This window comes from uncultured Fibrobacter sp. (assembly GCF_900316465.1).
Classification (GTDB): Bacteria; Fibrobacterota; Fibrobacteria; order Fibrobacterales; family Fibrobacteraceae; genus Fibrobacter.
The window spans coordinates 57,672-115,342 of the sequence record NZ_ONDD01000001.1 but is presented as its reverse complement, the minus strand read 5'-3'; the positions used below and the strand labels follow the sequence as shown (position 1 = coordinate 115,342).

The 57,671-nt window shown below is 48.9% G+C and carries 34 protein-coding genes and 1 tRNA gene (2 of these 35 cut by a window edge); 20 read left to right on the top strand and 15 right to left on the bottom strand.

Annotation, left to right across the window (positions count from 1 at the left end):
• The 5 genes from QZN53_RS00360 to QZN53_RS00335 form a co-directional block, all read right to left on the bottom strand.
• Nucleotides 1-441 carry the 5' portion of a phosphorylcholine transferase LicD gene (locus QZN53_RS00360; protein WP_163436642.1) on the bottom strand. The gene continues 384 nt to the left of window position 1, outside the view, so 441 of the gene's 825 nt are visible here — the first part of the coding sequence; its start codon is at nt 439-441; the stop codon falls past the left edge of the window.
• A gap of 1 nt (nt 442) precedes the next feature.
• Nucleotides 443-1,516 (bottom strand): aminotransferase class V-fold PLP-dependent enzyme, encoded by a 1,074-nt coding sequence (locus QZN53_RS00355; RefSeq protein WP_163436641.1) that lies wholly within the window; start codon nt 1,514-1,516, stop codon nt 443-445.
• A 20-nt stretch (nt 1,517-1,536) separates the two neighbouring features.
• A complete protein-coding gene (locus tag QZN53_RS00350) occupies nt 1,537-2,880 on the bottom strand; it encodes a Gfo/Idh/MocA family oxidoreductase (protein ID WP_163436640.1) in 1,344 nt (447 codons plus the stop codon).
• Nucleotides 2,881-2,942: 62 nt separating this feature from the next.
• Nucleotides 2,943-3,983 carry an NAD(P)-dependent oxidoreductase gene (locus QZN53_RS00340; protein WP_163436639.1) on the bottom strand — a complete coding sequence of 347 codons (1,041 nt, stop codon included), beginning with the start codon at nt 3,981-3,983 and terminating at the stop codon, nt 2,943-2,945.
• 2 nt (nt 3,984-3,985) lie between these two features.
• Entirely contained in the window at nt 3,986-4,711 is a 726-nt protein-coding gene (locus tag QZN53_RS00335; protein ID WP_163436638.1) for a 2-C-methyl-D-erythritol 4-phosphate cytidylyltransferase, read from the bottom strand.
• Between the two features lie 222 nt (nt 4,712-4,933).
• Between QZN53_RS00335 and QZN53_RS00330 the strand changes: the two genes are divergently transcribed.
• Nucleotides 4,934-6,259, top strand: coding sequence for a CotH kinase family protein (locus QZN53_RS00330; protein ID WP_163436637.1), 1,326 nt, complete (start codon nt 4,934-4,936; stop codon nt 6,257-6,259).
• Here the strand turns inward: QZN53_RS00330 and QZN53_RS00325 are convergent.
• Nucleotides 6,209-7,441, bottom strand: a complete 1,233-nt coding sequence (locus tag QZN53_RS00325) for a CotH kinase family protein (protein ID WP_163436636.1) — start codon at nt 7,439-7,441, stop codon at nt 6,209-6,211. The genes QZN53_RS00330 and QZN53_RS00325 overlap by 51 nt on opposite strands.
• Nucleotides 7,442-7,446: 5 nt before the next feature.
• Nucleotides 7,447-10,218, bottom strand: coding sequence for a TIGR02171 family protein (locus QZN53_RS00320; RefSeq protein WP_163436635.1), 2,772 nt, complete (start codon nt 10,216-10,218; stop codon nt 7,447-7,449).
• A 143-nt stretch (nt 10,219-10,361) separates the two neighbouring features.
• Here QZN53_RS00320 and QZN53_RS00315 point away from each other — a divergent pair, with 143 nt between their 5' ends.
• The 6 genes from QZN53_RS00315 (at nt 10,362) to QZN53_RS00290 (ending at nt 19,023) form a co-directional block, all read left to right on the top strand.
• On the top strand, nt 10,362-11,141 hold the full coding sequence (locus tag QZN53_RS00315; protein WP_163436633.1) for a hypothetical protein: 780 nt from the start codon (nt 10,362-10,364) through the stop codon (nt 11,139-11,141).
• Nucleotides 11,119-12,066, top strand: a complete 948-nt coding sequence (locus QZN53_RS00310) for a Gfo/Idh/MocA family oxidoreductase (protein WP_163436632.1) — start codon at nt 11,119-11,121, stop codon at nt 12,064-12,066. The genes QZN53_RS00315 and QZN53_RS00310 overlap by 23 nt, the downstream gene beginning before the upstream one ends.
• Complete coding sequence (gene sppA, locus QZN53_RS00305; protein WP_294650756.1) at nt 12,047-14,392, top strand: signal peptide peptidase SppA; 2,346 nt, start codon at nt 12,047-12,049, stop codon at nt 14,390-14,392. Before QZN53_RS00310 ends, sppA begins: the two co-directional genes overlap by 20 nt.
• Complete coding sequence (locus tag QZN53_RS00300) at nt 14,392-15,465, top strand: hemolysin family protein (RefSeq protein WP_163436631.1); 1,074 nt, start codon at nt 14,392-14,394, stop codon at nt 15,463-15,465. The genes sppA and QZN53_RS00300 overlap by 1 nt, the downstream gene beginning before the upstream one ends.
• Before the next feature lie 43 nt (nt 15,466-15,508).
• Entirely contained in the window at nt 15,509-16,678 is a 1,170-nt protein-coding gene (locus QZN53_RS00295) for an acyltransferase (RefSeq protein ID WP_163436630.1), read from the top strand.
• Nucleotides 16,679-16,902: 224 nt separating this feature from the next.
• On the top strand, nt 16,903-19,023 hold the full coding sequence (locus QZN53_RS00290; RefSeq protein WP_163436629.1) for a glycosyl hydrolase family 8: 2,121 nt from the start codon (nt 16,903-16,905) through the stop codon (nt 19,021-19,023).
• A 128-nt stretch (nt 19,024-19,151) separates the two neighbouring features.
• On the opposite strand, the gene QZN53_RS00285 is transcribed toward QZN53_RS00290, so the two are convergent.
• Nucleotides 19,152-20,543, bottom strand: a complete 1,392-nt coding sequence (locus QZN53_RS00285; RefSeq protein WP_163436628.1) for a sugar porter family MFS transporter — start codon at nt 20,541-20,543, stop codon at nt 19,152-19,154.
• A 273-nt stretch (nt 20,544-20,816) separates the two neighbouring features.
• Between QZN53_RS00285 and ileS the strand changes: the two genes are divergently transcribed.
• The 6 genes from ileS to QZN53_RS00255 all read left to right on the top strand — a co-directional run bounded on the left by ileS (nt 20,817) and on the right by QZN53_RS00255 (nt 34,700).
• Nucleotides 20,817-24,002 (top strand): isoleucine--tRNA ligase, encoded by a 3,186-nt coding sequence (gene ileS, locus QZN53_RS00280; RefSeq protein WP_163436627.1) that lies wholly within the window; start codon nt 20,817-20,819, stop codon nt 24,000-24,002.
• Nucleotides 24,003-24,148: 146 nt separating this feature from the next.
• Entirely contained in the window at nt 24,149-25,018 is an 870-nt protein-coding gene (locus QZN53_RS00275) for a hypothetical protein (RefSeq protein WP_163436626.1), read from the top strand.
• Nucleotides 25,019-25,244: 226 nt separating this feature from the next.
• The gene (locus tag QZN53_RS00270) at nt 25,245-25,823 is read left to right on the top strand and encodes a prepilin-type N-terminal cleavage/methylation domain-containing protein (RefSeq protein WP_163436625.1); all 579 of its coding nucleotides are present in this window, start codon (nt 25,245-25,247) and stop codon (nt 25,821-25,823) included.
• Nucleotides 25,824-25,845: 22 nt separating this feature from the next.
• Entirely contained in the window at nt 25,846-26,412 is a 567-nt protein-coding gene (locus tag QZN53_RS00265) for a type II secretion system protein (protein ID WP_163436623.1), read from the top strand.
• The gene (locus QZN53_RS00260; RefSeq protein WP_163436622.1) at nt 26,409-27,710 is read left to right on the top strand and encodes a type II secretion system protein; all 1,302 of its coding nucleotides are present in this window, start codon (nt 26,409-26,411) and stop codon (nt 27,708-27,710) included. Before QZN53_RS00265 ends, QZN53_RS00260 begins: the two co-directional genes overlap by 4 nt.
• 9 nt (nt 27,711-27,719) lie before the next feature.
• On the top strand, nt 27,720-34,700 hold the full coding sequence (locus QZN53_RS00255) for a hypothetical protein (RefSeq protein ID WP_163436621.1): 6,981 nt from the start codon (nt 27,720-27,722) through the stop codon (nt 34,698-34,700).
• Nucleotides 34,701-34,807: 107 nt separating this feature from the next.
• Here QZN53_RS00255 and QZN53_RS00250 read toward each other — a convergent pair whose 3' ends face one another.
• The gene (locus tag QZN53_RS00250) at nt 34,808-35,845 is read right to left on the bottom strand and encodes an NAD-dependent epimerase/dehydratase family protein (RefSeq protein WP_163436620.1); all 1,038 of its coding nucleotides are present in this window, start codon (nt 35,843-35,845) and stop codon (nt 34,808-34,810) included.
• Nucleotides 35,846-35,968: 123 nt separating this feature from the next.
• On the opposite strand from QZN53_RS00250, the gene QZN53_RS00245 reads away from it, so the two are divergent.
• From QZN53_RS00245 to QZN53_RS00235, 3 genes are read left to right on the top strand one after another with little or no spacing between them, the layout of a single operon-like run.
• On the top strand, nt 35,969-36,520 hold the full coding sequence (locus tag QZN53_RS00245; RefSeq protein ID WP_163436619.1) for a pseudouridine synthase: 552 nt from the start codon (nt 35,969-35,971) through the stop codon (nt 36,518-36,520).
• A gap of 38 nt (nt 36,521-36,558) precedes the next feature.
• Nucleotides 36,559-37,386 (top strand): hypothetical protein, encoded by an 828-nt coding sequence (locus QZN53_RS00240; RefSeq protein ID WP_163436618.1) that lies wholly within the window; start codon nt 36,559-36,561, stop codon nt 37,384-37,386.
• Nucleotides 37,387-37,419: 33 nt separating this feature from the next.
• On the top strand, nt 37,420-39,234 hold the full coding sequence (locus tag QZN53_RS00235; protein ID WP_294650742.1) for an extracellular solute-binding protein: 1,815 nt from the start codon (nt 37,420-37,422) through the stop codon (nt 39,232-39,234).
• Between the two features lie 102 nt (nt 39,235-39,336).
• Here QZN53_RS00235 and QZN53_RS00230 read toward each other — a convergent pair whose 3' ends face one another.
• Both QZN53_RS00230 and QZN53_RS00225 read right to left on the bottom strand, forming a co-directional pair.
• Nucleotides 39,337-40,152, bottom strand: a complete 816-nt coding sequence (locus QZN53_RS00230; protein WP_163436617.1) for a hypothetical protein — start codon at nt 40,150-40,152, stop codon at nt 39,337-39,339.
• Between the two features lie 120 nt (nt 40,153-40,272).
• Nucleotides 40,273-41,070 (bottom strand): transporter, encoded by a 798-nt coding sequence (locus QZN53_RS00225; RefSeq protein WP_163436616.1) that lies wholly within the window; start codon nt 41,068-41,070, stop codon nt 40,273-40,275.
• A 281-nt stretch (nt 41,071-41,351) separates the two neighbouring features.
• On the opposite strand from QZN53_RS00225, the gene QZN53_RS00220 reads away from it, so the two are divergent.
• The 3 genes from QZN53_RS00220 (at nt 41,352) to QZN53_RS00210 (ending at nt 54,971) form a co-directional block, all read left to right on the top strand.
• On the top strand, nt 41,352-46,829 hold the full coding sequence (locus QZN53_RS00220; protein ID WP_163436614.1) for an InlB B-repeat-containing protein: 5,478 nt from the start codon (nt 41,352-41,354) through the stop codon (nt 46,827-46,829).
• An 814-nt stretch (nt 46,830-47,643) separates the two neighbouring features.
• Entirely contained in the window at nt 47,644-53,304 is a 5,661-nt protein-coding gene (locus QZN53_RS00215; RefSeq protein WP_163436613.1) for a hypothetical protein, read from the top strand.
• Nucleotides 53,305-53,348: 44 nt separating this feature from the next.
• A complete protein-coding gene (locus tag QZN53_RS00210; protein WP_163436612.1) occupies nt 53,349-54,971 on the top strand; it encodes a DASS family sodium-coupled anion symporter in 1,623 nt (540 codons plus the stop codon).
• Nucleotides 54,972-55,206: 235 nt separating this feature from the next.
• Here the strand turns inward: QZN53_RS00210 and QZN53_RS00205 are convergent.
• Nucleotides 55,207-55,280, bottom strand: a tRNA-Val gene (locus QZN53_RS00205).
• Between the two features lie 48 nt (nt 55,281-55,328).
• A complete protein-coding gene (locus QZN53_RS00200) occupies nt 55,329-55,877 on the bottom strand; it encodes a hypothetical protein (RefSeq protein WP_163436610.1) in 549 nt (182 codons plus the stop codon).
• Between the two features lie 38 nt (nt 55,878-55,915).
• Between QZN53_RS00200 and QZN53_RS00195 the strand changes: the two genes are divergently transcribed.
• Nucleotides 55,916-56,518 carry a 4'-phosphopantetheinyl transferase superfamily protein gene (locus QZN53_RS00195; RefSeq protein WP_163436608.1) on the top strand — a complete coding sequence of 201 codons (603 nt, stop codon included), beginning with the start codon at nt 55,916-55,918 and terminating at the stop codon, nt 56,516-56,518.
• Here QZN53_RS00195 and QZN53_RS00190 read toward each other — a convergent pair.
• Together QZN53_RS00190 and QZN53_RS00185 are read right to left on the bottom strand one after the other, a co-directional pair.
• Entirely contained in the window at nt 56,515-56,973 is a 459-nt protein-coding gene (locus QZN53_RS00190) for a hypothetical protein (protein WP_163436606.1), read from the bottom strand. The two genes, QZN53_RS00195 and QZN53_RS00190, sit on opposite strands and share 4 nt — an antisense overlap.
• On the bottom strand, nt 56,973-57,671 hold the 3' portion of the coding sequence (locus tag QZN53_RS00185; protein WP_163436604.1) for a hypothetical protein. It continues 4,626 nt past the right edge of the window; the window shows 699 of its 5,325 coding nt (coding positions 4,627-5,325); its start codon lies off the right edge, out of view; it ends in the stop codon at nt 56,973-56,975. The genes QZN53_RS00190 and QZN53_RS00185 overlap by 1 nt, the downstream gene beginning before the upstream one ends.

Below are 57,671 nucleotides of genomic sequence, written 5' to 3'. Positions count from 1 at the left end.
GATGATGCTGGACCATTGATTGTAGATTTCCTTGAATTCAGCTTCGTAAGCGGCTTGGTCATTAGAAACGCCGTCCAAGGGGAAAACGTCTATCCATAAGCCGGTTCGTTCGGAAATCCAATGGGCGTTTTTGGCGATAGTCCTCTTTGTGTCAAAAACGCGGGCGTAGGCAATAAGGCAGTCGTATTTGCACTCAACGCCAGTGTAGGCAATGTCAAATTTATCGGATTTGTATGTCCGAATGAATTTTTCGTAATCGGGGCGAGGCATGCAGATGTCTATGTCGTCATCCCATGGAATGAAACCTTTGTGTCGCAGAGCCCCGATAAGGGTTCCGTAGGCGAGGGAGTATTTTATGTTCTCTCTTTCACAAAAAGCATGAACGTCTTTTAATATCTCAAGCGAAAGATTGTGGATGTCTTTAAGAGTCAATTCCTGCATTTTATATGAACCTTTTGCCTTGTAAGTCTTTAAATGCGTCAATCAGTTTGTCGTAATCGGCCGTAGTCAAGGCCCCGATGTGGCCGACACGGAAAACGGTGTCCTTCATATCGCCGCCGTTGGGGCAAATCCACATGCCGTATTCGTCCTTGATCTTGAGGAAAATGTCGTAGGCCGAAGCAGTTGTCGGGTGCAGCGGGGTGACTGCGTTTGAAAGCGATTCGGACACGATTTCAAAGGGCAGGTCCTTGATTCTTTCACGGAAGTAGTTGGCGAGCGATGCCGTGCGGGCGATTTCTGCTTCCACACCGCCATTCGCGTCAATTTCCTTGAGGCGGGCGTTAATCTGGCGCAAGATGCTTACGGCCGGAGTCCAGGGGGTCTGTCCGCGTTCGGCGTTCTTCAAGGCAATCTTCAAATCCAGGTACTGGCATTTGCATTTGACTTTCTCGACGCGGGCGAGGGCCTTGGGCGAAAGAGCCATCACCGAGATTCCCGGCGGGCAGGCGAGTGCCTTCTGGGAACCGGTAATCATGATGTCGGCGCCGAGTTCTGCCATGTTGAAGGGATCGGCCAGGAAGGTGCTGATGCAGTCGACGATCAAGAAGAGGTTGTTCCTCTTGCAGAAGTCGCTGATAAGCTTCATGTCGTAGTGGACGCCGGTAGAGGTCTCGTGCTTGTTCACGATAAAGGTGGTGTATCCCTTGCCTTCATAGGCGGCGAGGTGTTCTGCCTTCAGTGCCTTACCCGGAGCAAGCTTGATTTCGTCAAAGGGGATTTCGTGCAGCTCGCAGAGTTCCACAAAACGGTGACCGAAGCTTCCGCCGTTCACGACGATAGCCTTGTCGGCCGGAGTCAGGGTGTTCATGATGGCAGTTTCCATGCCGGCAGATCCCGAACCCGTAATGAAGGCGACTTTGGAGTCGTCGGTAGCCTTGGCGAACTTCTTGATTAGGCGTTCGTTTTCGAACATCAGTTCCGAAAATTCCGCGGTACGGAAATAGGGGACTTGTTCCGCGCCGATGGCACGGACTGCGTCACTAGATTGCACTGGACCGACAGTAAAGTTAATCATGTTCCTTTCCCTTTTTTCGATTAAATGTTGTGGCAGTTTTTCTTTTGCGAGAACTGCTGCATGACGTATGCCATTTGAATGCTTTCACGCCGTCTTAGACGTGCCGAAGAAAAACGCTTATTCAGTATGCAACTGATGAATTCCTGGATCTCGTAACGGAGACCGAATCCGTCCCATTTGTAGAAGAACTTCTTGTTGTCATTCTGGTTCTCATAGCGGAGTTCGAAGTAGTCCGTTTTCCACCATGGGGCTGGTACATAGGCGTAACCCTTGGTTCCAGAGATTACGAGACTTCCTTCGGTTTTTACACCTAGACCTACTTTGAAAGAACTTGTTGCACTAGTGTAGCGGAACAGTCCTCTCGTGTAGACGTCGACCCCGTTCTCGACCTTGCTGAACAGGGTTAGGTCTTCGTAATTAATCCCGAGGAGCTTGAATATGGGCAGTAGCGGATAGCTTCCCTGTTCGTAAAGTGCTCCGCCAGCCTGGTCGGGATCGAATTCTCGACCGCCTTTGTCGAGTAGCTGCGAAAGCGATACGTCGATATCCACCACGTCACCGATAAGTCCGGACTTGATAAGGACCATGAGGTGGTTAAATGCCGGACAATGCGCGGTTTTGTTCGCTTCCATCAGAATAAGACCGCTGGCTTCAGCCTGTCTGTAGAGTTCCTTCGCCTGGTCGCCGTCAAGAACCATCGGCGTCTCGCAGAGAACGTGTTTGCCCGCTTGCAGCGCAGACTTTATGCAGCTGTAGTGAGACAGGTGTGGGGTTGCGATATATACGGCATCGACTGATTGCAGGAGTTCTTCAAGGCTGCAGCAAGCTTTGATTCCTTCGAATTTTGAGACGAAATCTTCGGCCCTGTGCGGGTCGATGTCAAATGCGGCACAGACATTAATTCCGTTGACGATGTTTGCTTCAGACGGAAACCTCTGGGCAACGCGTCCGCAGCCTATGATTCCCACGTTCACGATTTCCTGGGAACTGTCGCGCAACATTGTGGAGCTGATGCCCTCGGTGCGCGGAAGGTACACGACCTCGCAGAATTCATTTAGGTAGTCAAATTTTCCTTCCCAGTCGGAACCGATGGCGAATATGTCTACGTCGTATTTTTGGATATCGTCAATTTTTTGACCGACGTAGTCTTCTATGATAATCTGGTCGGCGAGCCCCGTCGCCTTGACGGCCTCGACGCGTTCCAGAACGTTGTTACGGACATTCAGCTTGCCACGGTCGCGATCAAAGTTGTCGTTGGTGACGCCAACTATAAGATAGTCGCCAAGAGCCTTGGCTCGCTTTAGCAGATTTATGTGCCCCTGATGGAGTAAATCATACGTGCCGTATGTGATAACTTTTTTCATCGTGACCTTTAAAATAAAAAATTCGGGATTCCCTGATTTTGAAAGGTCGTGCCTATGGGGCTTTAAAGGTCTTGAGGCTTCATGCTTTGTATCGTTTTAGAAAACATGTCGCTAAGGCTTGTTCTAGCTTGCCATCCCAGCTCTTTTAGCTTGGTGGTGTCTAGGTTCATGTGTAGCGTTTTGGCATATCCAAACTTGGAAATATCGGCTTCTTCCACTTTCACCTGGATTTTACCCTGGGCTATCTTTTGAGCGACGAGTTGCGCCATTTCGTAAATGGAACAATAGGTGTCTTCGTTAGCAGCGTTGTAGGCTTCGGCGCTTTTCCCCTTGGTCAGAACTGTGAGAATTGCGCTTGCTGCATCCAAGGTGTACAGGTAGCTGCGTTTGGTCTCGCCTTTGGTATGCAAGATGATGTCGCGGTTTTCAATGAGACATCTAGAAAAATCGGCGAAAACGCGCCCGTCGTTGTACTGGACTCCCGGGCCGAATGTTTGGGTCAAGCGGACGACCTTGGCGGGGACTTGGAACTGGCTTGCGTATGCCGTGCAGAGAGATTCGCAAAGTCGCTTGCTTTCAGGGTAACTGGTACGGACGTTCATTGTGTCCAGGTCAGTGCCGTGGTCTTCAAAAATCTTGTCGTCGTTATGGGGTGTTCCGTAAACTTCCATGCTGGATAGGTATACGAACCCCTGGACGTTTTTTTGCCTGGCGAAATCCAACATGTTCTTGGTTCCATTCAAGGCGATTTCGATAATGCTGACAGGCGCTTCTACAAAAGCCTTGCTGGATGTTTCGCTGGCGGCATGAATCACGTAGTCGACGTGACCGTCAAAGGTGACTGGTTCCCGGATGTCGCCTGTGACAAACGTGATGTTCTGTTCGTAGTTCTGGAACATCTTTTTTGCCTTGTTCTCGTCGCGGACAAAGGCAATGATTTTTGCTGAAGGGGCGTTGGCGACAATAGTTTTGATAAGGGTGTTCCCGATAAGTCCTGTTGCGCCGGAAATGAAGATGGATTTGTTTTCCAGAGCGCTGAAAACGTCGGCGTTTTGCGATCCTAGTTCCTTTATCTCATCAATCAAGATCTTTTCTGAATACATGCTTACTCCAGCCCGTAAATTTGAGCGTCTTCCTTAACCTGTAAAATCGCTCTCATCATGTAGAAGTCGTCGGGAGTCGTAATCTTGATGTTTTCAAACGGACCGTCGGTCATATGGAGGTGGTAGCCGTAATGTTGCATCAAAGTGCATGAGTCAATGAAATCGTGGCGGTTTTCGGAAAGGGCCTTTTCGTGTGCCGCAAGGATGTCCTTGAGCCAAAAACATTGGGGGGCCTTGGCGACTCGGGAATGGGGCCTGTCCTGCACGACTTTTATGTTGTTGTCGTCGTCAATTTCAACAAGCGTTTCCTTGACGGTTGCACTTGTAATCGAAGAACCGAATTGCTTGACGCATTGCACGTTTTCCGAAAGCAATTGGGAATTGATTAGCGGACGCACTCCATCGTGGATGAGAACGATGGATGGCTCGTCTTTTGCGATTTGGGCTGCAGCACAGAGCCCGTTGTAGATGGAAAGCTGCCCGGATTCACCTCCGGGGACGACTGCTTTAATCTTTTTGAGATGGTATGAGTCTATCAGCTTGTTGAGGTGGTCAATCCATTCTTTTACGCAGACGACAACAACAGAATCGATGTCTTTGCAGTTTTCAAAATGCTCGATTGTGTGGACAATGATGGGCTTGTCGTGAATCTTCAGAAACTGCTTCGGTAGATCTCTGCTGTGCATGCGGGTTCCGACTCCGCCTGCGAAAATGACGCCGATATTCATAGTGCTATTTTCCTCTTACCCTTAAAAATAGATAAAAATAGCTTTAGCTCCATCTTGGATATTGCCGTTTTGGCCCTTGATGAGCTTGGTGCAAAATTTTCTGGGTTCGATTTGTCAAAAAAAGTATATATTTTGCTTGGTTGGCAAAAGGGGTCGGTGGGGAGTCACCTAGGAATTGTGACTGTTATGCGATTTTGTGGATGCTGGTATAAAGTTGTCTTTATGTTACTTTTAGGAGTAACATTTTTTGCCTGTAGCAACAGTGAATACCTGTATACCGATAATGACGTAGCCTCCTTGGTAGAAACAGGAGAAGCCTATTCAGCACAATCGGCCTTAAGTGTGGATTATCCGTATGCGGGAATCCCAAGATTGTTTATTGAAACGGAAGATAACGTTGCCGTTCGCGACCGTGAAACGGAAATCCCTGCGAAGATGTGGATCGGAAACGAAAGTTTCCCTGATACGGATGCGATGGAATTGACCATTCGGGGCCGTGGAAATTCTTCTTGGTTAATGCCCCAAAAAAGTTACAAGCTTGAATTTTCTAAAAAGCAGTCCCTGTTGGGAATGCCTAAGGATAGGGATTGGGCGCTTGTTTCGAATTACGTGGACAAGTCCTTGATGAAGAATTACCTCATGTATCGACTCTCTAATAGGGTGGGGGCGTATTACGCTCCGCGATGTGAATTTGTGGAATTGTTCCTGAACAGGGAATATCTAGGCGTATACTTGTTGACGGAGACCATCAAGAAGTCAAAGAGCAGGGTGAGTCTTCCGCAAAATGAAAATTCCTATATAGTCGAAGTCGATGGCAAGTACCGTAAAGAAGATCAAGTTATTTTCTTGAAGGTGCTGAAGGACGATGCAATGCCGTTTCGCGTTCATGAACCTAGGAAGGCTTCCGAAGAAAGTCTTGATGCATTGAAGGATTATCTTCGCAATTTCGAAAAACACTTAAAAACTGTTACTATCGATAAAGACAATGACATGCGAGACTGGATCGATGTGGATGAATACGTAAGGCATTTTTGGCTCCAGGAATTTCCGAAGAATCCCGATGCTGCTTTTTATACAAGCGTTTATTTTACTTGGACCAGGAATGGTGTCATAACGATGGGCCCAGTTTGGGACTTTGACCTTGCTTTTGGTGGACATCGCAAGCAACGTATAAAACAAGTTGAAAACTGGCATGTGAAAAATTCCTATTGGAACGCCTACGCGTTTATGGACCCGGTTGTGAGAAATGCCATGATTCATTTCTGGGAACGAAACAAGACGTCTTTCATGAAATTATTAACGGATGCGGATTCCGTGTACAATGTGCTAGAAAAGGCGGCGGAAAATAATTTTAAGCGTTGGAAAATTCTGAAGCGTGTTGATGACGATCACCATTTCGTCGCCTACGATAGCTATAAAGATGCTGTTGAAGATTTGAAAGAATGGATTGGCGAAAGGTACTTCTGGATAGAAACAGCGATGCAGAAGGAAGCCTTGTCAGATGTTGTCGTCGATCCACTGGATTCGTTGAGTAATCCAGCTCTTTAAACTGTCTACGGCTTTGTCGTAGTTCTCGTAAGAGTCAACAAAAGGCCAATCTGAATCGTTCTGTAGCGTGGGCCAGCGCTTAAACTCGTTTCTAGAAGCCTTGCTTAACTTTTTCGCGGCGGGTGTTATGGAGTCAACAGCGTCTAAGAATGTCTGACGGTTATTTTTCCAGTATTGGGAAACAGCCTTTTTGAATTCATTATTTTTGAAAAGATACTTGTACCACCCTTGATAACGTACATACCAATCATAAGGACTCATCATTCGAGTGTTCCCGATTCCGTAGGCGACGTCAAAATCCCAGACTGGTCCCATTTGGAATGGAAAATTGTACTGCCAAGTGATGAAGATGCTTCGACCGAAGGCTCCGTCAATGTTCTTTGAAAATTCCTGAATCCAGTAGTAGCGAACAAAGTCTTCAATATCAATCCATTCAGAAAGCGTAATACTGTCGTTAGAAATTCCTTTTTCAAATTCGTTGATATGAGATTCTAAAAGTTCAAGGCTTTTTTGAGTTGGGTCTTTGGGATACTTGATGTTGAATGTACAATTGAGGTGGCTCTGCAACAAGATGTCGTCGTCATCTGCATCTCTTGTTTTTTCAAAAAGGAAGCTGGAATCACTTTTGGAAATGTTGACGCGATGTTTGGCGACTTTAATGTGTTCTACCAGAAGATAGACTCCCATATAGTTGCGATTTAGGTATAGTTCTACAAATTGATTGCGGGGAGAATAGTCGTCTTGCAAAGTGCGCGCAAGCTGGTAGGTGAAATGATTCCGGAGCATGCTTTTGTCGCGCTGGTTAGAAACTAAATCCCATTCCTTGTCTTCCGGCATACCAAACAAACTCTGTTTTTGCTCAAAATTTAGCTTGATGCTGTATTTTGCCATGGTAAAGCTGGAGTGTCCGCGCCCTTTAACGGTCAAGTCTAAAACTTCGCTTTCCGGACGATCTTTCCCGTATATCTGTAATTTAGAGGGAATCTTTGTTTCTCTATCATTGATTTGAGCGAAGTCTTCCGTTTCAATCACAAGCCGAGGTAAGTCGGCGTAGGGGTACTCCGAATCGTCCAACGGCAAAAAATCAGGATTGCTCTCGGTGTCGTTCCATGTACATGCGCTGAATAGAAAGCAGAATAGAATAATCTGCAAAAGAATGAGTGCATTCCGATAGTTCTGCATTACGGCTAATTCCAGTCAATGTCAAGAGTCTGGATCAATGAATCGAGACGATGTGTGATTTTCTCGGCGCCATTTGCGTTTAAATGATCTGTACCCTGAGCAAGTTCATTCGGGTAATCATGGTCTCCCATTTTATTTTCGTCAAATAAAATAAAATTAGGGTATATCTTGTTAATGGCTTGGATTTCTTCAATGAGTGAAGGGGCTTCGCTGCGCAACAGTCCGTAACGTCCGAAAGACCCGGTTTCTTTGTATTGGGGGTTTTGTGGGAAAATAACTCCTATGACAAAAATGTTTTTTTCTTTGCTTATTTGTATGATTTCTTTCAACATGTCTATTTTCTTGTAGAAGAGTGATTTATTGCTCGATAACCATGTGGAATCATTTGAAACTTCCGGGTAATTCCAGCTTGAACCGCTTATAGGATCTTGGCCTCTGTTTTTACGGTACTTAGCTGCAATTGATGGTGTGCCTGGGGAATCATAAGTTAGATTGTATAGGTTTGGTGGATAGTAGTCTTTCCAAAAATTATGGTTTTCATCATAGACATACCCTGAGTAATGTTTGTATGGATTGTTTAAGAGGCTGTTGTTACAACAAGACCATCTGTCAATATCTAATTCAAAAATGATTACTTTTAAATTTTGTATGTGATGGAAAAGATACTTTTCAAGAAAAAGGTATGAACCTTGTATGGAATTGCCGGAACTTCCAAAGTTAACAGCGAATGCTGGGCTTGTGAAGGCTAGAGGCTTTATGCCATTTTCTGTTCGTGAAGATCCCAATGCGATTATGTTTGCGGAATCTTTATAGCCCCATAACAGTTCCATTTTATAACGCCAACGGTCTGCTGTAGGGTAAATGCCTGATGCATTGTAATACAAACCGGCACTATCAGGGTCAAGAATAAATCCGCTGCTACTCGAATGGATGGTATCTTCGCTGGCGTTGCTGCTACTGGAGAGCGAGACTTTCATTTGTGGCTTAGCCCAGAAACAGGGGTGCCATAGCTCGTCTCCTTCAACAAGGTCTATGGAAGTGTTGCTTGCTAAATCAATAAGTGTGATGCGCTTATGTGCTCCATCGGTATTGACGAGGGTTGCTACGATATTGTCATTTGCATTGCCAACAGTCCATTCGCTGTGGTCAAAGGTGTAACCTGTTGGTGCCTGTACATAGTGTGTTAAATTTCCCGTACTATCGGCAATAAGGATGTATTGGTGTGTCGAGTATTTTTTTCCAACAAAGGTTTGGCCAGTTTTCCCGCCGAAGTCCAAAAATGCGGTGCGTTTAGAGTTGTCTTTAGAAAGTGATACGTTACAGGCTTGTTCGTTATTGTACCAAATTGTGTCTTTATTGTGCACTCTTGCACGTAAAAGTCTTGCTCCGGATACTGCCAAGCCATTACTTATACCCCCATGGTATGCTCCATCAAATAGCTTTTGCGGTTTGCCAAATTTGCCGTTTGCAAAAATGACTTGCCAGGTACTGTAATTTTTAAACGTCGCATTGTCTTTGTTGTTCCCGGGGTTTGAAACATAGGTAATGGCGGTGTCTCCGTTTTCGAGGACTTTCCAACGGGGGATAGCGGCGCTTTCCACATTGAGCTTCACTAGGTTGGAACCGATGGAGTCTAGGTTTCGTACATAAACGTTTGACAGACTTGAAACGCCTTCAATTCCAGTACAGAAAGCAACTTTTTTGCCATCGGGAGATATATCAGGATGAAATACGTGGACGGTATCGTTAATTTCTGTAATAGTATTTCCGCCTATTGCGTAATCAATGTATGCTAAATTACCGCTCTGGTAATTTAGAAAAGCCATTTTCATGTCCGTTGTTTTTGAAACATCCCATAAGTCGGTGGAATTTGCAAGAATGGTAATTGGAGCGCTGGAAGCGTAGCCTTTATTATCTAGCCATATGGCATTTGGAATGGCGCCGATAGCAAGACGGAATCCGATATAGTCTGCGTGGGAGGCTGAAGTTACAGTGTATACGTCTCCTCTGGAATATAAATCAACATTCGTAGAATCTGGGCTCCTGTTGTAGCGTTTGACAATTCTTTCGCCCAAATCGTTGGCGTTTTTGACTCCAGTAAAGTTTACGATAGTTGTATCCTTGAGTTGCCCAAGAAAATCGTTCGACCATTCCATGGGTTTTCCCGAAAAAAACTGGAATTTGTAGGAACTGGTCGCTGCTTTGATCCATTCTGCTTCGGTTGGTATTCGGTATCCCTTACGGCTTTCACGGAAAAGAAAACTGCTGAGGTTGGTGCAGTGCCCCTCGTTATCATAAACTGCTTTTGAATAGTCGTAGGCGCTGTCAAGCTTCTCTTTGCTACTTCTCTTGTTTGCAAAGAGAACTGCGTCAAAGAAGGTTATGTCGGTAATGGGCTCGTTGTCGTTGCATTTCAAGGTTTGTGCTAACTTAGTTCCCGCCATTATTGATTTGAAATCTTTGCATTTAACTAAGGCAGAATCCATGAAATAGTCGTATTCTAGAACGGTTCTTAATTCCGGCGTTTCGCTTTCTCGGGCTCCTTTTTTATTAGTGCCTATAATGACGACCTTTTCGGAACCCTTAACAAGAATCATTCCCTCGTGGAATTCATTAATAGAATCAGATCCGTTTGAAATAGAGTCTGGTTCCGAAGACAGTTTATCTTCTTCAAGAATAAGGCAATCCTCGGTGGCGCCGCATTCAGTATTGCTACTGTTACTGCATGCTTCCAAGAAACAGACAATCACTGCTAAGAAGAAAAAACTTTTTACCATGCTAAGAAATATAGTATATAAAGGTGATTTCACAAAATGTGATCTTCGGCTCATTGACTTAAATTTTTAAATTTGAATGGTAATAAATGACTGCGCCTACTAAAAGAATTCTCTGTTTTTTTCTTATCTTGCTTTTGCTAGGATTGGTTTCTGCGGTTGCCCGCGAATCCATTCTGCCTGTTCGCGGCCCGGAAAGCTACGCCCTCTTTGGTGGCGTTGCAGAACTCCGCGATGACGTTTACAGTGCGGACTTGAACGTGGCGGGGGAGTTCGCCCCTTGCCATTGCTTTAGCATTTATGGCGATTTTTCTTATAGGCTTTTGAGCTATGAATATGACGTCATGTTTCATGACCAGCGTCACGAAGCGTTGAACTTGCATGTTAACGGCCTGAACGAATCCTATTTGGGCATAAAGCTGATGCCATTTTCTTTTGCGGGTGTTGATTTCAACTGGAGGCTTCCTCCCCGCGAAGGTTCCCGCGTCAATCGCTTTTATCGAATCGGCGTTTCTCCGTTTGGCCTTTATGAATTCTCCCGCAATATGGTGTTGGGGGCTGCTGTTGAGTATTTCTCTTTCCTCGAAGAGCGAAACTTTCAGCCCGGTGATGAATTGGGCGTAAAGGGCTCCATTTCGTGGAAACTCCTCTGGGACCGCGATGATTATTCTGGCTGGAAGTTTGATTATGTTTTCTTGTACCGTTGGCGCATCCAGGAATCCGAAAATCTAAATATGCAAAAGCCGTATCGCAAAATGGATGACCTTTATCGCGGTTTTAGAATGCGTGTTGATGCTGCCCATTATTTCTCGGTGCTCAAGAATTCTTTAGGAATGGCTCTTTTTTACGAAATGAATCGCGGCAATCTGTTTGGAATGGAAACCGGCCATACGTTAGGACTCTATGCAAAGTTCATGTTCTTATAAAGCAGTCCTGATTGGCAACGGTACCATGGGGCAGCGGCACAAGCGGCTGTTCGAAGAAGACGGTGTTGAGTTTATCGGAGTCGCCGACACTTCGGCCGAGGCTACCGCTCTGTTCAAACGGATTAAAACTGGCGAACTTGCTCCCGATTTTGCCGTTGTTGCATCTCCTGCCGTAACGCACGACGAATACGTCAAAAAATGCATCAAAATGAAGCTCCCGGTGCTTGTGGAAAAACCGGTGTCGGTATCTGGGGAGGATGCTCTGGAATACCAGAAACTTGCCTTGAGGCGGGGCGTGCTTGTCTTTGTCGGGCATTCGGAACGCTACAATCCGGCAATTGAAGAATTTGCGAAGACTGACTTCTGCAGGGAAATGCAGAATTGCTTGAAATCCTGGTTCCTCCAAAAGCAAGATGTTTTCCCGGTTTGTTTCAAGTTTACGCGAACGCACGGTTTTTCGCCGCGTAACCGTGATGTTTCCGTGGAATACGACCTGATGATTCACGACGTGGACTTACTTTGTCTCTTTGTAGATAAGAACGCCATGATGTACAAGTCGCTTCAATGTGAGGAATTGTCGGATGACCGCGTTCATGCCGTCTATGACTTCAGAACGGTAAAGGCCGAATTTATTGCCGATCGTAATTGCGCTAGCGACAGTCGCACTGTTGAAATTTCAATGAATGGACAATCCGTAACATTGGATTTGGGGGCTTATCGCAATGAAAATCCGGCGTATGCCCTGCGACGCGAACACGAGGCTTTTCTAAATTATTTGAACTCTTATAAGAAAACGGCGCGAGATAAAGATCCTGAATACGATTGGTATGGAGGCTTTTACGACGCCTGCTATGCGGTCGTACTGGTTTCTTTGATTGGCGAATTGTTCAAAAAGGGGAGAGCGAATGAAATTGATGCAAAATAAGTTTGTGCCCGCGCTTTTTTTGTTCTGCGCGGCGTATGCCCTTGCCTATATTCCTGGCGAGTCGGGCTTTGTATCGCTCGAAAATGAACATGGTATTTGGGGCAACCCGGCCGGTCTTGCCGCCTTTGATTCCAAGGGCGCGCTCATTAGCTATGATTATGATAAGTCCATCAAGGATTTTCGCATTGGCGGTAATTTAGAACACTGGGCTGCGGGCTTTGAATATATCCAGGGTCCACACCATCTCGATTTTTCTCGTTGGAGCATCACTCACGGTAACGCTCTCTTGAATCGCACAATTTTTGTAGGCGAGCGCGTAAACGCTATCCGCACTGCAGACTTTACAGGCACGGAATGGAGCATGGATTTGGGTGTCATGATTCACCCGCTTTCGTTCGTCTCGCTCGGCTACTCCTGTGACAACGTGCTCTACGCCGGCCCGCAAGCGCCCGAACGCGTGCAGAACTTGGGCGCAACACTTCGTCTTGGCCCTCTCTTTAGCGTGAGTTACGACGTCGAAGATTTCGAAGACCATCGCTTGCTTTTTGAACTAGGACTTTACGGCGTTCGCTGGGGATTTCGCATGCCGTTGCATGGCGATGACGAATATCGCCTTACGTTCTCCACTAGCTTCGGTGGCTACAATAATGTCGCCCTGCATGTGTACGACGATTTCCTGCCTAAGGGGGGCGCATGGGGCTATCACAGCGCTCGCAACCCGAACGCTTCTTTGAGTGCGCAAATTATCCGTGTGCCGCTTGACATGCAGATCTCTGAAACCGAAGATGAATTTTCGTTCTTCCGCAAGAGTTCCATTAGCATTTGGCATGTGCGCAATCTGTTTGAACACATGTTGCGCGATCCGGCCTGCGGCCTCGTGATTCTAGACTTTTCGGGCTACAAGGGCAATATCGGGATATCGAGCGAAATCGATCGCTATGTCAAAAAACTCAAGGCTCGCGGAAGCAAGGTTGTTGCCTACATGGATGACATTCGCCCCGCGGTGCTACTGGCGTCTGCGCATGTGGATCGTATCGCAGTGGAACCCTCTGCTCACATGAACTGGCGAGGTCTCGGCGGAAACATCCTTTTCTATAAGGGGCTGTTTGACAAGCTAGGCGTAAAGGCGGAATTCCTGCGTCATGGGGCTTACAAGTCTGCTGTAGAACCCTATGTGGCTGACTCCATGTCGGCTGAGGCTCGTGCTAATTTTGACACGCTGTATAACGATTTGTGGACGGCTTTACAAACCTACATTTCTATGCGTAGCGTCGGCTCTCAAATGCCGGCCGAGGCCGCTTACAAGCATTTAGATTCCTTGGCGGGCGAACCTTTGGTCACCGCCTCTGCGGCAAAGCGCGCGGGTCTTGTAGACACCTTGCTTTACCTGGATCAAGTGCCCTCTTACGCATTAAAGACTTTCTTTGATATTGACTACCCGAATGCAGCGTATCGCACTTGGGCTCCCTCCAGCAAGAAGATTTTTAACGAAAGTTGGGCTCCTCGAGCAAAGATTGCCCTCTTGAATATTGATGGTACCATTGATTCCCGCATGGAACGCTCTGTGCTTGAATCGATTCGCAAGTTGCCTTCGACGGGTGCAGAAGCCTTGATTGTGCGCATTTCATCGCCGGGTGGTTCCGCTATCGCTTCCGACAAGATTTGGGCGGCTCTCCGCAATATTAGCGAACAGGGAATTCCGGTCGTCTCTAGCATCGGCTACATGGGGGCTTCGGGCGGTTACTACATCGCTTGCGCCGGCGACAAGATTCTTGCAGAACCGATGGCCATTGTGGGTAGCATCGGTATCTATGGCGGTAAAATCGATGCCTCGGGCCTTATGGACAAAATCGGGCTCAAGGCCGAAACCGTCAAGACGCATGATTACGCCGACGCGACGACCTTTACGCGCGCCTGGACGGACCGCGAAAAGGCCGCCTTGCAGGCGTACATGGATGAATTTTACGACCGCTTTACCGGGGTTGTCTCTAAGGCTACAGGTATCCCGCAGGCGACCGTCGATACCGCCTACGGTGGCGGCCGCGTCATGATCGGTATCAAGGCCCTTTCGGCTGGGCTTGTCCACGGCCTCGGCGGAATCGACGACGCCATCGCCGTCGCCAAGCAACTTGCCGACATCGGCGAGTACACCGATATCGATTTGCAAGTGCTCGGCTCCGGCCATTCGCTCACGCTCCCGACTCCGGGCTCCAAGATGCTTTACCAGTTGTCCGACTGGACCGACTACATTTATGACTTGAGCCGCCCGCAGCTTTGGGCTGTCGAACCCGCGCTTTTTGAACCGGCTTTGTTAGGTATTGAATAATGTTTTATATCGTCCTTACGGTTTTAGGTTGCTTGGCCATCTCGGCGTTCTGTTCGGTGACAGAAGCGTCGTTTTATAGCATGCCGCCTGCAACCATCGAGCAGTTGCAAAAACAGAAAAAGTTTACTGCCCGCTACATTGTGCATGTCAAGGAAAATATTGACCGCTACATCGCCTCGGTGCTGGTGGTGAATACGATTGCAAATACGGTAGGCGCATCGCTTGCTACGGCGCTGGCTGTTAAAAATTTGCCGCCGCTCGGGCAGGTGTCGCTCCCGATTATTCTTACCGTGCTCATTCTTTTGTTTGGCGAAATCACGCCGAAAACGCTTGGCGTCAAGCAGGCAAAAATTGCGGCCCCCTTGGTCGCGGTGCCTTTCTATTACATCACGATTGTCCTTTCGTGGACAGGTATTATCTGGCTTTGTCTCACGCTGACCAAGCACTGGACGCGCGAAAAAGAAGACAAGAAGGACGTGAGTATCGATGACATCAACAGCTTGGTAAGTCTCGGGCTCCGCGAAGATGTCATTGACCGCCAACAGTCTCTGGTCATCAAGAATATTCTTGCCTTGAAGTCTGTGCCGGTGCGTAAAGTCATGACGCCGCGTCAGGTGGTGTTTTCGCTTCAGGCGGATTCTTCTATCGGCGAAACTCTCGATGAACGCGGAAACTGGCCGTTTTCTCGCGTACCGCTTTACGAAAAAGAAAAAGACAATTGGATTGGGATTGTGCTCCGCCGCGATGCCTACAACAAGCTTGCCGAGGGCTTGCGCGATGTCAAACTCCGCCAGATGATGCGCCCGCTGCAGCTCATACCCGATAGCCTTACGCTAGACAAGCTTTTGCTCCGTTTCTTAAAGCAGCGCGGACATATCGTGGGCGTTGTCGATGAATGGGGCGCCATTGCCGGCATCGTCAGCCTCGAAGATGTCCTCGAAGAAATCCTCGGTCGCGAAATCGTTGATGAATACGACGAAGCCATTGACCTTCAAGAAACCGCCCGCCGCCGCTCCAAAGCCCTTGCCCGCATCCGCCAACAAAGCAAAATGCAAAAGGACCTTGAAAAATGAAAAGAGTGTCACACGAACCCGTGTGGCTTTAAAAAGATTTTTTATGGAAAAAGCAAAACCGAATTACTTCCCGGCTCTTGATGGCCTTCGACTCCTCGCTAGCATTAACATCGTGATGCTTCACTTGGGCTCCTCCTCTGCCCTCAATTACATGTCCGATTACAAGTGGATCATGCCCATCGTGAATGCGCCCGCCTTTGCTGCCGGCATCTTCTACGTGCTTGCAGGCTTCTTGTTCGCAAGCAAGTTTAGCGATCCGGAACGCCAAATCCCCGTTATCCCCTTCATGTTTGCCCGCATCTCCAAGCTTTACCGCCTGCACTTCTTCATGACGCTTCTCATGTTTGTCGTGCTCGTCTTCAAGTTCAGCGGTTATACGCACCTGCCCGGGCTCTCTGAAATTGGCGATTGCTTTGCTGCAGGCCTTGCTAAAATGACCCACCCATGGCGAAGCCTCCTTTTGCACATTACCCTTACTTGGTCCATTGTGCCCGATTTGGGCATGAAATTGAATGAACCCTCTTGGTCTCTCACCAGTTTCTTTGTCTGCTACGCTGTAACACCTTGGTTTAGCCGCTGGCTCTTTAAACAAAGCGACCGCACTCTTTGGGTGCTTTTCGGAACACTCTTTATTCCTGGCATTCTCTGGGCAACCTTCTTCGGCCTTTCTGACAACCTCTGGTTCGACAGTTACGACGCCAAGTACCGTTTCTTCCACATTTTTGCGCCCGTCCGCATTTTTGAATACCTGTTCGGCATGGTTCTCTTTAGACTCTTTAAAGAAGGCCACTTCGATTTCCTCAAGCGTAACTTTGCTAGCGGCATTGCGCAGTTCATCATGCTTGCAGCCATTTACGGCAGTCTTTTCTTAATGCGTCCGGAACTGAATCCCGGCTTCAACTATTTCTTCCACCATTCCCTTCCGATTTTGCTGTACGGCCTTTTCTTGGTCTCGCTTTTGACCGGCAAGGGTTTTGTGGCGAAGTTTTTCTGCATTGGAATTGTCCGTAAAATTGGCCGGGCATCGTTCTACCCGTATCTCATTCATTTGCCCATCATCACGATTGCCTGGGGCATTTGTAACTTGAACCAACCCAAGAATACAATCCTGCTCTTGATATTCATTTATACGGTAAGTACGCTGTACAGCGAGTTCAAAGTTTGGCGCCGCAAAAAGGCAAAAGCCAAGCTGCAAGAGAATTCCGCAAAGTAACTAGTTGTTAACATTGCTCCGGGATATGAAATCCCGAAAATTTTTTGAGAACGTTTTGCGAACGAAAACTGCAAATCGGGGTGTGAATTAAATCACCGATTTCCTATAAATTTACAAAAAAACGCCACTTTTGCAACTGAATTATTACAAATAAAACCTTCCCGTAAAATGGTCTCTATTTTATATTTACGAGTGGGTGTAAAAGTCATCAATAAGGAATAATTATGAAGAACATTTTCAAAGTAGCGATTGGTGCGCTCGCTCTCACGGCGGCAACCTCCTCCTTTGCGGGTCAATACCCCTTCCCGCAGAACATGAAGCATCCGAACGGCACGACCATTGAATATGCCAATACGGACATGATCAAGTCCCACTACCAGAAGTGGAAAAAGGCTTGGTACAACTCCAACAATGGTTGGATTTATGCACCGGAAGGAACCGGTTCTACCGTTTCTGAAGCTATCGCTTACGGTATGTTGATCGCCGTCTATATGGACGATCAGACCATGTTCGATAAGGTTTATGGCGTTTGGACGTCCAACGGCGGTAACGGCGGTGGTATGAACTGGCGCATTGGTGACGGTGGCGGTTCCGGTTCTGCAACTGACGCAGACGTTGACGCTGCTCTCGCTCTTGTGATGGCTTCCAAGCAGTGGAACAAGGATTCCTACTTGAGCGACGCCAAGAAGATTATCTCTTGGATTGGCTCCAACGATATTAACGGTGGCCACGTTAAGCCGGGTAACCAGTGGAACGATGCTTTTAACCCGAGCTACGGTACGCTCGCTAACTTTGAACTCTTCAAGTCTGTTGACGCTTCTGGTCCGTGGGCAAACGTGCTCTCTACCACCGCTTCTGACCTGAAGGCTTGCCAGAACTCCTCTACGGGTCTCGTCCCGGACTGGTGCGACTGGAACTCTCATAAGCCGACCAAGACTTCTGCTTCTGTGGCCCAGACCGAAGATGCAGGCTTCTTTGATGACGCAGCCCGTACTCCGTGGCGCATGGCTTGGGCTTTCTACTGGTACGGTAACTCCGATGCAAAGGCCTTCAACAAGAAGGTTTCTGATTGGCTCATCCCGACCACTCACACCGCTAGTGGCGTGAACTCCGGTTATTATGTTGATGGTACTCCGGAACTCTCTACCAAGCGTCGTTTTGTTTCTTCTACCTTCTCTGGTGGTCTCGGCCTTGCAACGTCTTCTGTTGATGCTGCTGATGCTAAGGCTTATCTCGGTACGGTCTATAAGGCTCTTTCTACCCTCACGAGCTGCGAAACTGCTCAGGGTTGCGGTGAAGGCGTTACCGGTGAAAAGTACTATCCGGCTACTTTGAACCTCCTTTACCTCCTCCTCATGACCGGTAACATGCCGAACCTCTATAATCTGACTGGTTTCACTGCTTTCACTCCGGATCCGTCCAAGGCTCCGTCTGTGAACGAAATTGGCGGTGTACAGCAGGCTATTAAGGATTCTACTGTGGGTCTCTCTGGCTTCTGGAACTGGGGCGCATACCATGACAAGCTCAATATCGGTACCAAGATGGTTCCGGATTCTGGTTCTTCTCCGCTCTACCGCAAGGATGACGGTTCTATCTACGCCGAAGCTTCTATGGAAATTGGTCCGGAACCGGACTGGTCTGCTGAAGCTGCCGCTGCAGGCACTCTCAAGTATCCGTCTGCCGGTATCGCCATGTCCTTCCTCTCTAACGACAAGAAGGGTGTGAACTTCAATACCCTCGGCATTAAGGCTGTTCGCGTAACGATGAAGTGCTCTGGCCCGATCCGTATGGCTATCCTCAACGAAAAGACTGCTCAGGCTGGTGCTGAACCGGGTACATTTATTAAGAATAGCGACGATTATAAGGCTTCTACCTTTGATCTGACCCCGGAAGATTATGGCTTCAAGGGCTTTACTGATCCGGACGCCAAGTTTGCTGGTGGTATCTTGGATTGGGTTGACCCGAACGAAGCTCCGGAAGGCAGCGAAATCATTACCGCTGTTACCGGCCTCAAGTGGGAAGTTAAGGATGCCAAGGGTGGTATCGGTGAACTTTCCATCAAGTCTGTTGAATTCCTCGATGCAAGTGGCAACGTCGTTGATCCGGTCAAGATTACCGGCATCACGATCAAGGATCAGCCGATCGCTATCAAGGCTGCCGCTGCTCCGGCCGCTGCAAAGATCTCTGTCTCTGGCATGACCATCTCTGCCGGCACTCAGGATATCGCAGTGTTCTCCCTCCAGGGCAAGAAGATTGTTTCTGGCAAGGCTTCTGTCACGGTCCCGAGCAAGGGTATCTACCTGGTTCGCGTGAACGGCAAGCTCTCCAAGGTGAACGTCAAGTAATCCTAGCTTGAACTAAGCAATTAAAGAAGACCTCCGATTCAATCGGAGGTCTTCTTGTTTGTGTGTGAAGGAGTAAATTGTTTATCGTTCGTAGTAGCCCGAAGGCTACTTTTTTTTGTAGCCGTGGGCTACATTTCTTCGAGTTCTTTACCCTTGGTTTCTTTAATGAACTTTGCCACAAAGAAGATACTGAACGCAGCGAAGAAGGTGTAGATCATGTAGGTCGGTCCAACGCCAACGCCGTCTTCGCCAGTAAGCACCGGGAACGTCCAAGTGACAACAAAGTTTGCAAACCACTGTGCCAGACCGCAAATAGCGATAGCGACGGTACGAATGCGGTTGTTGAACATTTCACCGAGCATCACCCACATAACCGGTCCCCACGTTGCCGCAAAGAAGGTAATGTAGAGGTTGGCGGCGATCAAGGCGATAACCGGAGCGGCACCTGGCAAGGTTCCGTCGGGTTGGAGGTTCATGAAGCAAAGACCGAGTGTGCCCAAGGTAACGGCCATGCCGATACTACCAATCAACAGGAGCGGCTTACGGCCAATCTTATCGATAAGCATGATAGCGACTACAGTCATGACCAAGTTCACGCCACTCGAAATCACGCTGGTGAGGAATGCATCGCTTTCGCCAAACCCGACACTCTGCCAAAGCATGGTGCCGTAGTAGAAAATCACGTTAATACCCACGAGCTGCTGCAAAATGGCAAGGCCGAGGCCTGCCCACAGAATCGGGGAAATGCGTTCCTTGCCGTCAATAATTTCAAGCAAGTCGATGAACTTGGCAGATTTTTTGGTCTTGAAGCTGGACTGGATGGTTTCGACTTCCTTGTCGACGCCTTCAGGGTTAATCTGGGCGAGCACTTTCTTGGCTTGTTCCAAGTAACCCTTGTGAACCAGGTAACGCGGCGATTCAGGAAGTTTCCAGGCGGCGTAGCCATAAAGCACGGCCGGAATGATTTCGACCCAGAACATCACCTGCCAAGCCTTGATATTGCCGATCATGGGGGCGTTTGCAGACCCTGCGATGCGCACTATCAAGTAGTTTGAAAGCAGGGCCACGAAAATACCTATCACGATGGCCATTTGCTGCATCGAGCCCAAGCGTCCGCGCAAATGGGCGGGGGCTGTTTCTGCAATGTAAATCGGGGCGATGATACTTGCCATACCAATGCCGAGGCCGCCAATCACACGCCACAGGATAAAGTCAGGAATGCCGAAGGGAATGCCAGACCCGATGGCGCTAAGCAGGAACAAGTCCGAGGCAAAGAGCATGCAACGCACACGGCCGAATGCATCGGCGACTTTACCTGCAAAAAATGCACCGATGGCAGCACCAATCAGTGCGAGTGAAACGGACCAGGCTAGCTGATAATCCGTTGCGTGAAAGTGGGCTTTCAAGGCTCCGTTCGCGCCGTTAATCACGGACGAGTCGAAACCGAAAAGGAATCCGCCGATTGCGGCAGATAGGGTAATCAGCACAATGTGCCTGAGGTTTGAATTTGTATTTGTCATAACATTACCGTTTTGGTTGGTTATTGATAATCAATATATTTGTTTGTTCTAAAAAATGCCATATCAAATAACCAAAATAAAAGGAATTTTTTATTCCAATTTGGAATATTCCAAACTGGTTGGATGGAGCTAAAATGCTGTTGAACAGTGTATGACACCCGCGTTTTCGGCCCGAAAACGTGCGCTTTGAATAAGGTTGACTTTGAAAATTTCTATCTTTACGCCCGAAAATTTAATGCCCGTGGCGCGGTGCCGCGGGGTTTGAGGTAACCCATGTTTCGTGAAGTAAAGAAAGAAGAGTCGTTTCCACAAATAGAAGAGCGTGTGCTCGGCTTGTGGGATAAGGATGAATCGTTCAAGAAGTCGCTGGACTCCCGTCCGGAAACTGAACCGTACACTTTCTACGATGGCCCTCCGTTTGCAACGGGCCTTCCTCACTACGGTCACTTGCTTGCCGGTACCATCAAGGACATCGTTCCGCGTTACTGGACCATGAAGGGCAAGAAGGTTCCGCGCGGTTTCGGTTGGGACTGCCACGGCCTTCCGATTGAATCTCTCGTGCAGAACGAACTCGGTCTCGCTGGCGTTGCTGAAATCCAGAAGCTCGGCGTCGACAAGTTCAACGAAACTTGCCGCGGCAAGGTGCTCAAGTACACGAGCGAATGGAAGAAGACCGTTCGCCGCATGGGCCGCTGGGTCGACTTCGACAAGGGCTACAAGACCATGGACAAGAACTTCATGGAATCTGTGTGGTGGGTGTTCAAGCAGTGCTTTGACAAGGGCCTCATCTACCAGGGCTACCGCATCCAGCCGTACAGCCCGGCTCTCGCTACTCCGCTTTCGAACTTCGAGACGAACCAGGGTTATAAGGACCGTCAGGACCCGTCTCTGACCCTCATCTTCCCGCTCAACACGGATGAAGCCAAGTTCAAGGACACGAGCATCCTCGTGTGGACGACGACCCCGTGGACACTTTATTCTAACTTCTGCATTGTTGTGGGCCCGGACATGGACTACAACCTTGTGGAACAGGATGGCAAGAAGTACTGGATTGCTGCAAGCCGTACCGCCGCCTATTTCAAGAACCCGAACATCGTCGATACCTGCAAGGGCTCTGAACTCGTGGGCAAGGACTACGAACCGCTTTCCCGTATCTCCGACGAATTCGTGACGCCGGACCAGCTGTCCCGCCACTACAAGATTTACCCCGCCGACTACGTGAGTACCGAAGATGGTACTGGCGCCGTGCATACCGCTCCCTCCTTCGGTGAAGAAGACTTCCAGAAGGGCGCAGAACTCGACCTCGGCCTTTTCGACCCGCTCGATACCGAAGGCAAGTTTACGGACAAGGTCCCGATGTGGAAGGGCCTTGGCGCTAAGGAAGCCGACAAGGAAATTATCCGCTTCTTCAAGGAACAGGGCCGCGTGTTCAAGCAGGACACGATTGTGCATAGCTACCCGCACTGCTGGCGTACCGGCGTTCCTCTGATTTACCGCGCCCTCAAGACTTGGTTCTTGAAGATTGATGCTCCTGTCACAAGCAAGGACGGCGTGACCAAAACTTTGAAGGAATGGATGGTCGAAAACAACCAGACTGTGAACTGGGTTCCGGACCACATCAAGAACGGACGCTTCGGCAAGTGGCTCGAAGGCGCCCGCGACTGGAACCTTTCCCGTAACCGTTTCTGGGGTACGCCGATTCCGGTGTGGCTCTCTGACGACGGCGACATGATTGCCGTGGGTTCTATCGAAGAACTCCAGCAACTCACTGGCGTGAAGCTCGATGACTTGCACAAGCACTTTGTGGACAAGCTCACCATCGAAAAGAACGGCAAGGTCTACCGCCGCACGCCTGAAGTTTTTGACTGCTGGTTTGAATCCGGTTCTATGCCGTATGCTAGCCGCCATTACCCGTTCGAAAACAAGGAACTCGTTGAACGCAGCTTCCCGGCTGACTTCATTGCCGAAGGCCTCGACCAGACTCGTGGTTGGTTCTACACGTTGACCGTGCTTTCTAACGCTTTGTTCCAGAAGCCGGCATTCAAGAACGTGATTGTGAACGGTATTATCTTGGCCGAAGATGGTTCCAAGATGAGTAAGTCCAAGCGCAACTATCCGGACCCGAACGATCTTATCGAACGCACGGGTGCCGACGCCATCCGCTTGTTCATGATCAACTCCGCCGCTTTGAAGGCCGAAGACCTCCGCTTCAGCGAAGAAGGCGTGAAGGGCATCGTGAAGCAGGTGATGCTCCCGCTTTGGAACGCTGTGGCATTCTTTGTTTCTAACCACAATGCCGACGCCGCCAAGGGCCAACTCAACTGGAAGCCGGGTCAGGAAGTCAAGAGCGACAACGAACTTGACCGCTGGATGCTTGCAACCTTGCAGGATTTGGCCGCCAAGGTCGAAGTTGAAATGAAGGCTTACCGCCTGTATAACGTGGTGCCCGCCGTGATTGCCGCGGTCGATGACCTCACGAACTGGTACGTGCGCCGCAGCCGTCGCCGTTTCTGGAAGAGCGAAAACGATGGCGACAAGAACGCCGCCTACGCTACCATGTACAAGGTGCTCGTCGACTTCTCCAAGATTCTCGCTCCGTTCCTCCCGCTCCTCGCCGAAGAAATCTACCAGATTCTCGTGCGCGAAGTGGACGCCAACGCCCCGGTGAGCGTGCACCTCTGCGAATTCCCGAGCGCCGACAAGTCCCTCATGGACGAAACCCTCGTGGAACGCATCGCCATGGTGCGTGGCATGGTTGAAATGGGCCGCGTGATTCGTGCTACGAACAACGTAAAGAACCGTATGCCGATTGCCAGCATGACGGTGGTTGCTCACGGTAAGGTCGAAAAGGACGTTGCCGATACCATGAAGGACTTGATCCTCGAAGAACTCAACGTTCGCGAAATGAAGTTCCTCGAAGACGAAACCAAGCTCGTGCAGCTCTCCGCCAAGCCGAACTTCCTCGCTATCAAGGCGAAGGGCCCGGATTACGCGAAGAACATGAAGGTGATTTCCGCCAAGCTCAACAGCCTCTCGGTTGACGAAATCAAGGCTCTGCAGAATGGCGAAACCATCAAGTTCGACTTCGGTGAAGTCGGTGCCGACTGCCTCATGCTCAACCGCATCGTGGCCGACGGCATGGCTGTGGAAGCCAACCAGCACTTCACCGTGGCTCTGGACCTGAAGATCACGGACGAACTCCGCCGCGCCTGCGTGGCCCGCGAACTCGTGAACCGCATCCAGAACCGCCGTAAGGACCAGAACTACGCTATCTCCGACAAGATTGAAGTGACGCTGTTCTCTGCAAGTGACGTCTTCAAGCAGGCTGTCGCGGAGAATGAAGCTTACATCGCCGGCGAGACCCAAGCTGTCGCTATCAAGTGGGCTGCCGCTGCCGATGGCCTCGAAGCCAACGATGCCGACGGCGAAGCTTTCTCGTTTACGACTGTTAAGGCCTAACTGTTTTCCCGGCGTTGGTCGGAATCGCCCCGCTACCTAAAAGTAGCGGGGCCTTTTTTGTCTTTAATCACCTTTTTTTACAAGTTGTCGCAAAAATCGCAATTTTTTGTCTTTTTTGCTCAAAATGAATTTATCTTTAATGGAGTATGAAACATTTATGCGTCCTTCTGCTAAGTTCTATCTTTCTCGTAGGCTGTGGTTATACGAGCCATTATGCCCATGTAGAAGCCTTTGAAATGGAAACTCCCGCTGCTCCCGAAATCCGCGGTGCGGGTAACTATAAAGAACCTAATACGGCTAACGTTCGCCTGTCTGCAAATGTGCACGCTGGCCCGCAAGATAAGGAACGACTTCACGGCCTCAGAAACAGCTTGAGCGGCTGTAGCGATCTTAACAAGTGCAAGGATTTTAAATCCGAAGAAGTTAAAGAAAAAGTAGACGGTACCTACAAAATGATGTACCCGTACGTAGAAGCTTCTTTAGATTACATCAGCAAAAAAGATCTCTTCCTTTGGGGCCTTACTTTTGCTCTCAATAAAGGATTGTACAGCAGTCTTCTTTTAGGCATAAACACCAAGTATTTTGAAGTGGGTGGCTCGCTAGGTATGTGGATGTACTTCCGCAAATTCAATTATTCGGGAACATCATACGATTGCGATACCTTCTTTGGTGCGGACCATCTAGACAAATACCCGTTTGAATCATCAAATGGCATGGGAACGGTCGTTACCTATGGCGGGTACGCCAGTGCCTATTATGGCCCCTTCTCGCTGAATTTCTCGGTAAACGTATATCGGCCTGACCCCTCGTATCCTGGAGATGATGACGACAATGTTTCTAGATCGAGTGGCACGGTGTCTGAATTCGACTTCCCGCTTGTCGTAACAGAATACGTTACTGCCGGCTACCGCATAAATGAACATTGGGAAGTCCGTTTGGGCGCCTCCAATATCGTTGGCGAGCTCCCCGGCTGGCATTGGGGCACAACGGGTGGCATAAGCTACTACACCAAATAAACTTGCAAAAAACTTATTTTCCTTTGAAACGTGAGAATAAACACGTTTCTTATTGAAAGTTTACAAAAATATGGCGAAATTTACGTTATTTCGCCACTTTGCTTATTTTTACGAACGTTTTGTAAAAAAATAAGTTATTTTAAAATTGGACTGCTGAAAAAGCTTATTTTTGGCAACCCAAAGAACCCATTTTTGTTCTTTAACTGAGGTTATGTAAGGTAGGATTATGCTGTTTGCTAAGCAAAAAACTTGCGCAAAAAAGGCGGGTTATACCCTAGTCGAAGTCCTGGTGGTTGTCGTTATCATGGGCATTCTTTCGACGATGGGTGTTGTAGGTCTGCAGCGAGCTGTTGCGAATGCCCGCATTAAAGATGCTGCTGTCAATACGTCCGCTTTTATTGAACGAGTGGGTAATGAAGCAATCCGCATGTCTGCCGAAATTTGTCTAGCCAAGAGTGGCGATCAAAAAATTCTTGTTTACAAGGTGGATTCCAAGACAGAATGCCACGGAACGCGTATCGATTCTTTGGTGATTGATTACCCGAATAAGTTTACGACAATGTCCGCTTGCGGCATGCCGGCAGGTGTTCCTGATTTGTTGACTACTGGCGAAGTGGACAAGCGCTTCTTTAAACCGAAAACGGGTCTTTCCGCTGTACCGGTTGAAGGGGCTATTTGCATTCAGCATGGCAATGATCAACTTTTTGGCGCGGCGAGAAAGCTTAAAACGTCCAATTCTGTTCGTCCGCAGTGGAAAATCGGAAACGATGTGACTGCAAACGGAGCAGATTGGATGGACTTGTAGTCTTTTTTTGGGTGGAGTACGGATGTTGGACAAAACTTTATATGGAAAGTTGCGCCCGCAGGGCAAGCGCGGCTTTGGTATAGCAGAGGTGCTAATCGCTGCTGCCGTGCTCGGCTTTTTGTATATGGCTGTCATGAATTTGCAGAGTGGCAATCGTGACGCCCTTCTCCGTATTCGTGGTCGCGACGGTGCGACCGAAGTGGCCCAGCAGATTATCGACACCTTGAGCGCAAGGGGCATTGCTGAATTGTCTGACGACAAACTTGTTTCTTGTGGCGCCGGTTGCCTGACCTTGGCAAAAACAGGTGGCGCAGGAGCCTTGGAGCCCGATACCATCAAGGTGATTCGTGAATGGGACGGACAGCCTGGAATTCTACCCAACAAAATGAAGGTTGAATACAAGGCCGTGGTAACCGTGTCGTCTGATGCCGATTATTTGTCGAGCAATCAGACCCAGTATTCAGAGAATGCTACCGAAACTTCTGAAAAAACGGTGGCACACGTTTATGCCAAACGCCTTGATGTCAAGGTCAACTGGGATTTTAAAAACTCAACGCAGTCTATCACGATTTCTGGGGTAATCAGATGAAACGCGGTTTTACCCTCATGGAATTGTTGGTCTATATGGCCATTCTTGGTATCATCGTGCTGATTGCCGGTGAGGCTTTTAGCAATTCGACCAAGTTCCGCGTACGTACCCAGAACATGTTGAAGGCATCGCAAGAAGCTGAAAATGTCGGAACGCTTTTTAAGGAAGATGCGGCTCAGCTTGGGGCAAAAGCTTCTTTGGATGTGACTACCTATGGGCTGTATCCGCGTGTGTATATGGATCCTACGAATAGCGATAACGATTTGAAGGATTCTTCTTCTTATGCAGTTACGGCTATTGATGCTGCCCATGACATGTTGACGTTCAAGCGAGTCCGCTATACCGATGCTGGCGCTTACGAGGCGGTGGATTCTGTGGTCTGGAAAACGGAAGGCAAAACGCTCTATCGTTCTTGCAAGACCGTCGAAGGTACTGCGTCAAGTTCGTGCCCGAACGATGAACCGTCAACGGTTGAAATGGCTACGGGAGTAGATACCTTCAAGGTCATGCCGGCTACTCCGGGGGCGACCTCTGCGGCAGCGGTTATATTCCCGGCTCCTGCAGTTCCCCCTGCTACAGAAAATAAGGAATTCAAGTTGATTCCAAGATATGGCGAAGGCGATTTCTTGTTCTTGACGGTGACTCCTGTAGAAGGAGGAACAAGCGTTGCCCTGACTGGCTTTGCCACTAATTACGATTTTGAAAATGAGGCACCGCTGCTGAACCAGAAACTTGGTAACCAGGTGTTCTTGGGCGAAAAGAATTCTACAACGGCCGTTTGGAATGCGCAATGTTCCAGGTTCTCGTTACAGCCCGATGTGGAATATGAACTTTCGTTCTCGATGCCCTTTGCAAGCGATGACGTTAGCCGAATGTTTGTTCCTGGACGAGACCACATGTCTGTCGGGTTCAGAAAAATTGCTGACGGTAAGCGTCCGGCCCAAATCAATGACTTCCTTTTCTTCCCGCCGACAATGAGCGGTGCCTCTGCTGGTAAGCGTACCATGCGATTCTCGGTCAAGGAAGCGGTTAACGATGTTTGTATTGCTTTTACGTTCTCCACTTATTCGCCTGTGGCGGCAAGTGGAAAAATCCAGTTTAATGATGTCGTGTTTAAGAAGGTAGAAAGCTCTAACTATAAGTTCGTCGCATCCACTATTGCTGTTTCTGAAAAGAAAAATGTTAAAGCTTTTCGATTGAGGATGAGCGTTAGTCGCGGCGCTCACGGCGATGGCCGTGGCGAAACGGGTGACGTTACCTTGATTGTACCCACTCCAAGTAATGGTCCCAGAGACTAGGAGGAGTATATGTTTTTTGACCAACGAAAGATTGCTGCTAAAGCAGGCGTTTCTTTAATTACAGTTTTGCTGTTTATGCTGATTGCAACTATTGCTGCAACGGCTACATGGAAATGGATTACGAGTGAAAGTAGGTCGAGCGCTAGCCGTATGTTGCAGCGCGAAGCTTACCAGAGCTCTCTTGCGGGTATCGAAAATGCCCGCGCCTGGATGACTTACCATGCTAATGATGTGGGTGGTATCGTTGGCCAGTTTTTCGAAAATTCGAATAAGCCCATTCAGTTGACTTCTGTATTGCGTCCTCTGGCAAAGGCTGGGCAAACTTACGATGTCTGGCTGACTGGCGTAAAGACCGAAAACAATGTCTACAAGCTGGAAATCTTGTCTGCAGGTCAAGCCCGTAATGGCACAAGACATAGTGAAGTCGCCATTTTGAATGTGACCGGATTGTATCAGGTGAAGGTGCCCGGAAAGAAACACAGCAGTACGACGGATTTTGATTACGCATATTATGGCGGCGGTTTCCATTCAACACAGGTGGTGGTGACATCGGCTGCGGTAAATGGCGACTGGAACGGAAACCCTCCGGTGGTGACTAAGAACTGGGTGGTGACAGGTAATGTTTCTCTCAGCGGTAATAACATAAATGTCGGAGGTACGACATGTGTAGGCGGAAATGTATCTTCTGAAAACAATGGCTTTTCTACCAAAGAACTGTATGTGGGTGGAAATTTTGATGGCCTTTTAAAAGATGCCGCGGGCGATGTTTACTTTGAAGGAAAGGTCCAACATGGTGGAACCGGTTCTATTAATATTGCCGGAAGTGCAACGGTGAATGGAACTTTGATAACGAACCAGAGTGCGTCTGATAGGGCAATCGTTATCGAGAAGGATTTGTGCCTTTCAGAAAATGCGATGGTCGTTTCCAGCGGAACAAGTGATGTGTTCCGAGTCGAAGGAAATGTCTGGATGCCGGGCAATAATAACCTGTGGTATGGAAATATAGATGCTCCTGCTAATGCATGTACATGTGCTAATGTTGAATACGAGTGCTATTACAAGGAATGTACTTGTGAAGCGGGCGGTGAATTGGCTGCTGGCGCTTGTAGAAATGACGATTGGCGCACAAAAACCTGTGAAACGGTTAAGCTTACGGGCCATTGCGGTGCAGCAGATAATGGGGCATGGCTTGATCGCAATAAAGTAAAGCGTCTGAATGCGACTTATGAGCAACAATGGTACCAGATTATGACCAAAAAAGTGAGAAAGGATGGTACGCGTACGTGTGCCTTTGGCGATGCGGATCTTATTTCTTGTAGCAGTTATAATAAAGTCACCACCAGTGACAACTATAGTGATGCCAGTAAGATTATCTTGGGTAACAAAACAAATTCTAAGGTTTATATAAAGACTGCTTATCCATCTCAAGATTATGTAGATAATCTTTATAGTATTCATTTTACTGAATCAACGGACAAGCCAAGATCGTGCTCTGATAACGCTTGCAATAGCGACTATTGGTCTAATGAAGTTTATCATCCGTATGTGCAACATACTGCTGCTGATGATCTTTATTATATCTATTATATGCCGGATGGTGCAAAGACAGTTGACTTTGGCACCTATACAGATTCCCATTGGCATAAAGACATTCTTGGATATTTTGTCAATTCTTCTGTAAACAGTCAAGATACGCGATATACCAACTCGTCTCATACAAATGAAAATATTGCTGGTGCGGTTCATGTTACTGGAACGGGTGGACAGTTTTATCGCTTGTTGAACCACAAAGGGCATGAAATCACTGGCTCGCCCTATTGCGGCTATGGCACTGCATGGCGCCCTGAATGTGGAGTGTCGCCTTGGTTCACGTCGCAGGGAACGGTTTCCCGTAATGTGTCTTCTAAGCCCTTTAATTGTGCAGACGAAGTAAAGGAAAAATGTTTTGCCTTGTGGAAAGAAGAAAATGGTTGCGAGGGCTCTAAATTTGTGGTAAACGATCCGTTGATTACTGCTTACGACGAGTTTATCAGCTATGCAGGTTTGGGTTGCGCTGCCAATATCACGAGTTGGCCGCAGTCGGGCTTTACAAAGACACTTAATGATTGCTATACTGAAAATGAAACCGAACATGAAGATCGTTTGTACAATGGATTCCTTGTCGTTGACTTGACTAGTACAGATGGAAACTATACCCAAGAATCGTTGGAGCTCAAGGGTAAATACATTATTGTTGTCGAAGATATCCTTCAGCCGGGTCAGAATGGTCTTCTCAATGTTGCAGACGATGCCTTTGTGTTCTATTATCTGAAAAAAGGCGCAAGGTACATTCAGAAGGATGCAAAGAATACCTTTATTTATACCCTGGGTGATATTGGCGAATCGGCTGATTTGAACTTGACCGGAACCATTTATTCTCCGGCTACGGCCTGTGCTAAAGCTGACTTGAAAGATGCTACGCTTACTTATAGCCCGGATGTTGTTCAGACGCTATTGGATGCGGGTGTTATCTGTAATAGTGATGATGTTCCTTGCGGTGGAACGGTTACCTCGTCTTCTTCGGCCGCGACACCGACAAGCGCTTCGTCTGAAACGCCTCAAGGTTATGACACCTATCATATTGCAACGGCTCCTCAGCTCGGAATTTCTTTGGTGTCTCAGCATGCGACTACAGAGGCGAATCCTGCGGCAGATCATTACGAAACGATTGCTGCCTCGGTGTTGGTGTTGCCGCGTGTGATTTACTTGCCGCAGAACCCTGTGGGCCGACTGAGCGACTACTATAATGTCGTCAATTTGAACGGTGCTACAGAGGTTAAGAATCCGGCCAATGTAACCTGTACTTCGGGCTCCATTAATACAACGGGACTCTTGTATCAAGATGGAAATAAAATCGCCAAGGGAATATACAACTGTAAGTATAGAAGTACCGAGTATGGCGATAATCCGTTCTATGTGGTGGTCGATGGATTGTCTGGCCTCGATCCTGCGGTGCATTTTGTCGATCCTGAAGCAGAAGTGAATTCGGGAACGCCTGCAACGGTTTCTCTGGAGATTCCTCAGTTCAGCCACGGTAATATTGAGGTGGATGTATTGGTTTCTTCGATTCCGAGTGGCTGGACGGTTACGCCTCAGGCTGGTGTCGAATTGCGCGGCAATTCTAGTGGCAGACTCTACAAGGTGACGGCTGTTCCTTCGGCAACGACGACAATACACAAGCCCTTGTTTACGGTGTCTCTGGCATCGGATGCGGCAAGAGGTGAAGTCGTATTCCAGTTGATAACTCCTTGCGAAGGCTGTACGATTGGCACTCCGAATATTGAAAAAGTGTTCTTGACGGGTTATGCCGACATTGAAAGAAAATCTATTGCTCAGTATTGTACAATCTATGCTGAAGATTGTGCGAACAATGGCTATGCCAGCAAGGTCAATTTGCCTGACTGCGATGACCTTGTTACGGGAGAATGGGTCAAGGCCCAAGGCCTGAACTGTAAGATAAAAGATCCTACATCGAGCAATAGGAACAACGCATGGACTTGCGGAACGAATATGGCTATTTCGCTTGTCGGGGCCTCCAATGTTCCTAATTACTGCGAATTGATTATTCCGGTGGACAACAATAGGATTGCTCAGGCCGAAGATGAACAAACCTATGACTTGTATGCATCGCTGAAACGCAAGGTTTATTCGCTGACCGTCAATAAAGAGAGTAAAAAGGGTGCTATTTCGGATAACACCAAGCTGAATGTGTTTATCAGTTCAAATGGAGCGTTCTCTGACACTCCTGACCAGGTCTGCTCTGATGCGTCTTGTACTTACAGCGTTTATGCTGGGTACGCTGTAAAGGTAGAGTACGAAAACGATGTGAGTGACAAGTTCTCGTATTGGCATTGCTCTGGGACCGATTGCACTTCTTCTGATGGCTATACATCTGAGTCTTATACGATACCAAAGATTCAAGGCAATAATACGGTGACGGCAACGTTCAACGATGTGGATAAACATTGCTTCTATGAAGATTTTGCTGGCTTGGCCGCCTTCTGTACGGGTGCAAATACTCATTGTATTGCCAACTGTGCCAATCCGCCTTGTTCTGTGAGATCCATTTCAGAAGAATGGCAACTGATTTATGGCAATAGCGGTAATGGAAATGGTGGCGGAAATGGAAAAGATAAGGATAAAAATAAGGATAATGGTAACGGAAATTCGAATAAAAACGAAAATGTGGCTCCGATTATAAATTCGAGCGAAGGCTCGATTTCACAGGGAAATGTTGGCAACGGAAACCAAAACAGTAGTAATGGTCGACAGACGGTTATCTTGAGTTCTAAGGAAGCTGGGCCGAATGGCACGATGAGCGCCTTGATGACTGTTCCTATGGCGCAAAATAGTAGCAGTAATATCTTCTTGAACTCGGGCTTGATATTCCGTTCTAATGAAGATGCGACGGACTATACGACATTCAGCCTTTATGGTTCAAAGAATAAAGATTTGGTTCTCCATGTCTGTAAAGATAATGGCCAAGGAAGAAACAACTCTAACGGATGTTGGGAGTATATGTCTAAAAAATTTACTATCACGAGTAATACTCGTGCGGTTGTTCAGCTGATTCTGCAAGATAATATGCTCACAATCGTTGTGACTATTGGCGACGAAACTGAAACGGTTTCGATGGATGTTTCTGGATACAGTTCGATGAACAATAAGTATGTCGGCATGAAACTGTCAGATGATGCCTACTCGCTTTACGATATCGGATGGGAAAGCTCTTCTTACCCGGGTGAAGGTTGCTGGGATATACCGACGGTTCACTGTTCCTTCAAGGCGAATTATCTTGGTGGACTTGTACCTATCAATACAGATGTAACGCCGTGGGTGAATATTTCTAGCTGGTTTACCGAAAACAACTGTACTCCCGATTATTTCTATAACGGAAGCGATAACGTTTCGAATCAGATCTCTGACGCGAATTATGGATATAAGTTGACAAGCTCTACTTATAACTTTACAGAAGAAGGCGCCCATGGCCCTGAAAACAAGGATGCCAAGGTGACTGTTACTTGCCCGACAGGGGTGTCTACCAGTTTGGGAACAAGTGCAATTAGTTGTGAATCCTTCTGGGTTGGCGAACTTATTCCTTGTACGAATAATTACGGCAGCCTGTTGAGCGAAACCTATCATGCGTCGGCTGGCGAAAATACAATTGATATAAGTACAGATGGAATCAACATGCGAGAAGCGACGTTCTTCATCAGAATCGCCGGTTTGAGCAACGGTGGACAGGTGATTGTCAGTCTGAAGGATGTCAATGGTCATAAGAGTTTGCCTTCGACTTTGTCGTATGAAGGGGAGCATTCTCTGAGTGTCGAAATTATGTCGAATGCAGATGGTTTTGATCCGGAACATGTGACGGCAATCGTAGTCGTCGGTGATGCCGGTTTCACGGTTGAATCGGCAAGAACGACATGCCCTTATGCCTTGGGCCTTTCGAATTGTTCTGCTCGCTATAACGGAACATCGTGGGTGGTTACCGCCAATATCAATAATATTGCCGGTGCCAAGGAGAATGGCTGTTCCATCTCTGTTAACAGCACGAGTATTGATGTTACGAACCATGCTGAATTGACGTGTCCCTCTGATGGTGTATTCACTATACCGGATGCCGGATTCTATGAAAGGTTGAATGAGAATAATTCTACTCAAGAAATCACGTTCACCATTTCGGCAAAGAATTTGATTGATGACGTGGTAACGTGTTCTCCGACGGCAAGCTATTCGCCGGTAGAAATTACTTGCAGCGTCGCTTCTGGAACTGCTGTTCAGGGACAGGGGGTTCCGACTCTTAGCTATTCCATTGCGAACTGTCCTTCGACAGGTTGCCCATATACGTTATCTCTGTCGACGAGTCCTGTTACGACGGCAGAAGGTTCTCAGTCAGGAAGCAGTGACACGTGGACGCCTCCAGTGAACACGGCGACTGCGCTTAGCGCGACTTCGTATGCTTATACCATTGAATCGATGGGAAAATCTAAGAATTGCGGCAGCTTTGATGTGGTGGCGGCTTCTCCGGCAAGCGTGTCGGAATGTGCAATATCGAATGGATCATTTACGGCGACAATTGTTCCTGCAAATGATGGAAGTTCGTGGTCTGTTGCGCTTGGTGCTTCCGATGCGCTTGGAAATGTAATTGCCGGCTTCTCACCGACTGGAACAGGAACCGGTACGAGCTATAGCGTTGCTTTGCCCACGATCGCTCAGCAATCTTCGGATGTCACGTATCATATTAACATGACTCTGAATGGCGTTGCTGTTACAAGTTGTTCGCCGTCTTGGACTATTGCCGGATCTGGCAACAACAATAATGGTGGCGATAACGATGACGACGATGATGACGATGACGATGACACCAGTACACTTTCTTGTTCTTCGACTGCAGTTACCAATCAAAACCCGGGAACGGCTATTTCCATAACACCGTCTGTTACGGGTTGTAGCGACGGCTGCTCGTATTCTATTTCGCCTGCAACAACAGATGGCTCTGGGTCAAATTATACTAGTGGATCAATCTCTTTCTATAACGTTAATGGAACGGGTGGTCCTGTGGAACATACATTGACGCTGACTCGTGGTACGGCAACAACCTCTTGCAATTTCAACGTGACATTTGTGTCGGATGATGACGATGAGGAGGAAACGGATGACGAGGGTGAATGTCATTGTACATGTTCTAGTGGATGTGATAATGTTATAAAAACTGGATGGAATGGGTCAAATAAGCAGGGATGCTATTTTACGAAGACTGCAGGAACTTTTCTTGGAGCGTATGCAGGACTTTGCGTTAATGTTAATGGCACGGATTTCTGTGATAGCTGGTTTGACTGGTCGTCATATTTTGATCCGCTGACGAAAAAAGATGGCGGATGGTACATTCAATTCAATGGAGATAATGTTGCTGCGAATTTTGTTGGCGGCACACCGACATGCAAGTAAAATATGTCAATTTTATAGTCCTATTGAATTTTGCTTTTAAACAAAACGGGCTGCGTTGAGCAGTCCGTTTTTTGTTTTTAGTTAAAGCGCTTGCGGTTTATGGTTTGCTACTTCAGCGGGTTCTTGTCGCTCTTGTACCACTTCATGAATTCGGCGATGCCGTCGTGCAGGCTCCAGTGGGGCTTGTAGCCGCATTCTGTTTCGAGCTTGGTGGTATCGGCGTTGGTCTGGTACACGTCGCCGGGCTGCATGGGCAAGAAGTTCTTCTTGGCAGGCTCGCCGTAAGCGTTTTCGATTTCCGCAATAAAGTCCATAAGCTTTATGGGGTGGCTGCAGCCGATGTTATAAATCTTGTAGGGTACGTTGTTTGGACACTTGGCGGCATCGGGCACATGGTCCAGCGTGTGGATGGTGCCTTCGGCGATGTCATCGATGTAGGTAAAGTCGCGGATCATGTCGCCGTTGTTGAATACCTTGATGGGTTCGCCCTTGGAAATGGCGCGGGCAAAAAGCATGGGCGACATGTCGGGACGTCCCCACGGCCCGTATACGGTAAAGAACCGTAGACCCGCGACGGGCAGGTTGTAAAGCTTGCTGTAGCTGTGGGCCATGAGCTCGTTGCTCTTCTTGCTGGCGGCGTACAGGCTCACCGGATTGTCGACCTTGTCATCTTCGCTGTAAGGCACCTTGCTGTTGAGGCCGTACACGGAACTCGACGAGGCAAACACGAGATACTTGACTTGGTTGTGGCGGCAGGCTTCCAGAATGTTCAGAAAACCGACCAGGTTGCTTTGCAGGTAAGCATACGGGTTCGTAATGGAGTAGCGCACGCCTGCTTGGGCGGCGAGGTTCACGACCTTGTCGAACTTTTCTTCGGCAAAGAGCTTGTCGAGCGGTTCCTTGTCGTCGATGCCCATCTTTACAAATCGGCAGTTCATGTACTTGGTGCTTTGAACCATGGCGCCGTAGGCGAAGTTGTCGCCGGGCTGCTCGATGCCGCCTTCGCGGAGGCGGCCGTACTTGAGGCGTACATCGTAATAGTCGTTAATATTGTCGAGGCCTACAACTTCATCGCCGCGTTCTGCAAGCATGAACATGAGCTTGGAACCAATAAAACCTGCTGCACCTGTAACCAAAATTTTCATGCGAGATAATATAGTAAAGTAAATGAAATTTGCTGAAGTAGAAAGGAACCGGCTCCCTGAATCTAGTTCAGGGCGGGCTTGGGCCGGAATGACAGAGGGCGTGTTTTTCTACCTTTCGTCGTGATGTCCACGGTTATCTTGTTTAACAAACCTTTTGGCGTTTTGAGCCAGTTCACGCCGGAATCGGGCCATGCAGCGCTCGATACGTTCGGGTTCCCGCCGGGAGTGTATGCGGCTGGGCGCTTGGATCACGATAGTGAGGGCGCGCTCTTGCTGACGGATAACGGCAAGTTAATCAAGAAACTGCTGGACCCGAAATTTGAGCACCCGCGTACCTACTTGGCACAAGTAGACGGCCAGATTACCGAAGAGGCGGTGCGCAAACTTGCGAAAGGGGTAGACATCAAGGGCTATCATACCAAACCTTGCAAGGCAGAAATTGCTGAAGAACCCGACTGGCTTTGGCCCCGCAATCCGCCGGTACGTTTTCGCGCGAACATTCCCACGAGCTGGGTGCGTCTCACGCTCATCGAAGGCAAAAATCGCCAGGTCCGCCACATGACCGCGGCAGTAGGGTTCCCGACACTTCGCCTAATTCGCGTGAAAATCGGCAATATTTCGCTAGGTGGTTTAAATCCGGGCGAGTGGCGCGTGGTTACCGATAAAGTTGTTTAAATTTAAGGTAGATCCACTGATGTGGCGGGAGGACAAAGATGAAGAAGACTGCTCAAATTCTGACGGGTGTTTTTGCGCTCGGACTAATTGCTTGTTCTGAAAGCAATAAAACTGCCGGAGGAGTTTCCATTGAAGAAAATACCGTTGCCGAGGGCGTAAGCAGTTCCTCTGTTGAGCAGGTCTCGAGTTCTTCCATTCAGCAAGGCATAAGCTCCGCGACTGTGTCGGACGTATCCATGAGCTCCGGAACGATTAATGTTACGCCGGTGCCGGTGGATATTGATGTTAAACCTGTCATTCTTTGGGATGGTGATGCCGGTGTGTATAAGGTGAATACCGGGAGCGAAGATTCTGGTTTCTGGTTCACTTGGGGTGACGACGAAGACGGCGGCACGTCTAAAATTATGTTCCCTGTGGAAATGGGAAATGAGTATTCCGGAGATTCGTACGACCCGGTCGTTGATTATTGCGGCGGTTTCTGCGGAACGGTTGAGTTTGGCGGTTCTATTCCGAATCCTAGCGCGGGGGCTGCATTTAGTGTGGCCGATGAAGGTCTGTATGCCGATATTTCGGAATGGCGAGGCCTTTGCGTGACTTACTCGTCTGAATTGTTGTTTGATGTTTACGTTGTTCCGGAGCTTGGCGACGATGCCGATGCATCCGCGATTCCGCGAGTGGAAATGCCTAGCGCTACGGACACGACTTTGTGCGTGAGCTGGCAAGCCTTTGCTGCAGAAGAGGCGGTAAAGAAGGCTCGTATCGTCGGCTTTGAATTTAAGGGCTCGGCCGGTGAAAAAGGCTTCTTCAATATCAAGGCGATTAGCTCTTACGACGAATCCTTACCGCAGTTATCGAGCTCAAATTAAACTATCTTGTACGAAAAATACGAGATAGTTAAAATGAAAATTGAAAAAAATAGAATGGGTTTTTATGGCGCAGCAATTGTCTCTGCGGCGCTGATGGCTTTTTCTCTTACCGCCTGCAACGAGTCTGGTGCCTCCAAGAGCGCGGGCTCGAAAAGTGCGGACTTGAACTGCCCGGAACTCCCGCTGGATTCTACGGCCACGGGCGAGTTTGACCCGATTGCCTCGAAGGATGCCCGCCCCTGCGGAACGATTACGCTCTGGGGCTCTGCAATGCCCAAGTCCTTTAACATGTGGGAAGACTACAACAGCTTCTCGGCCGAACTCATGGGCATGATGTTCGAACCGCTCGTGAGCCTGCATAGCACTGAAGACCGCGAAGTGGGAATCCTCGCCGACAGCTGGAATGTGTCCGAAGACGGCAAGACGTTTACCTTCCATGTGGACCCGCGAGCCAAGTGGAGTGACGGCAAGGCGATTACCGCCGAAGACGTGCAGTTCTACTACGACGTCATCATGGACGAAAAGAACCTGACGCCGATTTTCAAGGTGGGGCTTAGCCGCTTTGACCGCCCCGAAGTGGTGGATAGCCTGACGGTCAAGATGACCGCCAAGGAATCTCACTGGGGTAACTTCTGGGAAGCCGCAGGCATGCTCGCCTTCCCGAAGCACGCTTGGGCCGGCAAGGACTTTAACCAGATCCGCTACGATTTCCCGGTGGTTAGCGGTCCCTATATCATCAAGACCTTCCGCGAAGACCGCTATGTAGAACTTGCTCGCCGCGCCGACTGGTGGGGCTTCAAGAAAAACTGGAACCGCGGCAAGTACAATTTTGAAAAGATCCGCTACCGTTTTATGAACGACCAGACGAAGGCCCTCGAAGCCTTCAAGAAGCAAGACTTCAACGCTTACGCCATTTACACCAGCAGCATCTGGATGAAACAGACGGACTTCGATGCCGTCAAGAAAGGCTGGGCTGTAAAGCAGCGCATCTTCAACAAGGAACCGATCGGTTTCCAGGGTATGGCAATCAACTTGCGCAAGCCCCAGTTCCAGGATGTTCGCGTGCGTCGCGCCTTGAGCATGCTCCTGAATCGCGAGGCCATGAACGAAAAGTATATGTTCGGCCAGTATTTCTTACTGAACAGCTACTACCCGGACTTGTGGGAAAACAACCAGAACCCGACGGCTCCGCTTTACACCTTTAACCCCGACAGCGCCCGCGCCCTCTTTGCTGAGGCTGGCTACAAGGTGAACGCTCAGGGCGTGCTTGAAAAAGACGGCAAACCGTTTGCCATCAACTTTATCACGAGCCAAGAAGACTTGCGCCACCTCACGCTTTTCCAGGAAGACTTGAAGAAGGTGGGCGTTGTGGCGACTATCGAACAGATGTCGCAGAGCACGCTCCGCAAGCGCCTGGACGATGCTGACTTTGACCTTTACTGGGTGAACTGGGGCGCAGGCCGTCTCCGCGACCCGGAAGCAAGCTGGTCTTCGGCAACCGCACTGCAGAAGGGTACGAACAACCTCGCCGGCGTGCAGGACAAGGTGGTGGATAGCCTTATCAACTTGCAGAAGACTGAATTCGACTTGGCCAAGCGTAACGAAATCTTGAAGGCACTCGACAACCGTCTCTCTGAAATCGTGCCGTACGTGTTGATGTGGCAATGCGACCACCACCGCATTCTTTACTGGAACCGCTACGGCACGCCCGAAAAGGTGCTGGACCGCTTTAACCGCGAAGACGCCATCCCGGTTTACTGGTGGCTCGATCCGGCAAAGTCCGCAGCGCTTGACAAGGCCATGAAGGCCGGCGAATCCCTCCCGATTCCCGAATACGATATCAAGTAGACAGTAGAATGGGTCATTCCCCGCCTGCGCGGGCATGACAATTGAAAAAAGCGTGCTGAAATATCAGCACGCCTTAATTTTTTTTTCGCGTTCTTCTAAGAATTAGAAGTAGAATTCGGCACCGACGTACAGGCCGGTTGCGTCGCCGCCCATGTTGTCATGGTCGCCGCTACGAACAAAGAGCTTGCCGGTGACTTCCAACTGTTTCGGGATCACGTAGATACCGCATCCGAGCCAGATGATAATCTGGTGGTCGCCGTCGTCGTCGCCACCCACTTCGACGCCGTTGTCTTCCCAAGTGCTTTCGGTAAGGCGGAACTTGAGTTGCAAGCCGAAGAGCGGTGTGATTTCTGTGTTCGGAACGGTATAGGCGATTTCGCCGCCCATGTGCAATTCCAAACCGCGTTCATTGTTGTCGTGTTCAAAACCCCAGAAAAGGCCTGCTTCGGTTCCGAACTTGAGGCCCGGAGCCTCCTTGATCGGCATGCTGAACTGGCCGCCCAAATAGAGGGCGATTTCTTCGCTAGAAGGAGGAGTTGTGTGGCTGATGCCGTTGTAATCGACATCGTCATTGCCGACGGGTAGAATAAGGTCTACAAAACCGCTGAACATGGGGTCGAACTGATAGCGGGCGCCGATAGTCAGGTCGCGAAGGCCGCTACCGCCGTTCACGCAGCCACTGCAGTCCCATTCGCCCCAGAACTGGTAGCCCCAATCCTGCAAGGAAATTTCGAGGTTGGAGATGACGCTGTAGCGAACACCGATACCGAGGCCGGCGTTAGACCAATCGTGGTCCCAGTTATAATAGAGGTTGCCCTTAACGGAACCCTTGCCGCCTTCGAGAACGGGGTAGTAGTCCCAAGTTGCAAAAGCGGCGCTAGAAACGAGGGCCGCTGCGAGTGCGATTTTTTTGAACATTCCAGACTCCTTGGAAAAAGTTTTGAATTACAATTTAGTAAAAGAACTTTGGTTAGGGGTGTAAAAAAAAGATACCCCGGACTGTTTTGTCCGGGGCAGTAAATAGCTGTTTACAAGCGGTTAGAAACGGATGACGAGAGCGCCGTTGACACCCTTAGCCTTGTTGTCTCCACCGAATGCACCCATAGAGTCGCCGGTATTGATAACGAAGTTAGCCTTGACACCGAACATGGTGTTGATGTCGTACTGTGCACCGAGCCAAATGGTGAAGCCGTTGTCGCCGGAGTGATCTTCCCACTTACCCACGCCCGAATATTCGTCGTCGGTCAGCTTGTAGTTGAATGCAAAGCCAATCCACGGAGTCAGACCGATGGATGCAATGCTGTAGTCCAATTCAGCTTGCAAGGTCAATACCAGACCATGAGAAAGGTCTTCGTCCTCAAGGTCGAAGGTAAGGCCGAGTTCAGAACCAATGTAAAGATTGGAGACGAGTTCCTGAGTATACTGGATTGCGCCATAGAAACCAAGCGGATCATACTTGCCACCAACGGCATCTTCAGAGCTCAGGGGAACCTTAATGTCCAAAGCTGCAATCAGCATGGGCATGAACTGGTAACGGGCACCAATGGTCATGGCCAGCAGACCGTCAGAATCGGGGCACTTGGCTCCATTGTCATCGCAGTGTTCGTCTTCGTTCCAGAGCTGGTAGCCGAGACCCTGGAGAGAAAGTTCCAGGTTCTGGATAACGTTGTACTTGACGTTTGCGTTGATTTGCATCATGGACCAGTCGTCATGCCAATAGTAGCTGGGGCCGATGGTGGCTTCACCCTTGTTGGCGTCGCCAACCGGGAAGAAGGTGTAGGTTGCAAAGGATGCGCTTGCAGCCATGGCTGCGACGAGTGCGATCTTCTTGAACATTTGAGTGTCTCCTTATATAATTGTTTGTAATCTAAATATAACATAGTTTTAACAGTCGGCAAGAGGAATAATGGTGAAAAGTCAAATTTTTTATGGATAAATCGGTGCTTGTAAGTCGTTGACAGTCAATAAGTTGATTTAAATCACATTTTTCGCGGAACTTGCTTGCCTTGGCCCGGTTTGTTCCATGTCACAGACACGAGGTTTTTGGGGGTACCCCCCTATCTTTTTTGGGAATTTTAAGGTATTTTTACATATAGAAGAAGATAGTTGAGGGTTTTATGAAAACAAAAATCGGTTTATTTTTGTTTACCATGCTGGCCTGGGCCGGTATGGGTTTTGCTGCACCTACGGGTCCGGCAGAAACGCCTAAGTCCTATTATAACCTGATTACCATTCAGACCATGGGAATGACCCCCATGATGACTGGTACGACGACCTTGGTGCTGAGCCAGGGTGCCGCAAAATGTTCCAATGCCACTGATTGGAAGTTGAACTTCAAGGGTACCACATACTCGAGTAACGGAACTAGCATTGGCTATTATTCTACTACTCCTTCTCCTTGGGGGGGGATGACGACGAGTTTTACATCTGCGGGACAATGTGTTGCCTCTGTTGAAGATACTCCCGCGAACTTGGCGACCATGATCAAGGAAAAATGGATCAATGGCTTGAATATGAATGGGGTCGCCCTTGAATTGGGCTCCAATATTGACCTTAAGGAATTTGGGGCCAAAACAAAAGTGGGCGAATGCGAAGTAAACCACGTGCCGCTCCCCATGATGGAAAACACCAAGTTTAATGGTAATGGTTTTACCATTAGCCACCTCTGCTATGCTGCGACGGTTACAGATACTGAACCGATGACTGCACCGGTGGGCTTTTTCGAAAGTGCTGCAAATGTGTCTATGCTAAACGTCAAGTTGAATGGCGTGCGCATTTATATTGATGGAACAAGCACCGACGGTAAGGACTACTACCCGGTCGGCGCCTTCGTGGGTTCCGTGGACTTGTTGACTATCGATAGTGTAAACATTGCTAACGATTCTATCCAGGCTCCAATTGCAGGTGGCGTTGTCGGTTTTGTCAAGAATTCTACGATTTCAAACATCACGGGCGACGACGATATCCATATTTCGAACATCGTTTCGATTACCACGGGATATGCGGGCTCTGAGAAAATTAATAAGTCGGCTGGTACTTTGGTTGGCCATAATGTGTTCCTGGGTGGTATTGCCGGTGTGGCGGTCCGTACGCAAAGCGCAGAAGATGCCACGTTTAAAAACGATTCTGTAAAGGTCGATGTTCATGACTATGCCACGGGGCACAGGTCTGCTTTGGGTGGCATTGCCGGTTTGAACCAGACCATTGGTGGCCCGGCTAACAACTTGAATGTCTATACAAAGTATAAAGACGGCGGCGAAGTCATTCCGACTATGATTTCGGGTGGCGCTTCGATGGGTGGTATTTTCGGTGTGTCGTATCTTCTGCGTGATAACAATATTGCGGATGCCGGCAATTTTGTGGTATCGAACAGCAAATTTGACGGTAAACTCTATGACGCTATGTCGCCTGGTGTAATTGCAGTGGGTGGTATTTTGGGTCTTGATTCCTCCGATGCGCAAACCTCGGTTCGAGTGATGAACAGTGCTGCCAACATCGATATCAAGGATTCCTTGAAGGTTGCCGGTCTTTACCAGTATTTTGCCGGTGGCATTGTGGGTTATGGTTCCTCTTGCGTGCAAGGTGGCGCAAGTGGTGGAGACTTCTTGAGTGTTATCGGCGCAAAGACTGAAGGCTCCATTGCTCTTTCGGCATCGGGCACTGCGGTTCCTGGACTCCATAGTGATGCTTTCTTAGGTGGCGTCGTGGGTTCTGCATGTATTGCCCAGACTCAAGGCTTGGGAATCACCAATGACACTTCGTCTGTCCAGATTACCTCGAAGGTAAAAACCTCTGTTGATGGGGACAAGGTTATCAATGGAGCTTATGCTCGTGACAGCGTGTATGTGGGCGGTATCGTCGGCTTTGCTAGCATCATGGTGTATAACGCAGCCGCAACTGTGGCACACCTGTATTACGAAGGCTCGATCGTGGTGGAAGATAGCCTGAATAATGTGTTTGTGGGCGGTATTCTCGGTGGCTTTACGAATGACCAAGGTGGAAGGACTTTGATTTTGAACGATGTGCTTGCTAAAAGCACAAGTCAGTTGATTAAGTATACTGCAAAAGAAGCGGGTGCGGTATCGACCTCGAATGTTCAAGTTGCAAATATTGGTGGCGTATGTGGCCTTTGCAATGAAATTAGTGAAATGAGCCTGGTTGCTGCCTTGGGCGATATTAGTGTTGTCGGAAAGCATGCGGGCAACTATCTTTATGTAGGTGGCCTAATTGGTTATACGCAGGCAAACAATGTGAGGACCGTTGTTCAGAACACTTACAATGTGGGCGAAATTTCGGTTACGGCCAACAATGCTTCCCTCAATGGCTACGACAAAAAGGTGGGTTACCTGATTGGTAAAGCTCAATTGAACAAGGGCTATGAAATTAAGTCCAGTTACCATTATGGTGAAGATGACGATGAAACTGTAACATTGCCGGTAGGATACTTGAAAACGGAATCGGAGACGAATACTTGGGTTGACAGTGATTCCATTTCTTATGTGATGAGAAACGGCTCTACCTCGCAGCAATCGTCTCGCTATAATGGTACTGAAATTGCAAAGACCATGAAGTCTTCTCAATTTGCGGGAACTTTGAATGCCGCTTACGCCGATTCTGAAGATTACGTTTGGACGTTTGCAAAGGATAACAACAGCAACCTTCCGTTCTTTGCCTATGCTCCGTATGGACCAGTTGCTCCGGCTCCGGGCAATCATGTCGTTATTTTTGCTGATATGAATGGAGGCTTTATTGCACAGCAATCGGTTCCCCATGGGGGTGCTGCGACGGCTCCGGCTGCCGCCGATGTGACTGAAATTGAAGGCTACACCTTTACGGATACGTGGGACAAGGATTTCGATAATGTTATTAGTGATTTAACGGTGACGGCCGTTTACTCCAAGAATTCGTATACGGTTAAGTTCTTTGATTATGATGATACTCAGCTTGGGGCGACTCAGACTGTGCTGTATCAAGACCCCGCAAAGGTTCCGGATGCTCCGGAACGCTTTGGCTACACCTTTGCCGGTTGGGATGACTCGACCTATACCAGCGTGACTAAGAATTTGGATGTTCATGCCACGTATGTGCCGAATAAGTACTTGATTATGTTTAAGGACTATGACGGAACAGTCTTGGATTCTGCTGATATTCCGTTTAATGCGGCTGTGCCTCAGCCGGTTGATGTGTCGCGAGCTGAAACCGGCGCGTATACTTACACATTCAAGGGCTGGACTCCTGAAGTGGTCAATGTGAATGGTGATGCCGTATACACTGCTACTTACGATTCAACAAAGAAAACGTATGCTGTGACCTTTGTGGATTACGACAACACTCGGATTGGCGATGTCCAGATGGTGGAATACGGCGATTCTGCCGTGGCTCCGGCTGATCCGACGCGTGAAGGTTACAAGTTCGTGGGTTGGGACCGCGACTTTGACTCGGTGACTAAGGCACTCGAGGTGAAGGCTCAATATGAACAACTTAAGTTCCAGATTGTGTTCAAGGACTATGATGGCGAAGAACTCAAGACGGTTTCGCTTGCTTACGGCGCAACTGTGGTAACGCCGAAGGACGTGAAGCGTGCCTCTACGGCGGAATACATGTATACGTTTAAGGAGTGGACTCCTGCACTTGCTGTCGTGACTGCCGATGCCGCATATACGGCCGTTTACGATTCGACTATGGTCTTGTACAAGGTGTCCTTCTTGGATTATGACGAAAGCCTGATTGGCGATGTGCAGTTGGTGCCGTATGACTCTGCTGCCGTGGCGCCTGCAGAACCGGTGCGCGAAGGTTATACCTTTGCCGGCTGGGATCGCAAATTCGACAAGATTACCAAGGATGTAGATGTCAAGGCTACCTACGAAAAGAATCCGGAATCTTCGAGCTCTGTCGAAGTGTCTAGCTCGAGCGAACCTGAAAGCTCCAGCAGCGAGCCGGAATCTTCGAGCTCTGTCGAAGTGTCTAGCTCGAGCGTGCCCGAAAGCTCCAGCAGTGTCGAAGAATCTTCTAGCTCTGTTGAACCGGAATCGTCTAGCTCTGTCGAAATTTCTAGCTCGAGCGAACTCGAAAGCTCCAGCAGCGTTCCGGAAGTTTCTAGCTCTAGCATTACCGGTGAAATCAAGATTGTGCAGCCGACGATTGAACAGTCCGGCAATGCAATCCGCTTGACCTTCGGTACCGAAAACGTCGATGAAACTGCGGTTGCTCACATCGTGGTGACGGGTGAAAATGGCGTCATTCTGGAGACGGATATTCCGAACTCTGTTGTCGGTGGCGGTGAATGGGAAATGACTCCTGCTCCGATCGGCAAGTTCAAAGTGACCTTGACGGTGGGTGACAAGGTAAGACACGCCGAATATAACGGACGCTTCGAAGTCGCCTCTCAGATTACGGCCGCTCCGGGTAGCTGGCAGATGGTTTCGCTGTCCGCCTTCGACAAGAAGAAGGTGTTGTCCGACGATGCCGCTTTCTACTGGTGGGATGAAAAGAATCCGGTGGGCGATTACTGGCAGTATCGCGCCTTTAACGGCGAAAGCGTCGAAGCCACTCGCGGCTTCTGGTACGGTACAACCGTTGGCAATCCGCTGGTAATCCGCGAATCTACTGGTTCCAAGGATAGCGAAATCGTGTGGGAACTCGATAGCCTGTTCAGCGGCTGGAACCTGGTGGCTAACCCGTACGGTTGGTATGTAGACTTGACCAAGGGTGTTGCCGATAATGATGCCAAGGTTACTTTCTGGCGCTGGAACCCCTCGATTGGCAGTTACGACCCGATGCCGAAGGTGATCGGCCCGTATGAAGCCGTGTGGGCGAAGGTTTCCAAGTCTACGACCTGGCGTATGTCTGCCGCTCCGGAATTCAAGATCGAAGAAAGAAGCGCCGCCGAAACGAAGAAGGTTATGCATAAGGATGCCGCTGGCATTAAGGGCGCTTGGAGCCTGAAGGTTTCTTTGGCCGACGGTTACGGTAAGCAGGATTCCTGGAACGTGATTGGTGCCGGTGCCGAAGAATCGCTTGACGAACCGCCTGCAGGCATGGGTAACCATGTGTCGCTCGCAATCCGCAATAGCGAAAAGGGTGCCAAGCTTGCAAAGAGCATCAAGGCTGTTGCAAACGAATACAGCTGGATTCTGGATGTGAGCGCAAACTCTGCCCGCGATGGCAAGCTCAAGTTCGAAGGCGTCAAGGAACTGAACGGCAAGGGACTCAAGCTGTTTGTGACCGCAGAGGGTGTGACGACGGAAGTTACGAACGAAAAGGCCTTGAATGTGGCGCTCGCCAAGTCCGCCAAGCAGGTGGAAGTCCGCGTGGCTGCAAGCAATGCGGTGGTCGCCTCTTCCAAGATCAGCGGCTTTGGCTCTACCCTTGCGGGTGGCACGCTGCAGCTTGGCTTTACGGCGCCCGAGGCTCTGGCCGGGACTCGCGCAAGCTATGCCGTGGTCGGTGTCGACGGCAAGAAGGTGGCCGCGGGCCAGTTCAAGGCAACGGCCGGTACGAACCAGTTTAGCCTGAACGCTCCGAAGTCTGGCGTGTACTTTGTGAAGATCAAGGTCGGCAGCCAGCTGCTCTCGGGCAAGGTCCTTGTGAAATAACGCACAGAATTTTAAGCAAAAATGTGACACTTGTCAAAAGGCGGGACTCGTTCCCGCCTTTTTTGTGTGTAAATGAATTTTTTGATAAATAATATGTTATTATTTGCTTATAAAGTGGATGGTGTATATGAAGAGAACTGCAAAAATATTTGTTGGATTGATCCTGTTGCTTGCAGGCAGTACTTTTGCGCAGAGTGGCGGGGAGATTAAGCCGATTGGATTTAGGTGCACAACTATTGCGGGGTCGGAAGTCCAGTGCGAAATTTCCCAGGCGAAAGATGCGAGTACAACGTTTCCTTCTGGTTATGATGGAAACATATATAATACTTGGAATGCTTTTGTAGACAAATTGGGCCAGGAAGTAGGCTCCACTGCTTCAACTTTGCAGCTAACCTTTAAATCGGATATTGATTTGGGAGGGGGCTATTTGAAGTCCGATAAAAAGTGTTTTGCTGCTTTTAAACCATTAGCTTTTCACAAAAATTTTGACAAGACCATTATTGACGGTGATGGTAATACCATCAAGAATTTTTGCAATATAACAATTGATGAAAATGCATCGTTCTTTGGCGATTTTTCGAGTGACGAAACTATCATAAAGGATTTAACCTTTGATAATGCCTACGTAATGGCGACTGTGGCGACGGTTAGTACGAGGATTGCTGCGGTTGTGGCGGAAAGGGCTTGGAATATTGAAGTCGCAAATGTAAAAGTCACTAATTCTGAGGTGCATGGCTGGAATACCGCTGCTATAATAGGGCGGATTATGTGTAATTCTGTGACTCACGTATGTCCTGTAACTCATTTTTCGGATGTGAAGGTAGAGATTGTAACGCTTTCGCTAATTACTGAAGTTTTAAATCAACACAGCAAATTTAGTGCGGGTAATTATAGCCCGTGGAACGGAACTGAGTCTTATAGTGGAGCCTTGGTTGGCAACCTAGAAGGAATCGCTGAATTCGTTCGAGATACGGTTTGGGATTTGACGACTCCTGATAGTATTTCGAAAATTATAACCGACTATTATGGGGAAAGTAAGGTTGGGGGTCTTGTTGGATATGCTGATGGTTCATCGGTTACGGGGCAGAACAAGTTCTCTTTGCAGGAGTGTGTTGTCAAGGCTGATTTAAGTGGTTTTGATGTTGGAGGCTTGATTGGTGAGGTGAGTTCAAACGGCATTACTGAAGAGACTGATTTTGAAGTGTCTGGTGCGAATGTTATCTTGAATTCGGGTGACTATAACGGAACAGCTCCGGATTTTTTTGTGGGTGGACTTGTAGGAAAATTCAACTGGAAAAATGGAAATGTCCTGTTTTCGAAAAATAGTACGAATGTCACGTCTAAAAATGAGAAAGAGGGCGCGGGCGCTGCAAATGCGGAGATAGGCGGCTTGGTTGGGAACTTTTATGTGATGAGTACGACTGCAATGAACTTCGTTGCAGAAGAAAATATTGTTGAATCAGAAGTTGAATCCTCGAGACAGAATCCCAAAGTCGGAGGCCTTTTCGGTTATACGAGTATCTGGGCGCCCCAAAGCAAGCTTTCTTTAAAAAAGAACAAGGTTGTTTCGGCGAAGTTTAATACTTCGGGGCAGTATCTTTATGCGGGAGGCCTTTTAGGGTGTATTGTGTGGAATGCGGATGATGGCGCTCTTTCTGTTGATACAAATGAGATTAATGCCGAAATTAAAACTTCAGGAACGTATTTACGTCTAGGCGGTATTTTGGGATATTCCTTTTTCAATACAGACAATAGTATTAATAGTACTCTTTCTATTCGAGGAACGACTGTTAAGCCTGTACAGACTAGTGGAAATTTAATTAAAACCACTGGAACAAGTTTGAATGTTGTCGCTGCGGCGCAAGGTGTGGGCTATGTCCAGAACGAAAATGGCTCGGTGGAATTTCTTGAAAATCGTGTCCAAGGCGATATCAGTGTTGCGGCAACTTCGGTGAATCAAAGAAGTGCTGTTGGAACCATGATTGGCGAGGCGTTTCGGGTGAATTTGCTTGAGGTGGTTAATAATGTGTCTTCTAGTGATTTGAAAACTTTGATTGAAAATGGAACGGCTGCGCAGACAAGTGAGACGTTTTCTATCGGTTATGTGGTTGGACATGCTCTTGTTGGCGACAAAGTGACGATAAAGGATAATTTCCATTACGGTTCAAAAGATGTAAACGCTAATTTGACTGTCGGTTTTCTTCATTTTTCGGGAACGGTGATTTCTGTCCAAGAAATGAATAAAAACTATACGACGGATTATGATGTTCGCTACAACTATCGAAACGCTTTGAAAGACAATGTGTCGTTGTTGGCCGATGGCGAGTTGAACAAGAATGGTTCCGGTGAAATTATTGTGGATGCAGAAACTGTTCCATTCTGGTATAATGGTGTTATTGATGGCGATGTCATGAAATCCCGCCTGTTTACCTATGTGATGAACGCGACGCAGACGTCTAATACGGACCCTGTTAAGTGGGAAAGTAAACAGTCAAGTTTGCCGTTGATTTCGTCGAAAAGAACTGCATATAAGCTTGCGATAAGCCTGTCGGATGCGGATTATAATGCGTTGTCGGCTGATGACAAGACTGCCTTGAAAGACTATTTGCCGGCAAAATGTGAGGCTGGGAAATGCTCTTTGTATGTCTATACAGAAAACGACAGTAAGCTAAAAGGGGACTTGAGTTATGACTTTGAATTGAGGAACACCGCTTTTATGGTCGTTGATGTTAATGGCAATATTTATAATTTCGGTCGAACTTTTACCAAAGATGATAAAGCAAAGGGTTTGACGGACCGTGAAATAAAGGTGACTTACTATCTGCAAAATCCGGAACAGGTAGCCGCTGGCAGTACTTCCCCTATTCCCGTGTCAATGGATGATTATGTGGATGACCTGACACTTGTATGGCCGAAGGTGGAAAAAGTTCGCCAGTTGTCTAGTAAGGAAATCGTTCCGACGGGTTTTTTGGATTACAACAATACCAGATATCAGTTGATTTTGTATCAGGCTTTTACCTGCCCGGCGAACGCAAAGTTCTTTGCCGGTTGCAAAAATGTTGTTGCCAGTGGTATTTCGGTGGCGCAAAAACAAATGGATAATTTTGAGGGTGTTCTTAGGGCATTGAGATCGGCTGTAGACAATAAAAATGGAGAAGAAATACAGTTGTTCTATCAGCTGGTTGATTTAAACGAGAGCATTAATTTCTTGCCGCAGGTAGAAATTGGCTTGTTTGATTATGATGCTAAAATCAATGTCACTACATACGGCTATAATAAAAATGGGACACTTACTGAGGTTGGCTTGCATGAACTGGATGACTCCAAATTTTTGCAACCTGACGTAGATATTGTTTCGAAGTATGGATTCAGCGTGGCTGAACGTGGCTTTACACTGGATTCCTTAATAGTTAATTTCTGGGTTGGACTGGACGATAAATCCGTTGACGTGATTGAAGAATGTTATAATAAAGGAAGTAAAACGGCGAAATGCACTTCAGTGAATGTGAATGTGTATGGAGATTCCACCAAGAATTATTTCGATAGCGAAGAAAAGTTGGAATTGCAGGTGAATGCAACTTTGACTTCGAATATACAGGCTATTGAAAATGGCGGTATGCCTCGGTTGATGAAGTGGGTGGCAAAACTTAAAGAAGTTAAAATGTTGGATTTGGACTCGTTGGTTCAGGCCTTGTCTATAGCCGCTTCTCATAAGGCTCCGGATGCGTCTATGTTCTTGGGTATCGATTCCGTGTATGTATCGGCGATCCCGTACAATATTACTTTCGATATCCGTGCGGGTGAGGCGGATGTATTCTTGACGGACAAGTTTATGGACGAACTTGAAAATCCGAAATCTTATTCCCGTCAAAACGCCGAAACGGCAAAACTCCCCGAAGGAATTCTTTCGACTAGCGCCTGCTTTAAGGGCTGGGATAAAGATAAAATCGGCGTGATGGGTGAGTCTCATTATACATCTCTTGACGGAGACCTTCTTTTGCAAGCAAATCCGAGCGATGAAACATCGTTTAGCCTGTATGGATTCTGGCTTCCTGAAGACATTGTTAATGCTACATGTACGCCCCAAAATACTGAAATGGCTTTGAAAGTGGTTGACAAAACGGGTGCCGAAGGCAAATATGGAACGGTTACTTTGAATCAGTCTTACAAAAAGCTCGGAAAAGACACTGAGACTTTCACGCATAAGTTCAACTCTGGAAAACTTGAAATTCCTGTTTCCGCAGATTCAATGACTCTGTATGTGACGCCTGTCCGAACCAATAAGGATTACGATCTTGCAAAACTCACGTTGAAAAAGGCTGATGGAACTGAATTGCCGATTCCGCTTGGTTCTCAAGATACTTCGTTCAAGATTGCGCCTGCGGCGGGTGTGACGGATACGCTGTATGCCATGTTTGGTGGTTACATTGATGTTGATGTTAAAGTCGGTCGAAACGATGTCTTTTATGGCTATGATTCTTACAAGGAGACGCTTCACTTGGTGGATGGTGGAACCACTGATTTGCCTATGTGGGTCTATACCCCGACGGAATGCGTGCTTGGATGGTCTGTAACGCCTGATGGTGCAGATTATGATCATGGCTCGGTCTCGAGTGATGTTTTGAGTGCCAAGGTGACGAGTGAAAAGGTTGTGTATGCGGTGTGGGGCGATGCAGATGCTTGCGTGGCGAATGCGGATTACCGTCGTCTGAAACTGGAAACGGAACATGGGACGGTGAAAATTGTCGAAATTGACACTGGCGACGGTTCCGAAAAGATGCATGCCTTTGCGGATGATTCCACGATGCTTTTGCCGCAAGATTATGCCAGTTCCTGGGTGGTTCGCGGTGCTCCAGAAAAGGGGTATAAGCTTGATTCCGTTGTGATTGACGGACGCATTAAGCTTGTCGAGGGAGATAAATTGGCTGATTCAATTCAGGGCTATTTGCCGATGAAGGCCTACTTCTCTGAAGATAAGGCGCCGGTGGTTAGCCCAGATGGTGATTTTGAATTTGAGCGTCATGAGCCGATTCTGTCTGGAAATGCAATGCGCTTGACTCTTGAATGGAAGGTAAAACCGGGCAAGGTTGCAGAATTGCGCGCGACTATTGTAGATACCTTGGGCGAGGAACTTCCTAATCCAAAGATTGAAAGCGTTACAGGCACAGGTTCTCTCGACTGGGAGGTGTATCCGCTGTTGCCGGGTACCTATAGGGTCGTGGTGACTCTTGGTGATGGTGGTGAGCCTGCCTCGTTCCCTACGGATCTGTTTACAGTGCAATCTGAAATTGCGGCTGCCCCGGATACCTGGAAGATGGTTTCGCTTTCGGATGTTGACCAAAGTGCAATCATGTGGGACGGTGATCCGGAGTTCTATTACTGGGACGAGTCCGCCAAATATGGCGTTGTCTGGAAGTACCAGAAGTACAATGGCGGCGCTGTGAAGGCGCAGCAGGGCATTTGGTACAATTCCCGGGAAGGTAGGGCGCTCCCGTTGCGTCGTGATGTGGCAACAGGCAGCAATGTACAGGGTGCTCCTCAAATCGTTTGGGAAGTGAACGCTGGCTGGAATATGGTGGCAAACCCCTACGGCTGGAGAGTGGTGCTGCCTGAGAATGTTTTGAGCACTTTTGAAATGTGCAAGTGGACTGCCGAAAGCGGATTTGAACCGGTGCATTCGCTTGAACCGTACGAAGCGGTGTGGCTGCGTTCCGATGCCAAGACCCCGATTGGCTTTGCGGCGGAACCTTCGTTCGATAATCCTGTGAATGTTGCCGCTTTGCAGAAGGCCACCTTGGCGAAGGCAACTCGCGAAAGCTGGACTTTGCAGGCTGTGCTTGAAGATGCCAAGGGTCATAGCGATTCCTGGAACGTGCTTGGCGTGGGCGAGGCCAAGGAATGGCTGGAACCGCCTTCTGGTATGGGCGACTACGTGAACCTGTCCGTAATGGATGGTAAAAAAGCCCTGCTGAAGTCCATCAAGAGTGCCGACGATGGCGATTATGAATGGAATTTGGCCTTGAGTGCGACAACTGACCGCGTGGGTTACCTCAAATTCGAGGGGGTAAAGGCCCTGAACGAGATGGGTCTGAGGGTCTATGTGACGATTGACGGCAAGACGACTGAATTGGGTGCCGGGGACAGCCTGAGGGTCCTGCTCAAGGCGGCGGGCTCTACGGCGACCGTCCGCGTCTCGGCGTCCGAAGTCCGGACCGTCGCCTCAAAACTCGAAAATCTGCGTTTTGCCCGCCTTCCGGGCGCCCTCCAGGTCGGATTCGACGTGTCTAGCGACCTGGCCGGCGCTAGCTACCGCGTGCAGCTTGTGGGCGTAAACGGCAAAATTGCCGCCACCTACCGCGCCAAATCGACCGCAGGCCACAACACGCTCGCACTTACAGCCCCGAAACCGGGCCTGTACCTGCTCCGCGTGACCCTAGGCGGCCACCATGCTGTCCGCAAGGTGGCGGTGCATTAATAATCTTGCCATTGGGGCGGCTTTTTTCTAAATTTGGCCGCACTATGACAAAGGCTAAATTCATCAAGTTCATCATCGCGTCGGTGCTCGCCATCGCCGCCCTCTTCTTGCCCTACGAATCCCTCGGATTCGATGCCGCAAGCCCCATGGGAATCCTGAATCCGCTCGAAATTCGCGTCATTGGCGTTTTCGTGATGGCGGCCCTCTTCTGGATCCTGCAACCGTTCCCGATCTGGTCGACCTCGGTGCTCGTCATCGTGCTCATGATCGTGACGATGTCTGACTCGTCCCTCTCTCCGTTCCGCGTGGACGGCGTGACCATGATCAGCCATAAGTCCATTATGGCTACGTTTGCAAACCCGATCATCATGCTCTTCTTGGGCGGCTTCTTCCTTGCTGCTGCCGCTACCAAGTACAAGATGGACTTGAACCTTGCCCGCGTGCTCCTGAAGCCCTTCGGCAAGAACCCGAAGTTCGTGCTTCTTGGCCTCATGCTCATCACCGCCGTGTTCTCCATGTTCATGAGCAACACTGCTACCGCCGCCATGATGCTTGCTATTCTCGCTCCGGTGCTCAAGCTCTTCGACGAAGATGACCGCGGTAAAGCTGCCTTTGCCCTCGCTATTCCGCTGGGCGCCAACATCGGTGGTATGGGTACCCCGATCGGTACGCCTCCTAACGCTATTGCCCTTGGCGCCTTGAACGACGCCGTTGCCCGTGGCGACCTCGTTGCTAACCCGGTGAGCTTCGGTCAGTGGATGGCCTTCGGTATTCCGTATGTGATTATTTTGATGGTAATTGCTTGGCTCTTGCTCCTCAAGATCTACCCGATCAAGATGAAGGAAATGGTCCTGAACATTGAAGGTGCCGGCAAGTTTGATACCAGCCCCAAGGCCATTATCGTGTACATTACCTTTGTCGTGTGCGTTGTCTTGTGGGTGACCGGTAAGGGTGTCCACGGCATTAACGATAACGCAATCGCTATGATCCCGATGGCTGTGTTTGCTTTGACTGGCGTGATTACCAAGAAAGACCTGAACGCAATGAGCTGGGACGTGCTCTGGCTCGTGGCTGGCGGTTTTGCTCTGGGTGTTGGCCTGAACGCTACTGGCCTTGCCGCTCACTTGATCAAGACGATTCCGTTTGCAAGCTGGTCTCCGATCGCCCTCATGATCGGTTGCGGTATCATCTGCTTGTTCATGGCTAACTTCATGAGCCATACCTCTACGGCGACGCTCTTGGTTCCGATTCTTTGCGCCGTGGGCATTGCCTGCCAGGACAACCTCGTTGGCCTCGGTGGCGTGACCGCCCTGCTCGTTTCTGTTGCCTTTGCAAGCTCTCTCGGTATGAGCCTCCCGATTTCGACTCCGCCTAACGCCTTGGCCCACGCTACGGGTTACACCGACACCAACGGTATGGCCAAGACCGGTATCGTGATGGGTCTTTCCGGCCTCGTTCTCTCCTGGGTGATGATGATTTTCCTCGCCAAGGTGAACTTCTTCGGTACTCCGGTTCCTAAGGCCGCTGAAGCCGCTCCTGCAGCACCTGCTGCCGCCGAAAAGGTGGTTGAAGCTCCTGCCGCTCCCGCTGTTGCTGACAGCGCTGCAGCAGTCGCCGCTGACAGCACCGTTGCCGTCGCTGTCGATAGCGCCGCCGCTGCTAAATAGACCGCTCGGCTCTATTGGCACAACGAGTTGTAGCTTCGCCTCGCTCTCGCTACCACGACTCGTTAATACGAGTCGCTTGTAGCTCACAGGTCGAAGTCGTTGATACGGCTGCTGCCGCCAAGTAATTGAAGGATTTTTCTTCCTGAACAAAGACCGCCTCTCAGGCGGTTTTTGTTTTTTATAGGGGGCTTTAAAACAAAAAAAAGAAACCTCGCTTGAAGCGAGGCTCTTTCAGTGGTCGATACAGAACTCGAATCTGTGACCTCTACCATGTCAAGGTAGCGCTCTAACCAACTGAGCTAATCGACCGAGGTGAGACCAAATATAGTAAAGCGTTTTGCGCTTGTCAAGGGGTATTTAACGTTCAGAATCGGGTACCCAGTAGCGGAATCGGCCGCTCAAATGGAGCGGGGGGAGGCTGTCGCTGCAGGTTCCGGAGCGGCAATCCATGAAATACAGGTCCAAATCGGCTGTCCACAGGGAATCTTTGATGATTTCGTCGAACTTGATGGTGCTGCTGTCGACGATAAGGGGGGCTTCTGTCGCGAAATTGGCGCGAAACCATGAAACGTTCTGCATTCGGCCGTTCAGGCTTGCACGGCCCACCGGAGTGAGTTCTTTGCCGGTCTGGGGGCTGTTGACCATGAGCGAAAGCTGGTCGCCCTGCTTGCTTTCTTCGATTCGGGTGCAAAAATAAAAGTAGTGGTGGCTGTTGTTCACGTAGAACGGGGGCTCGACGTCGTTTTTGTCGAGTTCTATGGTGTAGGGACCGTCGCCGTTGAGCGTGTACTTGAGGTAGCCGCCGCCTCTGACTTCCCAGCTGTTGTTGATGTCGCCGCATGCAGTGAGTGCAAGCGCGATTGTACCCAGGGCGATGCCTGCTTTTTTGCGGAAAGTCAAGTTCATGCCCCTAAAGTAGAAATTATCTTTGGGTTAAACATATTATGAGTGAAAATAAAATCCATAGGCTCGATGTCGAAACTCCTCTGGGGGTGGTCCACCTGGCTGGGTTTGCCCAAAAGCCGGACCACCGTTCGGTGATTTTTGGCCTCTTGTCGGATTACGTGGGGGCGCCCGTGAGTGGGGCCGACTTGTGTGAGTCCAAGGAGAATCCTCGCCCCGAGTTCCCGAAGCTCGACTTTGACGTGAACTGGACGCATTCCCAAGGCTTCTGCGTGTGTGCCTATGGCGAGCGCGGTTCTCGTGGCCGCCTAAAGATCGGGGTGGACTTGGAAAAGTTTTCGCCGAAACGTTTGCACCTGGCAGAGAGATTCTTTAGCAAAGAGGAATCGACGCAACTTGCGACTCTCGGCGAAGAGCTCGCCATGCAGGAATTCTTTAAGCTCTGGTGCCGCAAAGAGGCTTTTTACAAGTGCGTGGGCGGCGAATTCTTTGAGGGCACTCTGAGGCGCGATATGCAAAAAAATCCGGTGCTTGTGGAGCAGCCGGATTCAAAAGAACCTTTTACCGTTCATTTTGTGGACTTGGATGCGGCTGCAGTCGGAGCCCCGATGCGCGCCGCACTCTGCGTCGCTGTAAGCCGTTAGTTAGGCAAGTTCTGTTCGCCCTGGGCAATCGGGGCGTCGGGAGCCTGGCCGCCTTCTTTCGGCGCTTCGAGCGCGTATAGCGGCAAGCTGGCCAGTTCTTCGCCGTCGATCAGCAAACGAATCATGTACTTGTCCGGGCGCTTGATCTGGAAACGCTGCAGGTTGAGGACCATGTTCACCGCGGCGGTGTCAAAGCCCTGGGCCACAGGTTCCAGCGGAATCTTGGACTGCATGGGCGGCACAATCGGCTTGCCGCAAACATCTTCGAATGCAAGCGTCAAGTCGTGCATGCCCGCTTCGCTACGCATGTAACGGATTCTAAAAGCCGTAGAACATTGTGGAATCACCAATGGAAAATTTGCAAAAATTCGGTCAAATGCTCCAAGGATGTTCAAGCGTCCGCCAATTCCGTTGGCAGTTGCTGCATCACAAATAGCGGCTATTTCAATATTCATTATTTAATCTCCCAGTTGTCGGCCACATACTTCATGACAAGCGGACCGTTGTTTTTAGCTGTGTGTGTGTCACCGTACGCGGTTTCGCGGGCGAGCATCGAAACGTAAACCTTTCCGTTGCTGGTTGTTGCAATCGTCGGACTGGAACCGCGCAGATAGTACTTGTTCTTGTTGTAGAATACGGAGCTGAAGTAGGGCAGCTGGTTTTCACCATGCAGGTGCCACTTGTCGCCTTCGAGTCTGTACACGTGAACCTGTGACAAGTTGGGTCGCCCGGCGTCGTCCATGGCGGCGTACAGCGTGTTTCCAGAGACGGCGAGGCTGATGTTGTAAGCAATCAAGCCTTCGTGGATAGACTTGCTGTATACTCCGGACTTGTCAAGAGTAAGGCTGTTGTTGGAGATCTTTCCCTTGTACAGGTACGGACCGTATTTTCCGCCTTCCACGTTGCGGTTTGCAAAGCCAAGGTACAGGGTGTTCGATTTTTCAGCGAGAGCTATCTTACTCATGTGCTTGTCGATTTTTTCGGCATGAGTATTCTGGTAGCTGCTGCTGTAGACGAACTTGTATCCTGTGTAGTCCGAGGTGTTGTCAACCGCGACGATGACGAGGCTTCCGTTGCTGGCAAATAGAGCGTTGAATTCACGGTAGTTCACTTTAGTTGTGTTATTACCATTGGTAAAGCTGTACTTGAGACG

What these genes read in the sequence shown, in the direction of transcription:
- QZN53_RS00355 (WP_163436641.1), bottom strand. Translation starts at nt 1,516, where the DNA reads ATGATTAACTTTACTGTCGGTCCAGTGCAATCTAGTGACGCAGTCCGT.
- QZN53_RS00350 (WP_163436640.1), bottom strand. Translation starts at nt 2,880, where the DNA reads ATGAAAAAAGTTATCACATACGGCACGTATGATTTACTCCATCAGGGG.
- QZN53_RS00340 (WP_163436639.1), bottom strand. Translation starts at nt 3,983, where the DNA reads ATGTATTCAGAAAAGATCTTGATTGATGAGATAAAGGAACTAGGATCG.
- QZN53_RS00335 (WP_163436638.1), bottom strand. Translation starts at nt 4,711, where the DNA reads ATGAATATCGGCGTCATTTTCGCAGGCGGAGTCGGAACCCGCATGCAC.
- QZN53_RS00330 (WP_163436637.1), top strand. Translation starts at nt 4,934, where the DNA reads ATGTTACTTTTAGGAGTAACATTTTTTGCCTGTAGCAACAGTGAATAC.
- QZN53_RS00325 (WP_163436636.1), bottom strand. Translation starts at nt 7,441, where the DNA reads ATGCAGAACTATCGGAATGCACTCATTCTTTTGCAGATTATTCTATTC.
- QZN53_RS00320 (WP_163436635.1), bottom strand. Translation starts at nt 10,218, where the DNA reads ATGGTAAAAAGTTTTTTCTTCTTAGCAGTGATTGTCTGTTTCTTGGAA.
- QZN53_RS00310 (WP_163436632.1), top strand. Translation starts at nt 11,119, where the DNA reads ATGCAAAGTTCATGTTCTTATAAAGCAGTCCTGATTGGCAACGGTACC.
- sppA (WP_294650756.1), top strand. Translation starts at nt 12,047, where the DNA reads ATGAAATTGATGCAAAATAAGTTTGTGCCCGCGCTTTTTTTGTTCTGC.
- QZN53_RS00300 (WP_163436631.1), top strand. Translation starts at nt 14,392, where the DNA reads ATGTTTTATATCGTCCTTACGGTTTTAGGTTGCTTGGCCATCTCGGCG.
- QZN53_RS00295 (WP_163436630.1), top strand. Translation starts at nt 15,509, where the DNA reads ATGGAAAAAGCAAAACCGAATTACTTCCCGGCTCTTGATGGCCTTCGA.
- QZN53_RS00290 (WP_163436629.1), top strand. Translation starts at nt 16,903, where the DNA reads ATGAAGAACATTTTCAAAGTAGCGATTGGTGCGCTCGCTCTCACGGCG.
- QZN53_RS00285 (WP_163436628.1), bottom strand. Translation starts at nt 20,543, where the DNA reads ATGACAAATACAAATTCAAACCTCAGGCACATTGTGCTGATTACCCTA.
- ileS (WP_163436627.1), top strand. Translation starts at nt 20,817, where the DNA reads ATGTTTCGTGAAGTAAAGAAAGAAGAGTCGTTTCCACAAATAGAAGAG.
- QZN53_RS00275 (WP_163436626.1), top strand. Translation starts at nt 24,149, where the DNA reads ATGAAACATTTATGCGTCCTTCTGCTAAGTTCTATCTTTCTCGTAGGC.
- QZN53_RS00270 (WP_163436625.1), top strand. Translation starts at nt 25,245, where the DNA reads ATGCTGTTTGCTAAGCAAAAAACTTGCGCAAAAAAGGCGGGTTATACC.
- QZN53_RS00265 (WP_163436623.1), top strand. Translation starts at nt 25,846, where the DNA reads ATGTTGGACAAAACTTTATATGGAAAGTTGCGCCCGCAGGGCAAGCGC.
- QZN53_RS00260 (WP_163436622.1), top strand. Translation starts at nt 26,409, where the DNA reads ATGAAACGCGGTTTTACCCTCATGGAATTGTTGGTCTATATGGCCATT.
- QZN53_RS00255 (WP_163436621.1), top strand. Translation starts at nt 27,720, where the DNA reads ATGTTTTTTGACCAACGAAAGATTGCTGCTAAAGCAGGCGTTTCTTTA.
- QZN53_RS00250 (WP_163436620.1), bottom strand. Translation starts at nt 35,845, where the DNA reads ATGAAAATTTTGGTTACAGGTGCAGCAGGTTTTATTGGTTCCAAGCTC.
- QZN53_RS00245 (WP_163436619.1), top strand. Translation starts at nt 35,969, where the DNA reads ATGTCCACGGTTATCTTGTTTAACAAACCTTTTGGCGTTTTGAGCCAG.
- QZN53_RS00240 (WP_163436618.1), top strand. Translation starts at nt 36,559, where the DNA reads ATGAAGAAGACTGCTCAAATTCTGACGGGTGTTTTTGCGCTCGGACTA.
- QZN53_RS00235 (WP_294650742.1), top strand. Translation starts at nt 37,420, where the DNA reads ATGAAAATTGAAAAAAATAGAATGGGTTTTTATGGCGCAGCAATTGTC.
- QZN53_RS00230 (WP_163436617.1), bottom strand. Translation starts at nt 40,152, where the DNA reads ATGTTCAAAAAAATCGCACTCGCAGCGGCCCTCGTTTCTAGCGCCGCT.
- QZN53_RS00225 (WP_163436616.1), bottom strand. Translation starts at nt 41,070, where the DNA reads ATGTTCAAGAAGATCGCACTCGTCGCAGCCATGGCTGCAAGCGCATCC.
- QZN53_RS00220 (WP_163436614.1), top strand. Translation starts at nt 41,352, where the DNA reads ATGAAAACAAAAATCGGTTTATTTTTGTTTACCATGCTGGCCTGGGCC.
- QZN53_RS00210 (WP_163436612.1), top strand. Translation starts at nt 53,349, where the DNA reads ATGACAAAGGCTAAATTCATCAAGTTCATCATCGCGTCGGTGCTCGCC.
- QZN53_RS00200 (WP_163436610.1), bottom strand. Translation starts at nt 55,877, where the DNA reads ATGAACTTGACTTTCCGCAAAAAAGCAGGCATCGCCCTGGGTACAATC.
- QZN53_RS00195 (WP_163436608.1), top strand. Translation starts at nt 55,916, where the DNA reads ATGAGTGAAAATAAAATCCATAGGCTCGATGTCGAAACTCCTCTGGGG.
- QZN53_RS00190 (WP_163436606.1), bottom strand. Translation starts at nt 56,973, where the DNA reads ATGAATATTGAAATAGCCGCTATTTGTGATGCAGCAACTGCCAACGGA.